50 protein-coding genes, 7 tRNA genes and 1 pseudogene (1 of these 58 running past the window's edge) are annotated in these 57671 nt (G+C 40.0%); 28 read left to right on the plus strand and 30 right to left on the minus strand.

What is annotated here, in order from left to right; genetic code table 11:
* Positions 1-747, plus strand: a pseudogene (locus B1201_RS06905) (IS5 family transposase); the annotation flags it as partial.
* Positions 748-1123: 376 nt separating this feature from the next.
* Here the strand turns inward: B1201_RS06905 and B1201_RS06910 are convergent.
* A tRNA-Ile gene (locus B1201_RS06910) sits at positions 1124-1200 on the minus strand.
* A gap of 368 nt (positions 1201-1568) precedes the next feature.
* Between B1201_RS06910 and B1201_RS06915 the strand changes: the two genes are divergently transcribed.
* On the plus strand, positions 1569-3773 hold the full coding sequence (locus tag B1201_RS06915) for an OsmC domain/YcaO domain-containing protein (RefSeq protein WP_078192885.1): 2205 nt from the start codon (positions 1569-1571) through the stop codon (positions 3771-3773).
* Positions 3774-4309: 536 nt separating this feature from the next.
* Positions 4310-4534: a hypothetical protein gene (locus B1201_RS06920; protein ID WP_078192886.1), complete on the plus strand. Its 225-nt coding sequence runs from the start codon at positions 4310-4312 to the stop codon at positions 4532-4534.
* A gap of 127 nt (positions 4535-4661) precedes the next feature.
* On the opposite strand, the gene bioB is transcribed toward B1201_RS06920, so the two are convergent.
* Positions 4662-5654 (minus strand): biotin synthase BioB, encoded by a 993-nt coding sequence (gene bioB, locus B1201_RS06925; protein ID WP_078192887.1) that lies wholly within the window; start codon positions 5652-5654, stop codon positions 4662-4664.
* Positions 5655-5931: 277 nt separating this feature from the next.
* Complete coding sequence (queG, locus tag B1201_RS06930; RefSeq protein ID WP_078193286.1) at positions 5932-7026, minus strand: tRNA epoxyqueuosine(34) reductase QueG; 1095 nt, start codon at positions 7024-7026, stop codon at positions 5932-5934.
* A gap of 20 nt (positions 7027-7046) precedes the next feature.
* Between queG and B1201_RS06935 the strand changes: the two genes are divergently transcribed.
* Together B1201_RS06935 and B1201_RS06940 are read left to right on the plus strand one after the other, a co-directional pair.
* Positions 7047-8534 (plus strand): NAD(P)H-hydrate dehydratase, encoded by a 1488-nt coding sequence (locus B1201_RS06935; RefSeq protein WP_078192888.1) that lies wholly within the window; start codon positions 7047-7049, stop codon positions 8532-8534.
* 1 nt (position 8535) lies between these two features.
* Positions 8536-8811, plus strand: a complete 276-nt coding sequence (locus B1201_RS06940) for an acylphosphatase (RefSeq protein ID WP_078192889.1) — start codon at positions 8536-8538, stop codon at positions 8809-8811.
* A 70-nt stretch (positions 8812-8881) separates the two neighbouring features.
* On the opposite strand, the gene ruvC is transcribed toward B1201_RS06940, so the two are convergent.
* Positions 8882-9427 carry a crossover junction endodeoxyribonuclease RuvC gene (ruvC, locus tag B1201_RS06945; protein ID WP_078189034.1) on the minus strand — a complete coding sequence of 182 codons (546 nt, stop codon included), beginning with the start codon at positions 9425-9427 and terminating at the stop codon, positions 8882-8884.
* A gap of 132 nt (positions 9428-9559) precedes the next feature.
* Between ruvC and B1201_RS06950 the strand changes: the two genes are divergently transcribed.
* Both B1201_RS06950 and B1201_RS06955 read left to right on the plus strand, forming a co-directional pair.
* On the plus strand, positions 9560-10132 hold the full coding sequence (locus B1201_RS06950) for an FxsA family protein (protein ID WP_078192890.1): 573 nt from the start codon (positions 9560-9562) through the stop codon (positions 10130-10132).
* 146 nt (positions 10133-10278) lie between these two features.
* Positions 10279-10926, plus strand: coding sequence for a LysE family transporter (locus tag B1201_RS06955; RefSeq protein ID WP_078192891.1), 648 nt, complete (start codon positions 10279-10281; stop codon positions 10924-10926).
* A gap of 68 nt (positions 10927-10994) precedes the next feature.
* On the opposite strand, the gene B1201_RS06960 is transcribed toward B1201_RS06955, so the two are convergent.
* The 3 genes from B1201_RS06960 to ahpF all read right to left on the minus strand — a co-directional run bounded on the left by B1201_RS06960 (position 10995) and on the right by ahpF (position 13498).
* Positions 10995-11189, minus strand: a complete 195-nt coding sequence (locus tag B1201_RS06960; RefSeq protein WP_078192892.1) for a hypothetical protein — start codon at positions 11187-11189, stop codon at positions 10995-10997.
* A gap of 234 nt (positions 11190-11423) precedes the next feature.
* Entirely contained in the window at positions 11424-11666 is a 243-nt protein-coding gene (locus B1201_RS06965; RefSeq protein WP_078192893.1) for a hypothetical protein, read from the minus strand.
* A 266-nt stretch (positions 11667-11932) separates the two neighbouring features.
* On the minus strand, positions 11933-13498 hold the full coding sequence (gene ahpF, locus B1201_RS06970) for an alkyl hydroperoxide reductase subunit F (protein ID WP_078192894.1): 1566 nt from the start codon (positions 13496-13498) through the stop codon (positions 11933-11935).
* A 434-nt stretch (positions 13499-13932) separates the two neighbouring features.
* Here ahpF and B1201_RS06975 point away from each other — a divergent pair, with 434 nt between their 5' ends.
* Positions 13933-14541 carry a DsbA family protein gene (locus tag B1201_RS06975; protein ID WP_078192895.1) on the plus strand — a complete coding sequence of 203 codons (609 nt, stop codon included), beginning with the start codon at positions 13933-13935 and terminating at the stop codon, positions 14539-14541.
* 87 nt (positions 14542-14628) lie between these two features.
* Here the strand turns inward: B1201_RS06975 and B1201_RS06980 are convergent, their stop codons facing one another.
* Genes B1201_RS06980 through B1201_RS06990 form a run of 3 tightly spaced genes read right to left on the minus strand, consistent with a single transcriptional unit; the run spans position 14629 to position 17529 of the window.
* Positions 14629-15549: a hypothetical protein gene (locus B1201_RS06980; protein WP_078193287.1), complete on the minus strand. Its 921-nt coding sequence runs from the start codon at positions 15547-15549 to the stop codon at positions 14629-14631.
* A 41-nt stretch (positions 15550-15590) separates the two neighbouring features.
* Entirely contained in the window at positions 15591-16721 is a 1131-nt protein-coding gene (locus B1201_RS06985; RefSeq protein WP_078192896.1) for a toxic anion resistance protein, read from the minus strand.
* Positions 16722-16737: 16 nt separating this feature from the next.
* A complete protein-coding gene (locus B1201_RS06990) occupies positions 16738-17529 on the minus strand; it encodes a tellurium resistance protein (RefSeq protein ID WP_078192897.1) in 792 nt (263 codons plus the stop codon).
* A 327-nt stretch (positions 17530-17856) separates the two neighbouring features.
* Here B1201_RS06990 and B1201_RS06995 point away from each other — a divergent pair, with 327 nt between their 5' ends.
* Positions 17857-18345: a TIGR00645 family protein gene (locus tag B1201_RS06995; RefSeq protein WP_078189122.1), complete on the plus strand. Its 489-nt coding sequence runs from the start codon at positions 17857-17859 to the stop codon at positions 18343-18345.
* 59 nt (positions 18346-18404) lie between these two features.
* Here B1201_RS06995 and B1201_RS07000 read toward each other — a convergent pair whose 3' ends face one another.
* The 5 genes from B1201_RS07000 to B1201_RS07025 all read right to left on the minus strand — a co-directional run bounded on the left by B1201_RS07000 (position 18405) and on the right by B1201_RS07025 (position 23636).
* Positions 18405-19109 carry a Crp/Fnr family transcriptional regulator gene (locus B1201_RS07000; protein WP_078192898.1) on the minus strand — a complete coding sequence of 235 codons (705 nt, stop codon included), beginning with the start codon at positions 19107-19109 and terminating at the stop codon, positions 18405-18407.
* A 117-nt stretch (positions 19110-19226) separates the two neighbouring features.
* A complete protein-coding gene (locus B1201_RS07005) occupies positions 19227-20189 on the minus strand; it encodes a TauD/TfdA dioxygenase family protein (RefSeq protein ID WP_078192899.1) in 963 nt (320 codons plus the stop codon).
* 247 nt (positions 20190-20436) lie between these two features.
* Positions 20437-20841 carry a nucleoside diphosphate kinase regulator gene (gene rnk, locus B1201_RS07010; RefSeq protein WP_078192900.1) on the minus strand — a complete coding sequence of 135 codons (405 nt, stop codon included), beginning with the start codon at positions 20839-20841 and terminating at the stop codon, positions 20437-20439.
* Positions 20842-21002: 161 nt separating this feature from the next.
* The gene (gene glyA, locus B1201_RS07015; RefSeq protein WP_078192901.1) at positions 21003-22256 is read right to left on the minus strand and encodes a serine hydroxymethyltransferase; all 1254 of its coding nucleotides are present in this window, start codon (positions 22254-22256) and stop codon (positions 21003-21005) included.
* A 156-nt stretch (positions 22257-22412) separates the two neighbouring features.
* Positions 22413-23636 carry an alpha/beta fold hydrolase gene (locus tag B1201_RS07025; RefSeq protein WP_078192902.1) on the minus strand — a complete coding sequence of 408 codons (1224 nt, stop codon included), beginning with the start codon at positions 23634-23636 and terminating at the stop codon, positions 22413-22415.
* 625 nt (positions 23637-24261) lie between these two features.
* Here B1201_RS07025 and B1201_RS07035 point away from each other — a divergent pair.
* From B1201_RS07035 to B1201_RS07050, 4 genes are all read left to right on the plus strand, one after another.
* Positions 24262-24960 carry a DNA polymerase III subunit epsilon gene (locus B1201_RS07035; protein WP_078193288.1) on the plus strand — a complete coding sequence of 233 codons (699 nt, stop codon included), beginning with the start codon at positions 24262-24264 and terminating at the stop codon, positions 24958-24960.
* An 88-nt stretch (positions 24961-25048) separates the two neighbouring features.
* Complete coding sequence (locus B1201_RS07040; protein WP_078192904.1) at positions 25049-25795, plus strand: hypothetical protein; 747 nt, start codon at positions 25049-25051, stop codon at positions 25793-25795.
* Between the two features lie 217 nt (positions 25796-26012).
* The gene (locus tag B1201_RS07045) at positions 26013-26369 is read left to right on the plus strand and encodes a hypothetical protein (protein WP_078192905.1); all 357 of its coding nucleotides are present in this window, start codon (positions 26013-26015) and stop codon (positions 26367-26369) included.
* 166 nt (positions 26370-26535) lie between these two features.
* The gene (locus tag B1201_RS07050) at positions 26536-26829 is read left to right on the plus strand and encodes a hypothetical protein (protein ID WP_078192906.1); all 294 of its coding nucleotides are present in this window, start codon (positions 26536-26538) and stop codon (positions 26827-26829) included.
* A gap of 59 nt (positions 26830-26888) precedes the next feature.
* Here B1201_RS07050 and B1201_RS07055 read toward each other — a convergent pair whose 3' ends face one another.
* The 7 genes from B1201_RS07055 to lldP form a co-directional block, all read right to left on the minus strand.
* Entirely contained in the window at positions 26889-27101 is a 213-nt protein-coding gene (locus B1201_RS07055; RefSeq protein WP_078192907.1) for a hypothetical protein, read from the minus strand.
* A 701-nt stretch (positions 27102-27802) separates the two neighbouring features.
* Positions 27803-27892, minus strand: a tRNA-Ser gene (locus tag B1201_RS07060).
* A gap of 87 nt (positions 27893-27979) precedes the next feature.
* Positions 27980-30016, minus strand: coding sequence for an NADPH-dependent 2,4-dienoyl-CoA reductase (locus tag B1201_RS07065; protein WP_078192908.1), 2037 nt, complete (start codon positions 30014-30016; stop codon positions 27980-27982).
* A gap of 182 nt (positions 30017-30198) precedes the next feature.
* On the minus strand, positions 30199-31890 hold the full coding sequence (dld, locus tag B1201_RS07070; RefSeq protein ID WP_078193289.1) for a D-lactate dehydrogenase: 1692 nt from the start codon (positions 31888-31890) through the stop codon (positions 30199-30201).
* A 318-nt stretch (positions 31891-32208) separates the two neighbouring features.
* Positions 32209-33363, minus strand: coding sequence for an FMN-dependent L-lactate dehydrogenase LldD (gene lldD / locus B1201_RS07075; RefSeq protein WP_078192909.1), 1155 nt, complete (start codon positions 33361-33363; stop codon positions 32209-32211).
* 2 nt (positions 33364-33365) lie between these two features.
* On the minus strand, positions 33366-34109 hold the full coding sequence (gene lldR, locus B1201_RS07080) for a transcriptional regulator LldR (RefSeq protein ID WP_078189144.1): 744 nt from the start codon (positions 34107-34109) through the stop codon (positions 33366-33368).
* A gap of 32 nt (positions 34110-34141) precedes the next feature.
* A complete protein-coding gene (gene lldP / locus B1201_RS07085) occupies positions 34142-35809 on the minus strand; it encodes an L-lactate permease (RefSeq protein WP_171263757.1) in 1668 nt (555 codons plus the stop codon).
* Between the two features lie 620 nt (positions 35810-36429).
* Between lldP and argG the strand changes: the two genes are divergently transcribed.
* Positions 36430-37773, plus strand: coding sequence for an argininosuccinate synthase (gene argG, locus B1201_RS07095; RefSeq protein WP_078192912.1), 1344 nt, complete (start codon positions 36430-36432; stop codon positions 37771-37773).
* A gap of 85 nt (positions 37774-37858) precedes the next feature.
* Here argG and B1201_RS07100 read toward each other — a convergent pair whose 3' ends face one another.
* A complete protein-coding gene (locus tag B1201_RS07100; RefSeq protein ID WP_078192913.1) occupies positions 37859-39115 on the minus strand; it encodes a sensor domain-containing diguanylate cyclase in 1257 nt (418 codons plus the stop codon).
* A gap of 151 nt (positions 39116-39266) precedes the next feature.
* Between B1201_RS07100 and pyrC the strand changes: the two genes are divergently transcribed.
* The 8 genes from pyrC (at position 39267) to B1201_RS07135 (ending at position 47219) form a co-directional block, all read left to right on the plus strand.
* Positions 39267-40301, plus strand: a complete 1035-nt coding sequence (gene pyrC / locus B1201_RS07105; protein ID WP_078192914.1) for a dihydroorotase — start codon at positions 39267-39269, stop codon at positions 40299-40301.
* Complete coding sequence (rnt, locus tag B1201_RS07110; protein ID WP_078192915.1) at positions 40286-40945, plus strand: ribonuclease T; 660 nt, start codon at positions 40286-40288, stop codon at positions 40943-40945. The genes pyrC and rnt overlap by 16 nt, the downstream gene beginning before the upstream one ends.
* Before the next feature lie 20 nt (positions 40946-40965).
* A tRNA-Glu gene (locus B1201_RS07115) sits at positions 40966-41041 on the plus strand.
* A gap of 206 nt (positions 41042-41247) precedes the next feature.
* Positions 41248-43785 carry a TonB-dependent receptor plug domain-containing protein gene (locus B1201_RS07120; protein WP_078192916.1) on the plus strand — a complete coding sequence of 846 codons (2538 nt, stop codon included), beginning with the start codon at positions 41248-41250 and terminating at the stop codon, positions 43783-43785.
* Between the two features lie 59 nt (positions 43786-43844).
* Positions 43845-44681, plus strand: a complete 837-nt coding sequence (locus B1201_RS07125) for a hypothetical protein (protein ID WP_078192917.1) — start codon at positions 43845-43847, stop codon at positions 44679-44681.
* Positions 44678-45445, plus strand: coding sequence for a hypothetical protein (locus B1201_RS07130; RefSeq protein WP_078192918.1), 768 nt, complete (start codon positions 44678-44680; stop codon positions 45443-45445). The genes B1201_RS07125 and B1201_RS07130 overlap by 4 nt, the downstream gene beginning before the upstream one ends.
* Before the next feature lie 65 nt (positions 45446-45510).
* Positions 45511-45663, plus strand: coding sequence for a hypothetical protein (locus B1201_RS16940; protein WP_168379378.1), 153 nt, complete (start codon positions 45511-45513; stop codon positions 45661-45663).
* Between the two features lie 128 nt (positions 45664-45791).
* Positions 45792-47219, plus strand: a complete 1428-nt coding sequence (locus B1201_RS07135) for an amino acid permease (protein ID WP_078192919.1) — start codon at positions 45792-45794, stop codon at positions 47217-47219.
* Positions 47220-47375: 156 nt separating this feature from the next.
* Here the strand turns inward: B1201_RS07135 and B1201_RS07140 are convergent, their stop codons facing one another.
* Positions 47376-48068: a hypothetical protein gene (locus tag B1201_RS07140; RefSeq protein ID WP_078192920.1), complete on the minus strand. Its 693-nt coding sequence runs from the start codon at positions 48066-48068 to the stop codon at positions 47376-47378.
* A gap of 106 nt (positions 48069-48174) precedes the next feature.
* Here B1201_RS07140 and B1201_RS07145 point away from each other — a divergent pair.
* The 6 genes from B1201_RS07145 (at position 48175) to B1201_RS07170 (ending at position 51248) form a co-directional block, all read left to right on the plus strand.
* Positions 48175-48250: transfer RNA gene (locus B1201_RS07145), tRNA-Glu, on the plus strand.
* A gap of 123 nt (positions 48251-48373) precedes the next feature.
* Positions 48374-49792, plus strand: a complete 1419-nt coding sequence (locus B1201_RS07150; RefSeq protein WP_078192921.1) for an amino acid permease — start codon at positions 48374-48376, stop codon at positions 49790-49792.
* A gap of 109 nt (positions 49793-49901) precedes the next feature.
* Positions 49902-50807 carry an alpha/beta fold hydrolase gene (locus B1201_RS07155; protein ID WP_078192922.1) on the plus strand — a complete coding sequence of 302 codons (906 nt, stop codon included), beginning with the start codon at positions 49902-49904 and terminating at the stop codon, positions 50805-50807.
* Between the two features lie 132 nt (positions 50808-50939).
* Positions 50940-51015 (plus strand) — tRNA-Glu (locus B1201_RS07160).
* Between the two features lie 23 nt (positions 51016-51038).
* A tRNA-Glu gene (locus B1201_RS07165) sits at positions 51039-51114 on the plus strand.
* A 58-nt stretch (positions 51115-51172) separates the two neighbouring features.
* Positions 51173-51248, plus strand: a tRNA-Glu gene (locus B1201_RS07170).
* A 66-nt stretch (positions 51249-51314) separates the two neighbouring features.
* Here B1201_RS07170 and B1201_RS07175 read toward each other — a convergent pair.
* From B1201_RS07175 to B1201_RS07200, 6 genes are all read right to left on the minus strand, one after another.
* The gene (locus B1201_RS07175) at positions 51315-51914 is read right to left on the minus strand and encodes a YiiX family permuted papain-like enzyme (protein ID WP_143221676.1); all 600 of its coding nucleotides are present in this window, start codon (positions 51912-51914) and stop codon (positions 51315-51317) included.
* An 88-nt stretch (positions 51915-52002) separates the two neighbouring features.
* A complete protein-coding gene (locus B1201_RS07180) occupies positions 52003-53247 on the minus strand; it encodes an NADH:flavin oxidoreductase/NADH oxidase family protein (protein WP_078192923.1) in 1245 nt (414 codons plus the stop codon).
* A gap of 112 nt (positions 53248-53359) precedes the next feature.
* Positions 53360-54961, minus strand: coding sequence for an ABC transporter ATP-binding protein (locus tag B1201_RS07185; protein ID WP_078192924.1), 1602 nt, complete (start codon positions 54959-54961; stop codon positions 53360-53362).
* The gene (locus B1201_RS07190; protein WP_078192925.1) at positions 54936-55949 is read right to left on the minus strand and encodes an ABC transporter permease; all 1014 of its coding nucleotides are present in this window, start codon (positions 55947-55949) and stop codon (positions 54936-54938) included. Before B1201_RS07190 ends, B1201_RS07185 begins: the two co-directional genes overlap by 26 nt.
* Positions 55949-57016 (minus strand): microcin C ABC transporter permease YejB, encoded by a 1068-nt coding sequence (locus tag B1201_RS07195; protein ID WP_078192926.1) that lies wholly within the window; start codon positions 57014-57016, stop codon positions 55949-55951. The genes B1201_RS07190 and B1201_RS07195 overlap by 1 nt, the downstream gene beginning before the upstream one ends.
* A gap of 33 nt (positions 57017-57049) precedes the next feature.
* On the minus strand, positions 57050-57671 hold the final stretch of the coding sequence (locus B1201_RS07200) for an extracellular solute-binding protein (protein WP_078192927.1). Its footprint extends 1217 nt past the window's final position; 622 of the gene's 1839 nt are visible here — the last part of the coding sequence; its start codon lies off the right edge, out of view; its stop codon occupies positions 57050-57052.

Consider the following 57671-nt stretch of genomic DNA (forward strand, 5'->3'; position numbering starts at 1 on the left):
ATCTTTACGTATGGTCACTGGCTTTGTGCAAAGTCTGATTAAACTTTGTGGATTAAATTGGACCGCATCAGATTACAGTACGCTTTGCAGAAGACAAAAACATATTGATATTGCGATTAATTATCAAAAAAGCAGTGGTGGGCTTAACTTGCTGGTAGACTCTACCGGTCTAAAGTTTTTAGGTGAAGGTGAAGGTGAAGGTGAAGGTGAATGGAAAAGGAAGAAACATGGACCTGAATATCGTCGCCAATGGCGTAAACTTCATATTGGTATAGATGCTGAAACCCTTCAAATACGCGCCATTCAACTCACTACAAATAATGTGAGTGATTCACAAGTGCTTGGTGATTTACTCGATCAGATTCCACAAGATGAGCAGATTGACTCTGTTTATACCGATGGAGCTTATGACACCAAGCAATGCCGTCAGGTCATTGCAGATCGGCAAGCGCATGCGGTGATTCCACCTAGAAAAAATGCGAAACCATGGAAAGATACAAAGATCAGCTCGCTAGCGCGAAATGAATTACTTCGAACAGTTACACGTTTAGGCAGGACACTATGGAAAAATGGTCAGGCTATCATCGGTGAAGTTTGGTTGAAACTAAGATGTACTGCATTAAATTATTAGGAGATAAACTCAGTGCAAGGAGTTTTGATAGCCAAGTGAATGAGATCCATGCACGTGTAGCAGTCCTTAACAGATTTACGGAATTAGGTCGACCACTTACTCAAGTTACGCCTTAAATTTGGCTCAATTAGGGGTGCTTTGCATTTCAAATCTTTGTGCAACAAAGCCCTTTTGATAAACAACCTAAATGGCTTCAGAGTGTGGAATATGAATGTCAGGTCGCGGAAGATGACCCGTACATCGTTGATGCATTTACGACTAATCGGTTAGATACTTATTTTTGTGTTATAAAATATTGATTTTATACTTAATTTTTAGCCATTTAAAAGTAAAGTGAAGTTAAATTATATAGATCACAAATCCTATAAGGAAAAGCTTTCTATATTACAGTGCAGCATATTGCAAAAAAGAAATAAAAAACCCATGAATCATTATAATTCATGGGTTTATATATGAAATCATTGCAAAGCTGTGCATATGATTACAAAAAATTGGTGGGCCCACACAGACTTGAACTGTGGACCAACGGATTATGAGTCCGCTGCTCTAACCAACTGAGCTATAGGCCCTATATTCTGAATGTGTTATTTATCAACAAGTTCAGACGCAAAGCATACTAGCGAAGATTTTTTTAAAAGACAAGCCTTTTTCTTCACGGCTGCACACTAACACAACAAATTGGCTGTAGTTGCAGCAGTTGAGCTTGGATTCGACCAAAATGCACAAAGTGTCGAATCCTATCGTGATGTAAATCACGACAAAAGTTATCAAACAGTCAAAATAACCTTATAATAATGCCCATTCTTGTCAGTACCGTGCCCAACAGCGCTTAGATTGGTACTGGCCTCACATTTTTAAGTCAATGTCCTACAGTTATTCGGCTTATGTTTTCATTTTTATGTGTTGCACTGACACATAAGAATATTTAGGTGCCCACATGGAAATTAAGGTTAATTATCTCGATAACCTTCGACAAGAAGCCAAATTTGATGACTTCACGGTAATTGCCGACCAACCTATTCGCTATAAAGGCGATGGCTCTGCTCCCGGACCATTCGACTACTTTTTAGCGTCATCAGCATTATGTGCAGCGTATTTTGTAAAAGTGTATTGTGCAGCGCGAGACATTCCGACAGACAATATTCGCCTATCTCAAAACAATATTGTTGATCCTGAAAACCGCTATAAGCAAATTTTCAAAATCCAAGTCGAACTACCTGCGGATATTTCAGAAAAAGACCGTCAAGGCATTTTGCGTTCAATTGACCGCTGTACGGTTAAAAAAGTGATTCAAACTGGTCCTGAGTTTGTCATTGAAGAAGTAGAAAGCATTGATGCAGATGCACAAGCTTTACTTATGCCAAATTTAGCGTCAGACAGTACCACGTTTATTCCGGGTAAAGATCTGCCTTTAGAAGAAACCATTGCCAATATGTCAGGTATTTTGGCTGGTTTAGGCATGAAGATTGAAATTGCATCATGGCGTAACATCGTGCCGAATGTTTGGTCTCTACATATTCGTGATGCACAATCGCCCATGTGTTTTACCAATGGTAAAGGCTCAACCAAAGAAAGCGCATTAGCTTCGGCTTTGGGTGAATTTATTGAACGTCTCAATTGCAACTTCTTCTATAACGACCAGTTCTGGGGTGAAGAGATTGCCAATGCTGACTTTGTGCATTACCCAGATGAAAAATGGTTCCAACCCGGCCCAGAAGGCGAGTTACCTACTGAAATCTTAGATGACTATACACGTGAAATTTATAACCCAGAAAATGAGTTATTAGGCACACATCTATATGACACCAATTCAGGAAATATAGCACGCGGTATTTGCTCTCTTCCATTTGTCCGTCAGTCCGACGATGAAACAGTGTATTTCCCATCAAACTTGATTGAAAATTTATACTTGTCAAACGGTATGAGTGCAGGGAATACCTTGGCTGAGGCTCAAGTGCAATGTTTATCGGAAATCTTTGAGCGTGCGGTCAAACGTGAGATTTTAGAAGGTGAATTGGCTCTACCAGATGTACCAGAAGAGGTTTTGGCCAAATATCCAAGTATTGTTGCGGGTATTCAAGGCTTAGAAGAACAAGGTTTTCCTGTATTGGTAAAAGATGCTTCACTTGGTGGTCAGTACCCTGTGATGTGCGTAACCTTAATGAACCCACGTACTGGTGGGGTTTTTGCATCTTTTGGTGCGCACCCTAAACTCGAAGTAGCTTTAGAGCGTAGCTTAACCGAGCTTCTACAAGGCCGAAGCTTTGAAGGTCTAAACGATCTACCAAAACCAACGTTTAGCTCGAATGCAGTCACTGAGCCAAATAACTTTGTAGAACACTTTATTGACTCAAGTGGTTTGGTATCTTGGAAATTCTTTAGCGCACAATCAGACTATGATTTTGTAGAGTGGGATTTCACATCTGAAGGTGAAAATGCCAATGCGGAAGAAGCTGCAGCGATGTTTGCGATTCTAGAAGACATGGGCAAAGAAGTGTATATGGCGGTCTACCAGCATCTAGGTGCTACGGCATGTCGTATTTTGGTTCCGGGTTATTCTGAAGTGTATTTGGTTGAAGACTTGGTTTGGGATAACACCAACAAAGCTTTGGACTTCCGTGAAGATATTTTAAACATTCATCGCCTAGATGAAGACGAGTTAGTGTCACTGGTTGAGCGCTTAGAAGAGCTTGAGGTGGATGATTACACGGATATTGTGACGCTCATCGGGATTGAGTTTGATGACAATACCGTATGGGGCCAATTAACGGTTCTTGAGCTCAAACTACTGATCTATATTGCCTTACAAGAATTTGAAGAAGCAAAAGAGTTGGTCGAAACCTTCCTTCAGTACAACACCAATACGGTCGAACGTGGTTTGTTCTATCAATGTATGAATGTGGTTTTAGAAGTTGAATTGGACGATGACTTAGATCTCAATGACTATGAACATAATTTCCGTCGTATGTTTGGTGACGAACGTATGGATGCGGTGATTGGTTCAATGGATGGCAGTCTTCGCTTCTACGGTTTAACTGAAACCAATATGCAACTTGAAGGTTTAGATCGTCATTTACGTCTGATTGATAGCTATAAAAAATTGCATGCTGCACGTGCGAAGTTTGCCAGTCAGAACGTTTAAATCTGGGCTTGTGAATAACGTTACTCATGTGATCATCTATTTGAAAAAACTCTCCTAAGGGGGAGTTTTTTTGTGCAAAATTTGCTGAAAATTAATCTATATCTGTGATGTTGATATTAATAAAAATCCTTATAACTCAGGTGAATATAAGGGAGGCTTAAAAATAACCGATTATCCGAAATTGTGTCATTTTAAAGTAAAGATATTTGACTCATTGGAAAAATATGATAATAAATTAGCTATGGCGTGTTTAGGCATATTCATAATATTTCAGGACGAAATATTCAGAAGCACATTAATAAATAAATGGGAGTTTTAACAACATGCTTCAATTATTCAGAAAACTATTTTGCATGCATATTTACGAATACGAGCAAATGGAAGAAATCGGTTCGCACAAGGAATGTCGTAAGTGCGGTGTGACAAAGTAATGCAGAGTCTAAGCCGAAAAAAAAGTGAGCGAAAGCTCACTTTTTTAATGCCGGTCAATATTGAAATCATTAAAATAGAATCACATTCACAGTTTTCATGCAGATATGAGTAAAGATTTTCAAGCCGAGCGTTATACCGTCGATGCCAATATGGCAGATACCATTGCATGGTTATTACAACATCAGGATTGCTTTGAATCTTTTCATTATGATGCGATTCAGCAGCAATTGGTGGTTCAACATGCTAATGGTCAAGACATTATTCGTGAAGGGGATTATTTAAATGCAGGCTATGGAATTTTAATAACAGCACATAACTTTGCGAAGTAATCGATATATTTTCCATACTCATGGTGATTTAGCCATTTCATTTGTTCGCACCATCTCTTGCATTGCACATTGAAACCTACCACTGATCATTCAATAAAACTAAGCCCCGATGTTCGGGGCTTGGGTTTTAAGCCATTTGCATGGCGTCAGTTGAAAGCTGTGCAGCAGTTGGTTTGGGCTGTTCCGCGATTAAACCGAGTTTGCTAAATAAAAGCTGATCTTTGCCTTCGCCTGCATTTGGCGTGGTCAGTAGTTTTTCACCAGAAAAAAGTGAATTTGCACCTGCCATAAATGCCAAAGCTTGTTCTGAATCACTCAGGGATTCACGACCTGCAGAGAGTCGAATATAGCTTTTTGGCATAATGATCCGTGCGACTGCAATGGTACGAATCCATTCGATCACATCGAGTTTCTCAACGTCTGCAAGTGGGGTACCTTGAATAGGTACAAGGAGATTGATCGGCACAGATTCAGGGTGAATCGGCAGCGTTGCCAACTCCATCAAAAAGGCGATACGGTCATCACGGCTTTCACCTAAGCCCACAATTCCGCCGCTACAGATTTTCATTCCAGATTGGCGGACATAGTCCAGCGTCGTTAAACGGTCATCATAGCTACGTGTGCTAATGACATTGGGATAATACTCACGAGAAGTATCGAGGTTATGGTTGTAATAATCTAAGCCTGCCTCGTGTAGGCGCTCTGCTTGAGATTGATTCAGCATGCCAAGGGTCATACAGGTTTCAAGTCCCAGCGCTTTGACTTCACGCACCATTTCTAGCACATAGGGCATGTCCCGTTCATGTGGATTGCGCCATGCAGCGCCCATACAAAAACGTGAAGAACCTGAAGCAAGCGCAGCTTTCGCTTCATTGATGACTTTTTCCACAGCCATGCGTTTTTCGGCTTCTAATCCAGAGTCATAATGTGCGGACTGAGAGCAATATTTACAGTCTTCAGGGCACTTACCAGTTTTAATCGAAAGTAAGGTGCTGACTTGAATATGATTGGCTTGGAAATATTCACGGTGAATGGTCTGTGCTTGGAATAATAAATCCATCAATGGTTGTTGATACAACTCTTGTATTTCTGGATGTGTCCAGTCATTTCGGTAGCTCATAAATGATCCATATTTTCTGCCTAATGCAGATCATCATACGTAAAATTTGCAGACTTCCAAGACTATTTTGTAACATTGCAATTTAGCTAAAATGCATTGAAATGACTTTTTCAAAGAACTTTTGATATTTAAGATGCTCGCAAAGTTATGCCAAATGACAGCACAATCGCTGCAATGTTTATTTTGAGCTAAAAAATTAATTTTCTTGGATTACGTCACTAAGTTTTAGCTTAAATGAAAACTTTGTAAGGATATGGAAAATAGAGAATAAAAACCCTTAAAGCATTTTTGAGTTTTGTTCTGCAATTGCCCAATCAATATGAACTTGCACAATCGCGTCATGTTTTTCGCGAGAATTTTTTAATGATTGCACAATATTTGAACTGTATGGTGCATTGCCTAAGCCAATGGCGATATTTCGCATAAAGCTTTGATAGCCTGTTCGTCGGATAGGACTGCCTTCAGTACAGCTTAAAAAGGTGGCTTCATCCCATTGCCAAAGATCTAATAAACTCACTTGGTCGAGGCCATGACGTGGATAAAAGTCCTCAATTTGAGTTTTATGCGCAAAGCTATTCCATGGACAGATAAGTTGACAGTCATCACAGCCAAACACACGGTTACCAATGCCACGGCGTAATTCTTCAGGAATGATGCCTTTGTATTCGATGGTTAAGTAGGCAATGCATTTACGTGCATCTAACATATAGGGCTCAACGATGGCCTGAGTTGGACAGATATCAATACAGGCTGTGCATGAACCACAATGTTTGGTTGCCGGCGAATCAAAAGGCAAATCGAGTGATGTAAACAGCTCACCTAATACAAAAAATGAGCCTGATTTTTTATGGATCAGTAAGGTGTGTTTGCCTGTCCAGCCCATGCCTGCATTTTCAGCTAAGGATTTTTCAAACACTGGTGCAGAGTCGGCAAAGGGTCTAGATTCAAAATCTCCGATTTTTTCACGGATAATATTCGACAAGGTTTTTAGACGACCGCGCATGACTTTGTGGTAGTCACGACCTCGTGCATAGCGTGCAATGATGGCTGAGTTTGGCTCATCTGGAACATAACGTGGTTTTGGTGTCTCGACCAAATAGTCCATGCGAACACAGATAATACTGCGGGTGCCGGGGACTAAAAGTGCGGGATTGGCACGTTTTTCAAGGTTTTCCTCTAGGAATTTCATATCGCCGTGATAACCACGTTCTAAATATTCTTTAAAACGAGGGAGTTCCTCTTGAGCATCTGGCTTTGCGATGACACAATCAGAAAAACCTAAATTTAAGGCTTGTGCTTTAATCCATGCTTTTAGGGTTTCTGGATCATATTGATCGACAGGAATTTTTTGTGCAGGAGTTGAAGCGGCCATAATCATAACAAGGAAAAACAATGCGTCTGCAAGTTTACCATAGCCCTGTTTATCTTAGCCAAAGTATTCAAGCTTGGGAGCAGCGTTGGTTTGCTCAGCACAATAGCAGTTATGGTCTGATGCAGCAGGTCGCATGGTCGATTTCTCAGCAACTCATTCCAATGTTAAAGCATCAAAATTTAAAAAATATTGCCGTATGTTGTGGGCAGGGCAACAACGCAGGTGATGGATATCTTACAGCGCAATACCTACAGCAAGCAGGCTTTCAAGTCGATATTTACGCCGCTGAAATTGGAGCATCGAAAGATTTACATTCTGCAGTACAAGAAGCGATAGATCACAAGCTCAAGATCTATTCACAGTTTGATTTTCAGCATGACTATGATGTCTATATCGACGCATTATTTGGTATAGGGCTCAATCGTGAACTTTCTAGCGAATGGCAAGCCATTATTCAACGATTGAATGCATGCACGGGACTTAAAGTTGCGATTGATATTCCAAGCGGATTACATGCCAATACAGGACAGCCTTTACCCATCGCATTTCAAGCCGATTATACCTTTACGGCATTGGGTCTAAAAGCAGGGCTATTTACAGGTCAAGCGAAGGAATATGCAGGTGAAGTTTCGGTGATAGCATGCATACCGACTGATGCTGAGCTTGAACCACTTGCGTATTTGTCGCCACAGAAAATCACTTTACCTGCACGTCAAGCTTTTGGTCATAAAGGCAGTTATGGCCATGTTTTGGTTGTTGGTGGCCATGCTGAAATGGGTGGGGCGGTGATTATGGCTGCTGAGGCTGCATTCCATGCAGGTGCAGGTAAGGTTACGGTTGTTTGTGATGCACGACATCACACCGCTATTTTGGCGCGCGCACCGAATATTATGCTACGCGATATCAATGCATTAAATGTAAAAGCGATTCTGCAACTGATCGATCAAGTCGATGCGATTAGCTTTGGCATGGGGCTTGGTCGTGACGATTGGGCACAACAGCAGTTTCAGTCATGGTTTCCATTGATTCAGCAGTCAACCTTGGAAATTGTTTTGGATGCAGATGCCTTATGGTTTCTAGCTGAAGCACATAAAAATTTGAATGCACGAACCTACGCAACGCCACATCCGGGTGAAGCTGCGAAATTATTGGGTATTACTACTGCTGAAGTTGAAGCAGATCGTGTACAAGCAATTCAACATTTAAAAGAAAAATTTCAAGGTCAATGGGTGCTTAAAGGCGCAGGCAGCTTGATACTCGAAGATCAACTTTGGATTTGCACCGCAGGTAATGCAGGAATGGGTACAGGCGGTATGGGAGATGTGCTTGCAGGGATGATTGCGAGTTTAAAAGCACAATTCCATCGGCAAATTCATCTGCACGAAATCGTAAGCCTGCATGCTTTAGCAGGTGATGTATTAGCGAAGTCGGGGATGCGTGGTTTACAAGCGCAGGATATGGCCCAAGCGGTTTATCATGTGGTCAATCATTCAGGAGTTGAAGACTAAAATGCATGCGGTTAAATTGCGAATTCAAGGTAAAGTGCAGGGTGTTGGCTACCGTCGTTGGTTTGAGCAGCAAGCGATTGCACTTGGTTTAAATGGCTATGTGAAAAATCTAGCGACGGGCGAAGTTGAAGCGCTGATTATAGGAACTGAAGACGCCATTCATAAAATACTGAAACACAGTCTGGTGGGTCCTTTACGAGCAGACGTAACTAAAATCGATCAGCAAGAAATTCCAATGCATGAATTAGACTATAGCGGTTTTAAAATGATTCGCTAAGTTTGATCACTAGATTGAGTGAGGTTTTGAAAACAGTCTGAATTACTGAACTATATGATTTGACGAATATTTATCGACGTCGAGTGCTTACACGGCTTCGGCCACGAGCCATGCCACCTAAGGCATTCAGTACAGCCATTTTACTCATACTACCAGATGCATGCGCATGACAAATTGCGGCAGCCAAAGCATCGGCTGCATCCTGCTGGGGTTTGATGCTTAGGTTCAGAATGCGCATAACCATCATTTGGACTTGCTCTTTATCAGCAGCCCCATAGCCGACCACAGATTGTTTGATTTGACGTGCAGTATATTCAGCGACTTGTAAATCTAAATTGGTTAAAGCGGCAATGGCAGCACCGCGTGCTTGACCTAATTTTAAGGCCGAGTCAGGGTTTTGAGCCATAAAGACTTGTTCAACCGCTGCTTCAGTAGGCCCGTGAAACTTTACGATACGATCAATACCAGCAAAGATACGTTTTAAGCGTTCAGGCATTTCTGTCGTTTCGGTACGAATGGTGCCAGCATCGACAAAACGTAGTTTAGAACCATCCTTTTCGATGATGCCGTAACCAGTTAAGCGCGACCCAGGGTCAATACCGATAATTAATGACATGTTTGCCCTATTTGCCCTTTAAAAATAAAAATATGCCCATATTGTTACATAAGCGTGTCAAAAAAGCTTGATAGTGATTGAGCAGTTGAACGCAACACCTTAAATTAATTTACTGAGATTTGTTTAATTTTCATGAAATTATTTCTTCTGATTTTAGCAGGCTTGATCCTGGAAGTGTTTGTCTGGATCGGTGTGGGCGACCTCGTCGGCAGCATGTGGTATGTCTTTTTCTGGTTCGTGGCGGCCTTCTTTATAGGGATGAATATTATCCGTAAATATTCATCAGGTCTGATGCCTCAAATGCAGCAAATGCAAGCAGGTCAAATGAGTAATGATCCAGCTTTAACTGGAAATTTACCAAAAATTTTGGCTGGTTTCTTATTGCTGTTACCGGGTCTAATCTCAGATATTATGGCATTACTTATTTTGATTCCACCTGTACAAAATGCCATGAAAGCAGTCATGATGAAAACAATGATGAAGCGTCAGCAAGCCATGATGGAAAAAATGATGGGTGGCATGATGGGCGATATGGGAGGCATGGGCGGTGCTCAAGGTCAGAACCCATTTGCAGATATGATGCGTCAAATGCAAGATATGCAAAATCAGCAATCAGGTCGTGATTCATCCGTTATTGATGGTGAAGCTCGTGAAGTGACGCCAGATGCGAAACAAATTGAACTGAAAGATGTCAATAAAAAATAATTAACTCAGTATGAAAGGCCGAATGTGTATTCGGCTTTTTTTTTGCGTAAATTTTGATACGGCCTAAAAATAAACCTTGTGTTGCCAACAAAAAAATTGAACAAGCGATATAATCTTCACGTTTTAATTCAAATGAATCAGCTTGCATGTCACTATTATTCACCATCTGTGCGCTTCATTTTGTTGCGCAGTTGAGTCCCGGTCCAGATGTATTATTAATTGCTAAAAGTGCAGCATCAACAACGCGTGCAAATACCTTAAAAATTATTGCGGGGATCGCTGTCGGGATTGTGGTGTGGGTCGTTTTAACCTTATTGGGCTTTACGGTTCTGGTTGAGCAATTTCCATGGATACAACAAGTTTTAATGGCTGTTGGTGGATTTTTCTTGGCGAAAATGGGTTGGGCGATGTTTAGTGGTGGGCTTAAAAGTTTAAATCAAACAGCCAATTTAGAAGATGGGCAGGCCTTAAGTCAGCAGAATACTGAAAATTATTTCTTATTAGGTTTATTTACGAATTTAGCCAATCCGAAAACACTGATCTATTTTAGTAGTGTGTTCTCACTGGCGTTGAGTTCATCAGCCAGTAGTAACCTAAAAGCACAGCTTGCTGTCATCATTCCGATTCAAACTTTTATTGTGTTTAGTCTGTTTATGATGATTATGTCTTTGCCTAAAATTAAAGCACTCTACCAACGTTCGGGTAGTTATATTGATGTGGTTTCAGGGGCGTTATTTTTAATTTTTGCGATTTGGCTGTGGTTCGACGCAATTAGAATGTTCAATCTTCAATAGCTGCAAACATATTGCTGTAAGCAAAGCGAAAGCCAAGTGTTAAAACTTGGCTTTTTTATGTCCAAGTTCTATTGCTCTGGATTGGTTTGATCTTGGTCTTTAGATGGTGCTGTATTTGATGGATCTTGTGCAACATCGGTAGTTTCAGCATGATCACGATAACGGTTCGGTTTGAGGGTGGTTTCGGTATTTTCAGAGCCCTTGTATAATCGGCTACGATTGGCGCGTTCACGTAAACCGCCTTTTTTTATTAACTGCACCATCGTCTAGAACCTCTTTGCTATTGTCATAGTTTAAAGAATTTTCCTCGTGAAGATAAGTGAGCAGGGCGATGCTAGCGCATAAAAAAGCCTGAAATCACTCAGGCTTTCATCATTTTAATTTCTCGCTTTGAATGACTTTAAAGCAACTGGATAATAGTGCTTAGATTTAACTTGGCTAAATTTCACACATTGCCAGCCTGTTCATACGGCTGTATTTGGCTGTTGTAAAAAAGCTTAATTTTTACCATCTTGCTTGAGTACTTCAAAGATGTTGAGTTGGGTCGTAGCTTCAGTATCGTGCTGTTGCAAATACACTTGAACACTCTTAAATAGAATGGCAACAGCCAAACAACTGAGTATGCAAAATATCCAAAAGCCATATGGGCTACGGATATTATGCGAGCCACATTCGGAACATTCTTTATCGCTTGAAGCCAATACTTTATTGCAACAAGCACAGTGATATTGATAGTGCATTGCTATTCTCCATTTAGTCCAATTTGACCAACATTCTTGTTGTTATTGTCAACCATCAATCCGTGATGATTGTTTTATCTTAATGTGCAAATAAGCTGCTGTACAAGTTTTAAACGGTTTGTTTTGCTCATTATTGTGTAAGTGAAAAGCGTCAGAGAGTTAAATATTTGTTTTATTAATAATTTATAAATGAAACAAGAGATGAATTTTCAGTCATAAAAAAAGCCAGTTCGAAAACTGGCTTTTGCTGTTCTGTTTAAACTGAATTATTGACCCGAACGGATGATGTAATCAAAAGCAGACAATGATGCTTTCGCGCCTTCACCTGTTGCAATGATGATTTGTTTGTACGGTACTGTTGTACAGTCACCGGCAGCAAATACACCTTTCACATTGGTTTCGTTGCGCTCGTTAATTACGATCTCACCACGGTTTGAAAGTTCAACTGCTGTTTCTTTTAAGAAATCAGTGTTTGGTAACAAGCCGATTTGTACAAAGATACCAGCCAATTCAATCGTTTTGATTTCATCAGTTGCACGGTCTTTGTAGTTCAATGCAGTCACTTGTGAACCATCACCGACCACTTCTGTAGACAATGCATTCATGATCACAGTCGTATTTGGCAAACTGTTTAACTTGTCTTGAAGCACTTGGTCAGCACGAAGTTTAGTATCAAACTCAACAAGYGTTACATGTTCCACAATACCTGCAAGGTCAATCGCCGCTTCTACACCTGAGTTACCACCACCGATCACTGCAACACGTTTACCTTTAAACAATGGACCGTCACAGTGTGGACAGTATGCAACACCACGAGTACGGTATTCTTGTTCGCCCGGAACGTTCATTTCTCTCCAGCGTGCACCTGTTGAAAGAATCACTGTTTTAGATTCAAGTTTTGCACCATTCTCTAAAGTCACTTCAACCAAGCCATTGGCTGTTTCATCTGCACCTTTGATGTTAGATACACGTTGCAAGTTCATGATGTCCACACCGTATTCACGTACATGTGCTTCCATTTCAGCAGCAAATTTAGGACCTTGTGTCTTTTGAATCGACGTGAAGTTTTCTATGTCCATGGTATCCATGACCTGACCGCCCATGCGTTCAGCTACGATACCGGTTTTGATACCTTTACGTGCTGCATAGATTGCAGAAGTATTACCTGCAGGGCCACCACCAATCACAAGGACATCAAATGCTTCTTTGGCATTTAGCTTTTCAGCATCTTTTGCAGCAGAGTTGGTGTCTAATTTAGCAATGATTTCTTCCAAAGTCATACGACCTTGACCGATGTGGTTGCCGTCTTGGAATACCATTGGTACAGCCATGATTTTGCGTTCTTCCACTTCGTCTTGGAAGAATGCACCATCAATCATAGTTGCAGTTGTACCCGGGTTGTAAATTGCGATCAAGTTAAGTGCTTGAACCACGTCAGGACAGTTATGGCAGCTTAAAGATACAAACACATCAAAGTCAGTTTTAAGACCTAAACCTTTGATAGTGTTCAGTACTTCGTCAGAAACTTTCGGTGCATAACCTGAAGTTTGTAGCAAAGCTAGAATCAAAGACGTGAAYTCGTGGCCCATCGGTAAACCTGCGAAGAATACACGTGGTGTTTCACCTGCTTTTGCAATACCAAAGCTTGGCGCACGGCTGTTGTTACCATCAAAACGTGCAGTCACTAAATCAGATAAAGCAGCAACTTCAGTCACCAATTCTTTAATTTTGTCTGATTTGTCCGTGCCGTTTAAAGTCGCGACGATTTCAATCGGGCCTTCAAGGCGTTCAAGTAAGGTTTTTAATTGAGCAGAAGTATTTTGATCTAACATTGCTAACGTCTCCAGAGGAGTAAATTTATTTGATGAGAGAATGATAGAACAAACCATTAAATAGGTGAAACGGTTTGTTTTTATAAAATTAATCGGTTTTACAAATCAAATGATTAAATTTCTTTCTAAATCATAAATATATGGACGTATATTAACATTAAAATGATTTATTTCGTACACACATATCGTGATAAATCCCTCATTTTTTAATTTTTTATTGAAATTACACCAACCCTATACAAGACCCAACGCACGCCCTGATCAATTAAAAATCTTTATAAAGCTTTAAGTTTCAATTCAGCAAGTCGGCATTAAATCAAATGAAATATCAGGTGATTTGACTGCTTTTGAGATCCATCAATAAAGCCGCAATCTATTCCTTGCATCAATCAGCCATCGATCTACATGTATAAAAATCAACAGTGAGCAGAATAATGAAAATTGAATTTGTCTTTGATATTGTTTATCCCATGAGTTATGTGGCGTTTCAAAAGTTGAAGCAAAACTGGAATGAACATACCGCAACGCGTGTAGAGCTATTGCCGATTCAGCGTGTTCCTGAAATTCCTGAACAAGGCTTAGATGTGCTGCAGTATTTAACCGATAAGTATGGCGCGAGTGCCGCAAATCGAAAACTCGAAATGACAAAGTTTGCCGCTTATAGCGAAGATGTGATTGTCAATATTGAACACATGAAACGTATGCCAAACAGTCAACTGGCACATCAAGCTATATTGGCCTTGGACAATATTCTGGATCAATATGCCCTGACCCAAGCCCTATTCCATGCATTATTTGCACACGGTCAAAATATTGCTGATATTCACGTTTTAAAAAGCATCATTGAAGGCATTGGTTTAGATGGCTCAAAAGTACTGCGCTCAATTCAACATAAAGATATTGCAGACCGTCAGCATGAAATTACACAGTATGTAAAATCAAAGGGACAGCACCCCATTCCTTTTTACCTCGTGGATGGCGAAGTGAATGATCAGACTTTTTCTACACAGGAACTCCGACAACTTTTTCATCGCGCAAGTTAATCTACCCCAATATAAAAAAATCCCCATACAATGTGATGGGGATTTTTATTCTGAGTAATGCAATGATCTAAAAAGAAAATAGGCGTGTTAATGAAGTCCCTGCTCAATTCGATTTATCCGTGATTTGAACTGCTGAGATAGTAGATACAAAATTAAGCTCAAAACCAGTGTGAGTACCATCACGACGATCAACACCCAACGTACAACAACTTCTACTACATTGGCTTGCTGAACTTGTTTTTCCACGCTTTGCGCCATCGGTGTCATGGTTTTATCAAATAGCTGATTTTGCATTGCCCAGAGCTGTTCAGGCTGAAAACCGTATTCACGGAATTTTGCTGGATTTTGTTGCTCGGCATTGATTAAGGATTGCACCAAAGGAATTGCTGTCGCACGATCTACAGGCTTATGCATCAAAGCAGCTTGTGCAAGTAAATAGGCTTGCACGGGTTTTGCCAATTGTGCATCTTCCATTTCGAAAGCCAGCTGGCTTTCCTGAATATTTTTTTCATAATATACCAATTTTTGATCTGCTGCACGATCATCATGATTAAGGTCATATTGCACATAGGTTAAGCCTGACCAAAGCACAATAAACGATAAAATCCAGCCGACAAATTTCAATACAAATGATTGGAAGCGAATTCTAAAAAATTGAAATTTCCTTAGAAATCCAACCAAGAAAAATGCGCCAATAAATGAAACGATGAGTTTGAGAAATAACCAACCAATAAAGGATAAAAAGTTTAAAAAATAGTCGGAGGACTCACCAAGTTGATATGTCAAATCACCTGCACTGACGGGAATATGCAGTTGCTGTACGCTAGAACTTAGGCCAAAAAAGCTATAAACCATATCATGCTGAATAAACAACATCACAGCTGAAACGATCAGCACAGAAACACTGGTAAAGGTCAATAACGTCAAATTGCGCTGACGCTTCTTAATGGTTTGAAGCCCTGTTTCCAGTTGCTGCGGATTTAGCGCATATTCATCAATGGGAGGCAAAGACATACTCCTTCAGATTATATTTTCACCTCCCTCACCGTTTATGAAGAAGGGTTTGAACCACTCGATTCAATTACTAAATGATTCAAATTATTTTGTAAGGCACGAATACGTGTCGTCGCTTCTTCACGCTTTTGTACACCTTCTTTCTGAATTTGAATCACATCATTCACAGTTTTAATGAGGGTATTTTGCACATGTTCAAGTGTGTCAATATCAATCACTGAACGCTGATTGGCTTTTGCTGTATCGACAGAGTTTTGATGCAACAAATCTGCATTGCGTTTTAACAGGTCATTGGTCGCATCATCAATGCTATTTGCCAATTGCACGCTGTTCTTTTGTTCTTGCAATGAAATCGCCAAACTAATTTGGTTTTTCCATGCAGGTAATGTGATGTTTTTAATAGCATAAAATTTATCAACCAACATCAAATTGTTGGATTGAATTATGCGAATCATCGGCAAGGTCTGCATAGCAGATTGTTGCAAGATCTGTAGATCACTCACACGTTTTTCAAGATTATTTGCCAAATGATTGAGGTCATAGATTTTTTGCGTAGTGGTTTGATCTTGAACTTGAGTGGTTAATCTTGTAATTTCCTGTTGAATTTCTTGCTCTTTCAACTTACCTGCGGCAATATACACCCCTAATTGTTTATATTCGTCTTGTACGCCTTCAAACATTTTATCTAAGGTATTTACACGCGCTTTTAAGCCATTTTGCGAAGTTTCAATTTCTTTGACCAAAGCATCAATTTGCTCTTTGGTGGTATTAAAGTGCTGATCAAAACTTTGCTTGGCACCTTTAAATTTACTCAGTAACCCACCAAAAAATCCTGAGCTTTTAGATTTATTTAAAATGCTCGTAGTGTTTAGCTGCTGTGCGACTTGTACCACCTGATTGAGCTTTTGACCTGTCGCATCTAGATCTTTATTTTGCACCAAATTTAATAATTCATCGGTATAGGTCGACGTCTTGGTGGCAATGTTTTTACCATATTCAGCAACACTATTATGACTTAAATCTGCCAATTCCTTACGTGCAGCTTCGACTTCGTGAAAATCGGAAGTTTGTAAGCCAATTTCCTGCAAATTGAGTTGCTGAAACTTTTCTTCAGTCAATTCTTTGCTTACTTCAACGGGTAAATTTTTGGCATCTAAATCGGTCATAACTCACCTTATATTTCTAAGACTTAGAGGAATTCTCTAATGATTTTTTTAAAGTTTTAATCAAATTTTCACGGCTATTATCAAGCTTTTCCAATGAACTTGTCGAGTTACTTTGACGACTTTGTTTCACATGATATTGCCATGCTGGAATCAACACCTGCTGAGCTTCCTTATATCGATCTAATAATTCAAAAGAAAGCTGCTGAGAAAGCTGCATTTGCGTAATTGCAATATCATTACTGGCTTGTAAGGTTTGCAACGTATTCACCTTTTTCGATAAACGTTCTGCAAAGTTGTCAAGCGGATGCTGATTTTTCACAAACTGTGGGTATTCCACCAAAAACTCTTCAGCCGCGACGATATAACGCGCCATTTGCTCACGTAAACCCTGCAATTGATTAAAACGTGCTTGAGACTTTTGAATTTCTAACTGTAACTTTTGGCTCAGATGATTTGCCCGATCAAGTAATTGATCTAGATTTTTATAATATTCAACTTGTCCTGAGCCATACTCCAAATCAATGCCTAACCATTTTTGCAAAGCATTAAATTTGCGTGTTTTTAAATATTTTTTTGAATTGGCTAGAGCTTGAATCAACTGTTCAATAGTTTGACTAAGTTGTTTCGTCAATTGAGGGTCAACACCGTCTAGCAGCACCGACTGTGCTTGAATTAATTGATCTGCATAATGATTTAGACGATATTGATCGGTCAGTAAGGGCACAAGGTCATTCCGCTTAATCGAAAGCACTTCCGCCCGATCTACCGTAATATCCTTTAACGGCACCAATACATCAATTTGTGACATAGCCAATTAAACTCAATAAAATCATTTTTATACTACAAGTTCTGCCATAAAAGTCTTGTAGTATTTTGCAAAAAATACATCTATTTCATCGGTCAAATTTCGTTATTAAATTCAACCGTTGCATATAGAACCGCCTAAGCAGCCATACGGCATCATTTCAATGGATATGATGACCTACACAGATGAATTCAAGCTTAAGATACCCAAAGATTCAATCTAGATTTAAATTAAACAACTGACTCTACATGAATTATTATCAAAATTATCGTAAAATTTAACTCATACACTTTAGAACCAAATATTAGATCAATAATTTTAGAGGCTTAAATGGAACGTTTTTTCCATAACACAATGTATGCAGCACGTTGGATTCTGGCTCCCGTGTACTTTGGTTTATCCTTTGCACTGCTACTGCTCGCGATTAAATTTTTCCAAGAAGTCATTCATGTCCTTCCGCATATTTTAGAATATTCAGAAGCTGACCTGATTTTAGTCATCCTCTCTTTGGTCGATATGACTATGGTGGGCGGACTGATTGTAATGGTGATGTTTTCTGGCTATGAAAACTTTGTTTCCCAACTGAAAATAAATGAATCGACCAATCGATTGAACTGGCTCGGTACTATGGATGCCAATTCATTAAAACTCAAAGTTGCAGCGTCAATTGTGGCAATTTCTTCGATTCATTTATTACGTATTTTTATGGATGCGAAAAACATCCCCAATGACAAAATCATGTGGTACATCATCATGCATTTAACCTTTGTTTTTTCTGCTTTTATGATGGGTTACTTGGATAAAATCAGTAAGCACTAATCTAAGTAAGGTCAATGAAGCCATTTGCGATTATGGCTTCTAGTACACGGTAAATTTATTTATTCATCAAGTTCGCTCATTTGCCTTAAACGATCAAGATCCAATATCACGATTTGTCCATAATTCCACGCAATCACCTGTGTTTGAACAAATTGCTGTAAATGTTTATTCAAGGTTTGGCGTGAAATATTAAAAGACTCTGCAAATTCCTGCTGACTGAGTTTCAGGGGAATTTCCTGCCGACATCCATATTGCTCATAGAGTCGAATCAAATGTCTTGCGATACGCTGCTCTAGCGTTGCTGTTCTCAAATAACGATTATGCTCAAACATCAAATACATGCGTCGACTGAGAGATTGCACGACATTCCAAAGCGCCTGCGAATCACGCTGTAAAACCGCTAAAAACATTGTTCCAGAAATGATTGCCACCTCGACGTGTGTCGCAGCAAAATAATCATAATTCAAAGGCTTTTGTTGTAAGAGTGCGACAAAATTAAATACCGACTGGCGACGGATATAGTCATTTACAATCAATTCACCATTATTTTGCAACCAACCAATTTGTAGCGTACCTGAAAGTAAAATATAAATATCTTGCACGATTTGTTGTTGTTTTAAGATGTGTTGCTGTGCATGAAAACGTGAATATTTCACCTGTTGCACAAGCTGTTCTAAACTCTGATCGCTAAAGCCCTGAAAGATGTCTTCATTACGCAAAATTTGCAACAAATGCTTTTGGGCGGTGTTCTTTTGATCGCTCACGTCTATAAAAAAATGCCTAAGATCTCATCGATCTTAGGCAAGTGCTGAAAAATGTAAAACCATTGTTTTTCGCATTATTTATCTGTTTTTATGCTGTTTTAAATGACGCTCTAATACTTAAGATGCTTTCTCATAAATACGGCCTGCTTCAGAACGCAAGTTTGAAATGTCGGTGTTTTGAATATTTTTCAGTACAGTACTCGGCTGACCATTTACATCGACAGGTACATCACCCTCAATGGTGACACGTGAGGCGATACGTAACTCATCACTATAGTCATTGATGGCACGGTGCTGCGTCGCACGATTATCCCAAATCGCCACATCACCTACTGCCCAGCGCCAACGCACAATATTTTCCCATTGCACGATTTGCTCTTGAAACAGTTCAAATAAACGACGTGACTGTGCCGGACTATATCCACTGAAGCGTTTAAAGAAGTGACCCAAAACCAAACTTTTTTCACCTGTTTCAGGATGTACACGCACCAAAGGATGCTCAGTTTCCACTTCTACCGCGGTACGGAATAAATGGCGACCTTCTTCATTGTACTGACCTTTCGGTGTTGCATAGTCATAACTGTTGCTATGCACCGCGCGTAATTGTTCCGCCAACTTTTGCAGCTCAGGACTTAAATCTTCATAAGCGGTCACGGTATTGGCCCAAACCGTATCGCCACCATGTTCAGGTGCAACTACATTTCTTAAAATTGTGGCTTTAGGATAATTGGGCAAAAACGTAATATCGGTATGCCACGAGTCTGCACGCCCACCACGTGAGTCAATTGACAACGTATGTGCTGTACCATCTTTGAGTGGCACACTTGGGTGATTCAACGGATTACCTAAAAGTCGTGCAAAGGCTTCTTGTTCTAAATCTGTGAGATCTTGCTGCCCACGCACAAATACAACTTTATATTTTAATAGTGCATGATTAAATTCATCGACCACGCTTTTGTCTAAATTTCCAGACAACTGAATGCCAGAAATTTCGGCACCAATACGACCGGTTACAGGTTTTACTTCAATATGCTGATATTGATAGTCTGGATTGTAATGATTCGATTCTAATTGTGTCATAGGGCTCTACCTTATTCTTCAAATTATTAAGCAACGATGGTGTTGTTGAAATACAGTGTGCCGACTTCGTGCCCATGACTCTGTCAATTCTTTGACAGTTTTCCCAAGTTAAACTGCTATGGTTGTAATAAAATCTGCTTAACAACTTTTGCCGATTTCATATCTAAAAATGCAATAAAGAAAAAATAAAAAAGCCATCGGTATCGATGGCTTTGTGTACGGATTATATCTGTATATCACAGCGGAATTATAGATAATTCCCTTCACGCTCAGGTTGATAGAGCACTTTAATGATTTTGACTTTCATGGTGTGACCATCAGGCTGCGGCCATTCTATTTCCTGCCCTTCAGCCAAACCTAAAATGGCAGCGCCCACTGGAGCCAAAACATTGACTTGACCTTTATCGCCACGAAAATCATGTGGATAGACCAGTGTAATTTCGGTTGCTTCTGTCGCAGGTGCAATGTTAATGAGAACTTTGGCATTCATACTCACCACATTGGCAGGGACATCTTGTGGAGCAACCACTTCAGCGCGCGCCATCTCATCTTCCAAATGCTCCATTGTCGGCGTCAACTTAGACTGATGCTCCAACATGGTTTCTAAGCGATGTAAATCTTGTTCTGAAAGAATAATATTGGGTTTTTTCATATAAAGTTCCTTTGCGACCTTGCCAACAGATCTATAGCGATGGGCAAATTTTTTGTTATCTCTTATTCCGTTATATCAGAAATATAAATGTTTAGATAACTTTTGAATTTTTCTGATGACATAAAAAAAAGCCCCCTTGAGGGGGCTTTCTCAAGTCAGACTTATTTTGCGTAAACTGGGAATTTAGCGCAAACAGCAGCAACTTTTTCTTTCACTGCAGCAATCACAGCTTCGTCACCTTTGCTGTCTAGAACGTCAGCGATCCAGCCTGCAAGGTCACGTACTTCAGCTTCACCAAAACCACGTGTTGTTACAGCAGGAGTACCGATACGGATACCAGAAGTCACGAATGGAGAACGTGGATCGTTTGGTACTGAGTTTTTGTTCACAGTAATGTGAGCAGCACCTAACCAAGCATCGGCATCTTTACCAGTAATGTCTTGTTTAATTAAAGATAATAAGAACAAATGGTTCTTAGTACCGCCAGAAACAACATCATAACCACGTTCGATTAGAACGTCAGCCATTGCTTGCGCATTCTTAACAACTTGTTGTTGGTAAGCTTTATATTCAGGCGCCATTGCTTCTTTGAAGCAGATCGCTTTAGCCGCTACAGCGTGAACTAAAGGACCACCTTGATTACCAGGGAATACAGCTGATTGTAATTTTTTCTCGATTTCTTCATTTGCTTTCGCAAGAATTAAACCAGAACGTGGACCACGAAGTGTTTTATGTGTAGTCGTTGTAGTTACGTCAGCAATTTGTACTGGGCTTGGGTAAACACCAGCAGCAACAAGACCAGCTACGTGAGCCATATCTACGAATAAGTAAGCGCCAACTTTGTCCGCGATATCTCGGAAACGTTGCCAATCAACAACTTGGCTATACGCAGAGAAACCAGCCACGATCATTTTTGGCTTGTGTTCTTCAGCTAAACGCTCAACTTCTTCATAGTCGATTTCGCCAGTTTCTGGGTTCAAACCGTATTGAATTGCGTTGTAAGTTTTACCAGAGAAACTAACTTTAGCACCGTGAGTCAAGTGACCACCGTGAGCCAAGCTCATACCTAAAACTGTATCGCCTGGGTTAAGTAGCGCAAGGTAAACTGCAGAGTTTGCTTGTGAACCAGCGTGTGGTTGAACGTTTGCATAATCAGCACCAAACAATTCTTTAGCACGGTCAATGGCCAATTGTTCGATCACGTCTACATACTCGCAACCGCCATAGTAGCGTTTGCCAGGGTAGCCTTCTGCATATTTGTTAGTAAGTTTTGAACCTTGAGCTTCCATTACTGCAGGTGAACAGTAGTTTTCTGAAGCGATTAACTCAATGTGCGCTTCTTGGCGAGCATCTTCATTCGAGATCGCTTGAGCTAATTCAGGGTCAAATTGAGCAATAGAGGTGTTGGCAAACATTAGCGAGGTCCTATTAAATTAGGGCTTTTAAGCCGTGCTAAGATTGGCGCGTATTGTAGCATGAAGTTTTAGAAATGAGAGAGGGAAGTTTGTGCTGTTTTTAAATAAATAATGCCCGTGTTGAATCTGCACGAGCACTATTTAAGTCAAATCAACTTATTGATTTGGCATGAGAGTCTCTACATCTTGCACAAAATTTGCCAGATTATCGGTATAAATACTAATATGATCTGCTGTCGCTTGCTCACGATAGTCAATCGATGTTCCCGGCTTAGCAAGGCTAATCATAAATTTAGTCGCATCTGCTGGAATGGTCTGATCGGCTTTACCTTGATAAATGATGATCGGCGTTTTCACCGCTGTCGTTAAAGGCTGTGAACCTTCACTCATAAAGTTTTGGATTGGCTTTAAAGTTAAGAAATCAGACTGCGTGCGGCCATAGTTATCCAAAGTCGTGTTCTGACTCGCATAACTGAGCATGTCATCTTGAATTAACTTGGTTAACTCGCCTGAACACACTGTTTCAGCCTGAGGTGCAATCGCAGCCAGATGTCCACTAAATACTTTTGAATAATCCACACTGTTTTTATGCCCTTGCATACCCGCAATGATCTGCGCAGTAAAACTGTCTAAAGGTGCATAAATCATACTTTGCACGGTTGCAGGTTTACCTACAGCTAACTTCTCGCCTGCGTCAAGAATGAGCGCAAGATTATTTGCAGGTGCTATGGCAATCGTTCCCTTATAATTTAAGTCAGCACGTGATGCATATTCAGCCGCACCTAACACGGCCTGACCACCTTGAGAATGTCCGATCGAAAGCCAATCCTTCGACACCGTTTTACCTTGGCTGGTTAAGTAACTTCGAGCTGCGACAACGGCATCGGTAATCGAAAAGGCTTCACTTTTTAGATTCAGATAAGGATGGTTTTCACGCCCACTAGGTTCCCCTAATCCCTCATAATCGGGCGCCACAACGACATAACCCTTTGCCAATAACATTTGCAATAAATATTCAGTACCTTGCAAACCTTGTCGGCTCGGAGCGCATTTATCAGCCACACCTGTCGTTCCATGTGCCCAAGCCACAATTTTCCAACCACCTGCCGGAGCAACTGTTTTTGGGGTAAAGACTAAGGCTGTGGCTTGAACAACTTTGCCATCTACACCCAACATCTTATAGGTCATCAACCGGCTGTCTGCACTCACAGCAGGCATATTGTCTTGACTATAGGCAGTTGTAGTTACCACTGGATTTTTGATCTGATTGAGATCAGCGTTTGTTTCAGGATTACTAAATTGTTGGTCATTACTATCATTACCGCAGGCTGCTAAAAATAGCGCACTGCTGACTAAAACCGTTAAACGCAGCATTTTCATTCCATGATCCTTTTGTTTGTTGTTTTAAAGTCAATTTTTCATTGAAGATGAATCATTAAATACATGGAACAAACTTTTGTTCAAGCCTAATTTTCAAGCAATTGCTCTTATTTTAATTTATCAAATTAATATAGAACTAAAACTTTATTTTAGCTCGATATGTATTAATAGCATTCAAATACATCAGCCACCCCGATCTCAGAAAAATGGCTGAACTTATATTTCTGATCATTGGATACAGATTGGGCTATTTTTCGGAGGTTAAAGCAAAATGTAAAATCAACAAAAATGCTGTACCCCCTGCCAACTACACAAACATATGCACAAAAGTAAAGCCGAAAAACCACCATGCCATTGATCGTGAACATACTCTAGTGCTTAATCCACTTAGCGACATTTTTGGATATCACGATGGACAAAAGCCTTTAAAATAAGTCGATTTAGAAGATGGTTTAGCTTTATCCCGCTGTAAAGGTTTTATTTCAGCAGATGCGATAAAAGCAGATTATTTAAACACTGCGCAGCCATCTTCATAATATTCCTACAAATAATCACAGCATGGGTTTGTCAGTGTGGATGTGATCATGTACATTCATAAACATTATTCAACATGCTGGAACTGGACATGCAAGCCATCATTCTCGACACAGAAACCCATACACTAAATGGACAACCCATCGAGATTGCCTATGCTCCAATTCAGGTGGCAGATGCCAAAATCACCTTAGATAAATCTAAAATTTTTGATCAACTATATCGTTGTGATGAAGCTATTTCTTTTGCAGCGATGGCTGTTCATCATATTTTAGAATCAGATCTTGAAGGTCAGCCCCACTACAGCAGTTTTGAACTCCCATCAGAGACGACATATATCATTGGGCATAATATCGACTACGATATTCGAGCGCTCGAAAAATGCGGTGTAGATGGTTCAAAAATCAAAGCCATTTGTACCCTTGCGCTAGCTCGTCGTGTTTGGCCTGATGCAGAAGCGTATAATATTTCTGCCTTGATTTATATGATCACCAAAGGCAGTGAAAAAGCCCGTGAAATGATCCGTAAAGCTCACCGCGCAGATATGGATATTATTTTAACTGCCAATATTTTGATGCATATTGTGCATCACTTAAAAATCAACAGCATCGAAGAATTATACGAAGCTTCGGAAGATGCTCGCATTCCACGCAGTATTAATTTTGGTAAACACCGCGGTACCGCAATTGCAGAATTACCTGCGGACTATGTGCAATGGCTATTACGTCAAGATGACTTAGACCCGTACTTGCGTAAAGCTTTAGAAAACTCTGCTGTCATTACTCTATAAATCATTGATTGTTTAATATTTTCTTAATATTACTGTCATTATCACTGCATAGGATTGCCTTAATTCTTTTGAGCTATGGAATTAAGGCATGTTCAACTATCAAAAAACTGAGCTGGGTTTTCAAACTTTAAAAGACCGCCAGCTCGCATTAAATGCTAGACAACGTCGTCTGTTACTCTTGATTGGTAGTGATGACTTTAACCAAATGCCAGTGCATTATCAGCAGCGGATTGCTGAAGAGACATTGCTCGAGCAACTAATGGAACTTGGGCTGATTCAGCCAATTACAGCACATGATCATCTACGCCTTCAAAGCTCAGATTTTTCTGCTTTTAATACTCCTAAAAAAGCGCCTAGCGATACGTCCGATCTCAATAACCTTAGCCCTGCATCTGATCTCACAGCGCAAGAACATGTGACTTTTAATGAAGTTTCAATTCCTACGATGGAAGTTCCTCAGATTCATTCACAGTACGCACTGACGACCTCCCTACCAATGGATGCGATGGGCTCTACACCCCATCAATTCCCACAATCCACACCTGAAACTACGACAACAAACAATCCTGTATTGCCAGAAAAAACCGTTGATTTCATCGAGCACGATTTTGATGAGTTACAGAATTTTATGTGCAGTTACTTACAGCGTTATTGTGGGCTGATGGCAAAAAAATTAATGCTTAATATTCAACAGGCCACGGACATTGCAGAATTAAAAGCCTGTCAGATGCAATGGATAACCTGTCTAAATGAATCCAATATTCAACCTAAACTCTTACAACATGCATTACAGCAAATTAATTACAGTCTAAAAAATCTGCAACAACTGGTTTGACTTAGAGACTTTTCCTCACTTCTCATTCAAAAAACAACTTAATGAGGTGAGTAATTCTTCACACATATCAATATAAAGAATTGAATTTTATTAACTTTATCTATTCACTTATTTCTTTTATGGTTTTAACTGCTGTTTTATACGACCTTCCCCTAATGTCAATCAACAGTAAAAAATCGCAAGAATAAAACCGATCTCCTAGCGTTTGAGCATGTCAATGTCACAACAGTTTTGTTTAGAATTTGATTCTTTCGATAATCCTATGCAACTCAGCAAAATTGGCAATTGGGTATTTACCTTCTTAACCTCACAAGACGAATTGCCTAATGTTCAATTGGCCATTACCTATGTCATGCCACGAAAAATTAGTAATGAATTACAGCCTAGACGTGTGGTCATTCAAAATACAGCCATTGAAACAATTTGGCGTATAGAACAAGTTGAATGCTTCAACAGCCAAACGAACCAAGAACTCACTTTTACAGCAGCGGAACCTCAAGCTCAATTGATTTTAAACAGTATCATTGAAGAATTTGCCCGTTATGATGTCCCATTGCTATTCAAGCCGCTTTAATTTAAAGCGAATTCCAACTTATTTTTCATAAAGATTTAAGCTGTCTCAATGATTTAACCAAAGTTAGCTAGATAGACATTAAATGAAAAATAATCCATACAGATTATTGTTGCTCAATTCATATACACTATTCCTGCTCAATAATTTTTGACCATGGATAATAAAAATGAATTTAGCCAATTATTCTAATGATCAGGCACTCATCCTTTTCAACCTATATAGTAGCCTTGAACAATGTCTAGATGCGATTGGACATCTGCACCTTGGACCAAAACTAGTGCTGACCGACCATGATGTATCAAAAGATCATATGATCGTGCAACGTTTTCAAGCTGGAGTTTTAACTCAAGAAATTCAAGTGCGTAAACAAGACGTTGAACTGTCTTCTAGCAACCCGATGACACGCTATCAGTTACTGTCTTATATTTTGAATCAATTTAAAGTAGATCAAACAACTTAAATTTTTAACTCTAAAATAAAAAAAACTCACCATAAGGTGAGTTTTTTTATTCATTCAATTTAAGCTTCTAAAAGCTTGTAAATACTGTCCGATTTTTGACTTTCAAAAAGTAGTTCGATACTGGGTAGGATGATTTCACCTGCAATAATGATATGTTCAATGCGATGAAACAGCCCTCTTGAATCTTCTTCTGAAGGATTACGCACCAAAGCTTGTGCTTCATAAACCTGACTAAATTGGTCCTTTACCTTTATCTCAATCATCTGTGTCATGGTAACGTCTCTACTTGTTTTAATAATTGCATTTTTTATATCACATCTTTACGCAACAACCTGCTTTGTAAATGTTAGATTTCATGGCAATGTAAACTTATTTTACTTTAGTAAATATATATCAATAACATAAGTTGACTATTTAATTATTGTTTGACAAAAACACTATATTTTCACATTTTGAAAGGCATTAAAAAGCCCGCATTGCTGCGGGCTCTATGTTGGAAGGCTAGTGCTGATTTCTTGTCTGCAATATCTTAAGACTAAAATATTACGAAACTCAACGAGCTGTCATTGATCCGTCCAACTTATTGGTAGCGTCGTTTTATGACCTACCGTGATTTAAATATAGCACTTTCAATTCTCTTGCCAAGCCTTGCTAACACTTCAAAACAATTGATCAAATAAAATACAATTGACATTTTTTCAAAATAAGCGATCATAGCTCTGCCCAATGCTTGTGAAAGATTTAAATAAATAGGCCATTAAAAATAAATTCTACACTATCAATCTATAAACATTCTTTTCTCTTACTTTTAATTCTACCTTTGACAACCCTTGTATTAATTTCTGACTTGAATTTTAAGTCTTATATCCATTTTTAGCATTGCTTAAAAATACTAATGAATAAGATTGCCGTCTCAAATTAAAATCTAAGACAAAAAAAAGCCCCTGTATCACTACAGGGGCTTTTTTGAATTTGGCGGAAGCGGTGAGATTCGAACTCACGGAGGACTCGCGCCCTCGTCGGTTTTCAAGACCGGTGCATTAAACCGCTCTGCCACGCTTCCATGTGCGCCATAATACGGAGGTTTTATTCATCTGACAAGTAAAAATTACAACTAAACCTTTCAAATGAATATTGTTTCGCCAAATCCTTAAAGTTTAGCCGCGAGCTCCGCACCTTCACGTATTGCGCGTTTTGCATCTAACTCTGCTGCTAGTTTTGCGCCACCAATAATATGGTAATTGGCAAGGGTTTTCTCACCCTGTTCTGGCATCAAATGCTTCACCGATTCCTGACCTGCACAAACGACGATTGTATCTACACGTAATAATTGATCATGCCCTGCATGTTCAACCCAAAGACCTTCATCAGTAATGGCTTTGTATTGAACACCACGCAGCATACGAACCGCATTTTTCTTTAATTGTGCACGGTGTACCCAACCTGATGTTTTACCTAACCCAGCACCAATTGCAGTTGTTTTACGTTGTAATAAGTAGATTTCACGAACAGGAGGTTCGAGCTCAGCAGCCTGCATACCACCTTCTGTTATGTAGTTTGGATTTGGATCAACACCCCACTCCCGCTGCCAATCCGCTAAAGGCATTGGTTGTGGCTGATGTGGTGGTTTGAGTAAAAATTCAGATACATCAAAGCCAATGCCGCCTGCACCAATCACAGCAACTTTATTGCCCACAGCTGCGCCTTTCAGCACTTCTGCATAAGACAAGACATTCGGTGCATCACTACCTTCAATTTTTAAGCTGCGAGGAACCACACCTGTTGCAATAACAACTTCCTCAAACCCTTCACGTTCAAGCTGTTCACGGTTTACACGCGTATTTAAACGCAAATCCACACCCGTTTTTTCGATTTGAACTTTAAAGTAGCGAATCGTTTCATGAAATTCTTCTTTGCCGGGAATGACTTTTGCCAAATTAAATTGACCACCCACCTCTGCACCAGCTTCAAATAATGTCACCGCATGGCCTCGGCTTGCCGCAACCGTAGCTGCAGACATGCCTGCCACGCCACCACCGACGACTGCAATACGCTTCGGTTTTTTGGTCTTTAAATAAACCAATTCAGTTTCATATGCCGCTCGTGGGTTGACCAAACACGTCGCACGCTGATTTTTAAAAGTATGATCTAAGCAGGCTTGGTTACAGGCAATACAGGTATTAATTTCATCGACACGGTTGGTCGCCGTTTTATTTACCCAAAATGGATCTGCCAAGAATGGACGTGCCATTTGCACCATATCTGCCTTGCCTGAAGCTAAAATTTCTTCAGCTGTATCTGGCATATTGATACGGTTGGACGCAATGACAGGGATCGCAACATGTTTTTTGACTTCAGCGGTATAGTCCACAAACGCTGCGCGAGGCACTGAGGTCACAATTGTCGGAATACGTGCTTCATGCCAACCAATCCCCGTGTTCAATAACGTCACACCTGCAGCTTCCAATGCTTTAGCAACAGTAATGACTTCTGCCATGGTGTTCCCATCATGAACCAAATCAAGCAATGACAAACGGAAGCAGATAATAAATTTCTCACCCACTTCAGCACGTATTGATTTCACAATATCAACTGCAAGGCGCATACGATTTTCAATTTCACCGCCCCAACGGTCTGTACGTTGGTTGACATGACGGCTTAAAAATTGATTCAACAAGTAGCCTTCTGAACCCATAATTTCAACACCATCATAGCCGGCCTTATGTGCAAGACTTGCCGTTTTGACATAATCATCAATGGTTGAAAGAATTTGTTTGTCCGTTAATTGACGTGGTTTAAAAGGTGAAATCGGAGATTTAATCGGACTTGCTGACACTGCAAAAGGCTGATAGCCATAACGCCCAGCATGCAAGATTTGCATTAAAATTTTGGCACCATGCTTATGTACTGCATGGGTCACCAAGCGATGCGGAGCAATATCACCTAAAGTATTCATGGTTCCGCCAGCAGGTAACAGCCAACCTTGACGGTTTGGCGAAATACCGCCTGTAATAATCAGGCCGACACCACCTTTCGCACGCTCACCAAAATAAGCCGCAAGCTTAGGATAATTATAAAAACGATCTTCCAGCCCACTATGCATGGACCCCATCACGACACGGTTTTTAATCGTGGTAAAACCCAAATGTAAAGGCTTTAAAATATTTGCATAGCTAGTCGTTGTCATGCTGAATCCTTATTTTGGCTTTGCAACTTGTTGCATAACACTTTAGCGGTTTTTTTATATTTTGGGATGACAATTTAGAAAATATTCTTCGCCTTTATGGTCAATACCTCCGGATATATTAATCCTTTAACCATAAAAAAAGCCGTGTACTTTCACATCACGGCATGTTGTTTTTTAAAGCATTATTTCCAGTTTTTCAGCTTGCTGGTCTGCCCAATTCCCACGTTAAAACTATTGGTTGGATCCAGTTTTTGATAATGATTTTTTAATGCAGGCTTGGCCACATACAAATGCCCAACATTGTGTTCCGCAGGATATTCAGCGCCACGATCATCGAGTAAATGCCACATTGCATGTTCCATTGCCAAAGGGTCTACACCTTTTTTCACAATATAATCTTGATGAAAAACATGACAGAGAAAATGTCCATAATAGAGTTTATGGATAATTTGCTCATCCATGGCTTTCGGCAAAGTTTCCACCCATTCACGATCATTGCGACGTAATGCAATATCCAGTGCAACAATGTCTTCCACTTCTGAACGATGCGTATCACGATAACGAATGGCAGCTCCTGCCACCGCAAAACGATGTAAAAATGCCTTACGACCTTCTTCATCCGTACATTTAAAATAATGACCTGAGGTTTTATCTAAAAAATACGTTTTCAAATACGCATCAACTTGATCAACATCCTGATTTTCAATACGAATCATCAAATGATGTTCATATAAATCACGAAATTCATTCATACGTTTTGGCAAATGATTCGGCAAAAATTTAGTCACCAGCTGCAAGACTTTATCCGACAAACCTCGCAAGCCCAGTTTTTCTAAATAGCCATCGACTTTATCTTTCATGGCAAAAGCAGCAGGAACTTTTGCAGTGCCAAATTTTTCAATAAATACAAAAGAATCTTTGCCATATTCAGCCCCAATATCGTATGCCTTGCGATGAATGTACTCACCCGCAATCGGGAGGCGTGCAAGATCTTTTAATAGAAAACGACGAATTTCTGTTAAATCATCTTGCGAATTGGTTCCCACATAAAACACCTGACTAGGAATTTTTTCAAAGGTATCTAAACGTACTGCAAAGACGCAGACCTTACCCGCTGAACCTGATGCTTCAAATAGTCGACTCGGATCTGCATTAAAACGTGCAGGTGTATTTTCATCGACTTGTTTAACATCATGTGAGTAGCGTTTATCTGATGCACAGCAACTTGAATTATTCACAATATCATTGATTTGATAATTTTTATTTTCCAGCGCTGTGAGGATTTCTTCAGGCGTATTGCCAAGATTGACACCTAGATGATTGACCAACTCTAACTCACCTGACTCATTCACTTGTGCATACAGTGCAAGCTCTGTATAGGCAGGACCGCGGCGTACCAAAGCACCCCCTGAGTTATTGCATACGCCGCCCAAAACCGATGCCCCAATACAAGAAGAACCAATCACCGAATGAGGTTCACGATTAAATGGCAGCAAATCTTTTTCAAGTTTGTCTAATGTCGCCCCCGGTAGGCAAATGACTTGCTTGCCTTCATTAATCACTTGGATGCCAACCAAACGACGTGTACTTATCAGCACCACAGGACGGTCATAGTCATCACCAAACGGCGTTGAACCACCTGTCAGACCTGTATTGGCGGCTTGCATAATCACAATACAATTTGCATCCACAGCCGCTTGCAGCACTTGCCATTGCTCAAGCAAAGAGCCCGGTGTAACCACAGCCAATACTTTTCCTGCACCGTAACGGCGACCTTGGCGGTATAAACGTGTGTCTTTATCTTCAGTTAAAACGTGTTGCTTACCGACGATGTTGATAAGGTTTTGAATGGTTTGTAATGATTGAGTTTGCATGCTCGTAGAATTTTCCATTTTCATTATTTTCTCTCCTCGCTAAAGAGGAATTGCATTGTTATGCAATAAAAAATATTGATTTAAATAATTTTAAACAACGTAGGTTTATTTGCACATATCAAAAGTTTTTAGTCATTGTTATTAAAATCTATAATGAATATCCCTTCTCCCTTTGGGATGAGTAGCAACGCTAAGCAAGAGGGTTAGGAGAATTATTCAATAAACACCTCTCCCTAACCCTCTCCTGCAAAGAGAGGGAACTTTCATTGCTAATTTTTTTGATGACGAATAACTTTCCCAAGAGATCGATTCAAAAAATCACCCAGCCAACTCTTTCTCTAACTTCACCAAACAATCAGATGTAATATCCGCAATGGTTTTTGCACCTGTTAAGGTCATCGCAACACGCATTTCTTTATCAATCAGTTCTAGAAGATTAGAAACACCTTCACCACCCGCTGCACCGAGCGCATAAACAAAGGCGCGACCGAGCATACAGGTATCCGCACCCAAAGCCAGCATACGCACCACATCTAAACCATTTCGAATACCAGAGTCCGCAAGGATTTTAATATCGCCTTTTACTGCATCTGCAATTGGCGGTAATGCACGCGCTGATGATAAAACCCCATCGAGCTGACGGCCACCATGGTTTGACACCACAATGCCATCTGCACCAAAACGCACTGCATCTTTGGCATCTTCAGGGTCAAGTATGCCTTTAATGACCATCGGGCCATCCCAAAATTCACGAATCCACTCAAGATCTTTCCATGAAATTGATGGGTCAAAGTTATTACCCAACCAGCCGATATAATCTTCTAAACCTGTTGGTTTGCCCAAGTATTTTGAAATATTCCCTAAGTCATGCGGACGACCTAATAAACCCACATTCCACGCCCAGTGTGGGTGGAAACACGACTGCATATAACGGCGCATGGCTGCATTTGGCCCGCTCATTCCTGAGTGCGCATCACGGTAACGCGCGCCCGGAACAGGCATATCCACGGTAAACACCAGAGTTGAACAGCCTGCTGCTTTGGCACGTTCTAAGGCATTTTTCATAAAGCCACGGTCACGTAGCACATATAACTGAAACCACATGGGACGCTGAATCGCTGGCGCCACTTCTTCAATTGGACAAACTGAAACGGTAGACAGCGTAAATGGAATGCCCTTTTTATCTGCGGCAACGGCTGCTTGAACTTCACCACGACGTGCATACATCCCTGTTAAACCCACAGGTGATAGAGCCACAGGCATCGATAAGGTTTCATTAAACAGTTGGGTTTCTAGACTCAGCTGTGACATGTCATTCAGCACACGTTGACGCAACGCTATTTTTGATAAATCTTCTACATTACGCTTTAAGGTATATTCGGCATACGCCCCGCCATCGATGTAATGAAATAAAAATGGCGGTAAACGACGACGTGCCGCTTCACGGTAGTCATTGGCAGAAGAAATAATCATGCTTATATCCTGTTTAATCGACTGGCACGCTGACGACGAGCTTCTTCTTCATCAATCATGCGCACCTGTTGTACTACAAACTCAATGTGTCCACAGACTGCTTTACGTGCAGCTTCAGGATCACGACGTTCAATTGCATTCATGACTTGAAAGTGCTGATCATGCAATTGATCAAATCGGTGTGCTTCGCTATAAACTTTTCGACGACCTAAAACGACATTAAATTGCAACAGATCAAATAGACCACGCATCATCTGAATCAACACTAAATTATGTGATGCTTCAGCAATTGCTAAATGAAATTTGGCATCTGCACGCGCTGCTTCATCGTCATTGCCTAAAGCCTGAAAATGATTGATCTGATCATAATAATGTCGGATATGTGCCAAGTCCTCTGCTGTAGCACGTTGTGCCGCATACCATGCGGTACCACCTTCTAAAATAATGCGCGCCTCTTGCACATCAAAACGGTAGGCAGGGTCTTCACTAATCAAACTGCTGATGGGCTGCACAATTTGATAACTCGACCAAGTCGCAGGTAATTGCTTTAAAAAAGTCCCCGCACCGACTTTACTGACCAACACGCCCATGCTGGTCAATTGAGAAATCGCTTCGCGTAAAGAGGTGCGTGAGACGCCAAGTTGTTCACACAGTTTCCGTTCAGCAGGCAGACGATCTCCAACTTGCATATTGCTTTCTTCAATCAATACACGAAGACTTTGAACAGTTTTATCAGAGACTTTCATCTGCTTTCCTTAACGTTGTTACACAGTGCGTGTTATGGAATCATCCAAGGGAACACATAAGCTTGTAGGGTGATTAAAATCCCCATCATGATTGTGAACGTTATACTGTGTTTTACGGTAAAACGGAATAAATCAGACTCTTTACCTACCAATCCAACTGCCGCACATGCAATTGCAATTGACTGCGGAGAAATCATTTTTCCAGTCACACCACCACTGGTATTGGCAGCAACGAGTAATACTTCTGGCACACCAATTTGCTGTGCAGTAGTTGCCTGTAATGCAGCAAATAGTGCATTGGCTGACGTATCTGAACCCGTAAGGAAGACACCAAGCCATCCTAAAAATGGCGAGAAGAAGGTAAAGGCTTGGCCTGTATGCGCAAGTGCCAATGCCAATGTTGCCGACATCCCTGAATAGTTGGCGATAAATGCAAAAGCCAAGACCATTCCAATCGAATAAATTGGAATTTTTAATTCATTAATAGTTTCACCAAAGGTCACAATTGCTTCTTTAGGCTTCATTTTTAAGAAAATAATGGTAATGATCGCAGCAATGACAATTGCCGTACCTGTTGCCGAAAACCAATCAAATTTATAGATGGCATCGTAGTCCTTCATTTCAGGTACGACTGGCGGCATCTTTTGAACCAATTGATGTAAAAATGGCACTTTGATCGAAATAACCATGTCATGCAGCGCGCCATCTTTGGTAAATAAATCCTTAAACGGTTTAATACTCCAGATCGTGACCATCACCGTTAAGATCGCAAATGGCGACCACGCTTTTGCAATTTGCCCCAAGCTATATTTTTGCTGTTTTTGTGCAGCAACATCTTCACTCATCGTCGCATCTTGATCTGCAAAGCGGAAAATATGTTTAGGCTGCCAATATTTAAATAAAATCGTTAATGACACTAAAGAGGCAATCGCCGCGGTAATATCTGGTAATTCAGGACCGACAAAGTTCGAGGTTAGGTACTGTGCAATCGCAAAGCTACTCGCGCCAACAACAACTGCAGGCCAAGTTTCCTTCACACCGCGCCAGCCATCCATAATCGCCATAATCCAAAACAGTACAATCGGCACCATAAATGGCAGCTGTCGACCAACCATCTGACTGATTTCCATCGTATCAACACCAGACACTTGTCCAGCAACGATAATTGGAATACCCATCGCACCAAAAGCCACTGGCGCAGTATTGACGATCAGACAAAGACCTGCCGCATATAAAGGCTTAAAGCCTAAACCTACCAATAGTGCTGCGGTAATCGCCACAGGGGCACCAAAGCCCGCCGCACCTTCGAGGAAAGTACCGAAAGCAAAGCCAACTAACAGCATCTGTAATCGTTGATCTTCAGTAATGGAAAGAATCGAAGAACGGATGATGTCAAACTGCCCTGTTTTGACTGAAATTTTATACAGGAACACCGCACCAATAATGATCCATGCAATCGGCCATAAACCATAGAAGAAACCGTAGACCATCGAAGCCAATGCCATAAGCGCAGGCATGTCATAGGCAAATAAAGACACCAAAAGTGCCAGTACAACGGTGATCGTACCTGCCACACTGCCTTTTAAACGAAATACAGCAAGCGCCAAGAAAAAAAAGATAATCGGAATGAGCGCAATTAAACTTGATATCCATATATTCCCCATTGGGTCATATATTTGCTGCCATTGAAGCATTGTCATCTCCTTGAAATGCTTACTAAGATTTAATTATTGAGCAATATCAGCATGTGGTCTTTTTGCATTGGTATGACCAATATAAAAATCAAAGACATAAAAACTCATACTATTTTGCTGAAATACTCCGCAATTTTTAAATATTTCAAATCAATCATTCAAGCTTTTCTTGTTTTTGGTATGACCAATACTCAATGCGAAAACGTTATTTTCCAGTTTGAATTTTTAACAATAATTTTTTAAATATCTGTTTTATAATTATTATTTATGAATAAACTCTATAAAATATACTTTAGTCTAATAACCAAGCTTTGTTTGACTTCAGTCTCATTTCAGCGAAAAGGATAAAAACCAAATCAACCCAATATTGGTATGACCATTTATTTAAATCAAATAGATTTCTTTATATTTGCATCCTATTTCTTTCAGAAAATGCATTTTCCGCCTGCAAAAACTAGATGAAGTATTCAACAATAGATTTCAACGATCATTTTTTTCCACCTCATCGCTTGTATCTCATGATTTTTTAGAAAAACCGTGCAGAAAAGTGCTACAATCGCGCACATATATGTATTCTTTCAGGCCACCCATTCTCGGTGCCTATATTTATATCGTTAGGATTAACAATGACTGATAATGCAACTATCTTGCAGAATGTCCCAGTTGGCAAAAAAGTTGGTATTGCCTTCTCTGGTGGTCTAGATACTTCAGCTGCGCTTTTGTGGATGAAACAAAAAGGTGCGGAACCTTATGCTTACACAGCAAACTTAGGTCAACCTGATGAAGACGACTACGATGCGATTCCAAAAAAAGCGGAAGCGTATGGCGCAGTTAAAGCTCGCTTAGTTGATTGTCGTTTACAACTTGCATTAGAAGGTATTGCGGCTATTCAATGTGGCGCTTTCCACATTTCAACTGGTGGTATGCCTTATTTCAACACGACTCCTCTTGGTCGTGCAGTTACAGGTACGATGCTTGTAACCGCAATGAAAGAAGATGACGTAAACATCTGGGGTGACGGTTCGACTTATAAAGGTAACGACATTGAACGTTTCTACCGTTATGGTCTATTGACTAACCCAGCACTTAAAATTTACAAACCGTGGTTAGACCAAACCTTTATTGACGAATTAGGTGGCCGTGCAGAAATGTCACAGTTCCTAATCGACAACGGTTTTGACTACAAAATGTCAAAAGAGAAAGCGTACTCAACTGACTCAAACATGTTAGGTGCGACTCACGAAGCAAAAGATCTTGAATACCTTAATGCGGGTATCAAAATCGTAGACCCAATCATGGGCGTTGCGTTCTGGAAAGATGACGTAGAAGTAAAAGCTGAAGAAGTTTCTGTAACTTTCGAAGAAGGCTTCCCTGTTGCATTAAATGGCAAACGCATCGAAAACCCAGTTGAGTTCATTCTTGAAGCTAACCGTATCGGTGGTCGTCATGGTCTAGGTATGTCTGACCAAATCGAAAACCGTATCATTGAAGCAAAATCTCGTGGTATCTACGAAGCTCCGGGTATGGCACTTCTTCATATTGCTTATGAACGTTTAGTGACTGGTATTCATAACGAAGACACCATCGAACAATACCGTATTAACGGTCTGCGTTTAGGTCGTCTTCTTTACCAAGGTCGTTGGTTCGATTCTCAATCATTAATGCTTCGTGAAACTGCGCAGCGTTGGGTTGCTAAAGCAATCACTGGTACGGTGACTTTAGAACTTCGTCGTGGTAATGACTACACTATTCTAAACACTGAATCTCCTAACCTCACTTATGAAGCTGAGCGTTTAACTATGGAGAAAGGTGACTCTATGTTTAGTCCTGCTGACCGTATCGGTCAATTGACTATGCGTAACCTAGATATCACAGATACTCGCGCTAAATTAGGCATCTACACAAACTCTGGCTTACTTGCAGTAGGTACAGGTTCTGCAGTGCCTCAATTAAAAGACAAAAACAAATAAGATTTGTTGAGTCATAAAAAAACCGCGCAAAATGCGCGGTTTTTTTTATTGCAGATTTCAGAAAATTCCACTGACCAATTAAACATTAGGCCACATGTGCTGAACGAATCGATTGATAGTAAATTTGATTCCGGCCTAATTGTTTCGCACGATACAACGCCTGATCGGCAATATTTAACAGTTCATCCTTCGTCATATTTTCAGCACGATATACCGTAATACCCAAACTAATAGTGACGTGATTTGAAACCTGTGATTTAGCATGTGGAATTTCTAAACGATCGATTGCTTTATAAATATTTGACGCTACCGCATAAGCACCATGCGCATCGGTTTCAGGCAATAAAACCACAAATTCTTCACCACCATATCGCGCTACAAAATCCATATGTCGAATGGCATTTTTAATGGTTTTGGCAATGGTTGAAATTACATCATCGCCTTTTTGATGACCGTAAAAATCGTTATAGTTTTTAAAATGATCAACATCGATAAATAGCACAGCAAGCGAGGTGTTATTACGTCGAGATTGCTCATAAAAGGTATCAAGCATTTCATCAAAAGTACGTCGGTTTGAAATCTTGGTTAATTCATCATGCTGACTTAAATGTAAAAGCTCTGTGGTATGAATACGATGGATTTTTTCACTAATATCCGCGCGCAGCATATTCAAAAATATCATCCGTTCACGCGCACAGAGCATCTTACTGATTGCAAAACCCAATACACAGCTTCCAATCAGTACACGCCCCAACACCATCACATCAAATTTCACTTCTAATGAAAAAAGCATCAACATGGTGACCACAGCAGCCAACAATCCAGACATCAACATTTGGACCGGTTTTACCCCCGTCAAAATATAGCTCAAGATGTAAATCATACAAAGGATCATCATGGCCTGATGTTTAAGTGCTTCGGTATACACGGTCATGGTGAGCCAAGACATTGAAATAACAGCCCAAAACACTACAAACATACTGGCATGTGAAAAATAAGGCTTCAGACGGTCATAACGGGCAAAGGTATATAAAGCCAAAAGACACAGCGCACCATTGAGCTGACCGACCAAACAACGAATAAAATCATGCACAAAATGCTGTTGATTAATTATCCAGTAATCTCCGGGAATGATCAGCATCGTGAGCACAAAGTAGATCAACACTCCCATCCAAAAAAAATGACGTATGTTGGTTTGCGCACGATCGAGGCTTAAAGTCCAAAATTGAGTTTCCAGTTTTTTAGGAAACATTTCCCCTACACGACGGGTTTGCCGTGTAATCAGTTCCTCTATTTTTTCTTTATCGTATTGCAACTTTGCAAGGTTATACTTGTATTCCATTTCCAAGCATTTATCTAATTCTTTTAGTCATTTAAAAATACCACAGTTTTATTCTATATTTATATCTGTTCAGTCATTTGTACAGAAATCTCGTTACCATTTTCACATTATTTGCATTATCATTTGTTTTATTTCCAAGCTTGGAATCGCTGTGAACACGATTACTCTTCTTCAGCCAGATGATTGGCATGCACATTTACGTGACGGTCTAGCCCTAAAGCGTACAGTTCCTGATTTAGCACAACAATTCTCTCGCGCGATTTGTATGCCAAATACCGTACCACCGGTAAAAACCGTTGAAGAAGCAAATGCATACCGTGAACGTATCATGGCAAATGTTCCTGAAGGCGTTCACTTTGACCCGCGCATGGTGCTCTATTTCACAGACAACACCCCAGCGAGTGAAGTTAAAAAAATTAAAGAATCTGAGCATGTTAATGCCATCAAGCTCTATCCAGCAGGTGCAACCACGAACTCAGACAGTGGTGTCAGCGACATTAGTAAAGTCTATGGTGTGATTGAGCAACTCGAAGAGCACCAAGTGCCATTACTCTTACATGGTGAAGTGACCCATAACCATGTCGATATTTTTGACCGTGAAAAACGTTTCCTAGATGAAGTGCTATCTCCACTGTTAAAACAGTTCCCTAAATTAAAATTGGTACTAGAACACATCACCACCAGTGAAGCTGCGCATTTTGTATTAGAACAAGACCGTAATGTCGCTGCGACAATCACACCACAACATTTATTATTTAACCGTAATGATATGTTGGTGGGTGGTATTAAACCGCATTTCTATTGCTTACCGATTTTAAAACGTCAAACCCATCAGCAAACTTTGCTCGAAGTCGCGACCAGTGCGAACCCTAAATTTTTCTTAGGTACAGACAGTGCGCCGCACTCAAAAAATGCTAAAGAAAATGCATGTGGCTGTGCAGGATGTTATAGTGCACCAACAGCAATTGAGCTATACGCTCAAGCATTTGATCAAGTCGGTAAAATCGACCGTTTAGAAGGTTTTGCAAGCCACTTTGGTGCAGACTTCTACGGACTCCCTCGAAATACCAATACCATTACTTTGGTAAAAGAAGATCAAGTGATCCCTGAAAGTTTAGACTACTTGGATGGCGAAAAAATTATTCCGTTGTATGCGGGTAAGACCATCCAATGGAGAAAAGTGTGACAGATGAAACTCGACCAGTCATTGGTCAACGTTTCCGTGGATTCCTACCTGTTGTTGTCGATGTCGAAACAGCAGGTTTTAATTCACAGACCGATGCCTTACTGGAAATTGCAGCGATTCCTATTGTGTATGATGCAGAAGGTAATTTTGTACCGGGTGAAGCCCACCATGCACATATCAATCCATTTGAAGGTGCCAACCTTGACCGTCGTTCACTGGATTTTATTGGTGTAGATCCATTTAATCCGATGCGTATGGCCATGGCTGAAGATGAGAAATCAGCATTAAAACGTATTTTTAAGTCAGTGAATGAAGTACGTCGTCAACAAAACTGCACTCATGCTGTTTTAGTTGGTCACAATGCACATTTTGATTTAGGGTTTGTACAGGCAGCTATTGCACGTACAGGAACAAAAAATCAAAATCCTTTCCATAGTTTTTCCGTATTCGATACAGTGACATTGAGCGCTGTAATGTTTGGACAAACTGTGCTGGCAAAATCATGTATTCAAGCAGGTATTGAGTTTGATGGTAAAGAAGCACACTCTGCACTTTACGATACTCAGAAGACCGCTGAACTGTTCTGTTATATTTTGAACAAACTCGGCCCTCACCTACTTGACACTATGATGGCGGATCAATAAGATACCGCCATCTTCTAAATGTCCCTATCGTCTAGAGGCCTAGGACATCGCCCTTTCACGGCGGTAACCGGGGTTCGAATCCCCGTAGGGACGCCAATACTTCTTATCAAGCTTTTTCTTTTTTCTAATATTCATAACGAATGAATATTCTTAAATCATCACTATTTCTATCTTAATTCTCATTGACTGAATTTCTGTGTATTAAAAAATCACTTATTGCAAATAATTCTCATTTCTATTGATTATTCTTGTAAAGTTAATGATAATCGCTATCGTTTTTATCTGCATAATTATTGACAGCCATGCGCTTTGCCTATTCTCCCCTCAATATCGCAATTTTGACTGCTTTAGCATCTCAAACGTATGCAAATGAAAGCCAGATCTCCGAAGAAATCAAAACCAATACGGTGTCGATGACACCTATTGAGGTTGAAGTCAAAGCCAAGCAAGAAGTAGGTAAAACCGTCTACACCAAAGAAGATTTAGAAAAAACGCCGAATAGCTCAAAAAATATCACAGACTTTTTAAAAGTTAATCCAAATGTGCAGTTTAGCCGTGAACAACGTTCTGCAGATTCACAGGCTGAGCTACGACCATCCGAGATTTCTATTAATGGCGCGCAAACTTACCGAAATAAATTTGTAATTAACGGCGTCAATACCACCAATAACCTTGACCCTCTGGCAAGTGGCGACTCCTATTCAGGCAAGCTAGATGGTGGCTCACAAGGGATGGCCCTAAATACCGATTTAATTTGTAAATTAGAATTGATCGATAGTAATGTTTCTGCAGCATACGGCGAATTTACAGGTGGTGTAGTTAATGCTGAAACTTGTGCCCCAAATACTGAAATTGGCAAAATCCACGGCTCCCTTACTTACGACTACACGGAAAGTGATTGGTCACGTTATCATTTTACCGATGAAGAAGAAGCTGCAGAGTTTGAAGATCCAACCTCATCAAATAATAAAGAATATAAAAAACACGGCCTAAGCCTGAATCTATACAGCAAACTCTCTGAACAATGGGGCATCAATAGTTATGCCTCTAAACGTGAATCCATCGTTCCAGTAATGAGTGGTTTAGAAGATCGCAGTAAAGTCAAAAGCGAGCGTAATAATATCAACTTAGGGACTACCCTTTTTTACACACCTTCGGACACAATCAAAGCGAAGTTTGGCTTTGATTTAGGGGATTTGGACAGTCTAAATTTCGTTGATAAGCGAATAAATTCAAAAAGTATTAGCAATACAGAAACGCTGACATTTTTTGGTGAATTAGAAAGTAAACTCAATAATTCAACATTAAAACAAAATATTAGCTATCAAACGCTAAGCCAAGCACGTGAAAATGATTCAACTACCGGCATTCTTTGGAAGCAAACACCAACTAAAAACTGGAGTTCCAATCCTGGTGAAGGTGCCACAAGTAGTGATATTGAATTACACCAAGATACATTTTCGTATAGTCTAAAAAATGCGTTTGATACCATTCAGATTGGCAACAGCATGCAACAATTAAGCTTTGGTATGGGCTATGACTATTCTAAAATTGCATGGGAACGGCCTAACGATGCCTATATGTATAATCAGCCTAAGACTTTTACATCTAGTTCAGGCATTAGCTGTACGGCAGGTGATATTCTTTGTGATGAAGCAACGGATGAAAATAACTATCAAGGCCAATATCAAACAAATGGCAAGTATTATCAAAAAGGTAAAGTTAATATTGACCAACAACGTGTGCATACCTTCATTGAAAACACATCGACTTGGGATAATTTTTCAGCGCGTTTAGGTTTACGTGCAGATTATAACAGCTTGTCGAAAAATTTAAATATTGCACCTCGTAGTGCCTTTAACTATAAACCGCTAAAAAATGATCTTTTGTCCTTCACTACGGGATGGAATCGATATTATGCAAACTATACCTTAGCCACTGAACTGCAAGATCAACTTGCATTTTTGGAATACAATTTAAAACGCACAAAAAATCAAACTGAAGACTATTGGACTCAAACTGGATTATCAGATTTAATATTAGCTAATTCCAATATTCAACGTGCCAATTTAAAGACCCCTTATGCTGACGAAATTGTGTTTGCCATTAATAGCCAAGTTAAAAACTGGAACCTTGGTCTGAAATGGGTGAATCGCGATAGCAAAGATGAAATCACAAAAAATCGTTTTATTGATCCAACCACTAGCAATACCATCGATCATTTTGAATATAGTAATAGTGGTAAAGCAAAAGCTGACATTTACACACTCACACTCAGAAATACGCTGCAAGTCGTTTATAAAAACTCTCTGCACGGGTTTAACTTTGGCTTTGATTACACTGAATCAGAAAAAAATTATTTAGACTATTCTGAGTCATATAACGTTAACAGTAATACGGCTGCTGAAGATCGCGATATTATCTTTAACGGCAGCCTCATCCAATTTAATGAACGTCCTGTTGAAAATTTCAATCAGCCTTGGACTGCTCGTTTTGGTTGGGACATTGAGTTTTCAAATTTACCATTAAAGATTAATAACTTCTTAAGCTACAAATCTGAATATAAAGATACGTATAAACTAAAAAACAAAGTTGAACATGATGGTGTCCTGTTGGAAGCCTATGCTACAGATACGATTAGACCTCGATTTAGTTGGGATATGCGTACCACTTATGATTTCAATTTCGCTAAAGATTACAAAGCAATATTCGGTTTAACCATTAACAATATTACCAATCGACATAATATCTATACCACCCCAGGTATTAGTGAGTCGACCAACAGACTTAGATCTGAAATTGGGCGACAGTTCATTGCTGATGTCACATTTAAATTTTAAACTTCCCCTATCAAGAGCACCTAAAAATGCTCTTGATTCATTTTCAAATAGAATAAAACATGAAAAAAATAATCTTACTCTTTGGCCTGTGCATAGTATGTCTCGGTATCTTCATCTACATTTTTAGACCCGAAGCCAGCCTACCGACAAATCCTTCAAATACTGTTGAGCATGATGCCAATCAGACAAATCAAACAGCATTGAATGATGACCAAGAATCTTTTATTCCCAAAACCAACGATCGTGACACTCAAATACAAGCGAAAAAACCCAAAAAATTGAGCGAAGAAGCAATACAGTATTACCGAACAGCAACCAAATACGGTTGGGAGTCAATCGTTCGTGATTTCGAAAATGGAACCATTCTAAAAAGTAAAATGCCTAAAGGGGAAAAAGAAAAACTTTGCGAAATTGCACTGAGTCTAAGTACTGCCAATCAAACCAAACGCTTATTTAAAGCAAATTGCAAACCACTCAATGGCCGTTCATCCTCTATGATTATTAATGGCGCATTAACCAATGCAAAAGGCAAAATAGATCAAAACGAAATCATTGAAAAATTAAAATTCTACAAATCGGAAAATGTTTTACAAACTCACGTTACGTATAAATTTGGCCCGTATGAAGAAAAAAGCTCTTTGCAATCTAACGCAATTGGTTGGGGACTAGAAGACGTTTCTGATTATTTGCTGAGTATTGGTGTCGATTACACGGGCGTGGATGGTAATTTAATTTTAGACAATATCAAAGGCCGTAACCCTTCTGGGAGTTTGGTTCAAAAACTACTGAATGCAGGAATCGAGCCCAATAGTAGCGTCTATAAACAAATAGAACAGAATGACTTTTCCACCAAACATCCTGATGTTTACAATTTATTAAAAGCACATAAACCATGAAAAACATCGTTATTACCAGCTGCTTGCTAATGAGTATGCATTGCTTTGCAAATGCTCCATTACCACAAAATCTCTCTACCAATGCACCATCAGTGAAAAACATTCAAGACTTTAAAAAGATCAAAGGGATGACAAATGATGCATCTCGTTATTATAAATTTATAAACATATATGGTTGGTCAGCCATAGTGCAGGAATTTGAAAATAAAAATATTCAAAGCAGTAAAATGAAAAATAAAGAAGTTAAAAAAATGTGTGACACAGCGCATCTTATACTTCCACTTCAAGATATCAAGCGACTGATTGCTGCTAATTGCAAACCCAGCTCAAACAATGTCACTTTTAATACCATCAATAGGACTTTAAAAAATGGCGATGGTTCTATTAATGAACAAGAAATTATTGCCAAGTTAGAATTTTATAATGCATTAGGATTATTAAAAACACATCAAACATACGGCCGTGGCTATCGTGCAGAAACATATAATTTACTCTACAAAGCTGCCGGTTTTGGTTTGCCTGATGTTTTTGATTATCTCCTGAATATCGGACTCACAGTAAAATATACCGATGGTAACTTACTGAATACACATTTTGATGGTCGCTCCCCTCAACTCGCTTTAACCCAAAAAATTTTAAAACTGGGTGTCGAGCCAAATGCCTCAACCATTACGATCATGCAACAACAGAACTTTAAACAACACTACCCTGACATCTACCAAGTCATCCTGTCCAATCTAGAACAGAAAAACCGTAAACTTTAATTAATTACAGCCTGACTGGTTTTGTTTATACTTCAGCTTGATCTATTTTGATGTAAGAATACCCTATGTTTAAAAAGTTGCTCTTAGTTTTAGCCATCTTATTTCCATCTGCACTCTATCTGTATATTGTGAGCCGCGATGACAACAAAGCCCCTGTAGCTGAACAAACTCAAGTACCTGCAACTTCTGAAGCTGAGTATCAAACTCCTGACCATTAATCCAATGGTCAGTGCTAAAGATTTAAATTTTAGATCAGTATTATTACATTATAAGAAAAATTCGATTTATCAATCATTTCACTGCATTCAATCATAAAATATACCTTTCATTCAATTTTCTTTTCACTATGCAATCTCCCTCTGAACCTTCGCAACACTCGTCTGCTGAAGGTAAAAGTCCATCGCTTAAACGTGCGATGACGACTCGACACCTTGTGATGCTCTCACTTGGTGGTGCAATTGGTACTGGTTTGTTTATGGGTTCAGGTGAAGTTATTTCACAAGCTGGGCCTTTGGGCGCTGTACTTGCCTACATTATTGGCGGTCTAATCGCCTACATGGTTATGCTCTGTTTGGGTGAGCTTGCCGTACATTTACCTGTTTCTGGCTCTTTTGGTGCTTTTGCGACAAATTATATTGGCCCGGGTACCGGTTATATGGTGTCTTGGATGTACTGGTTGGGCTGGTCTGCCACCTTAGGTACAGAATTTACTGCGGCGGCTATTTTGATGCAGGAATGGTTTCCACAAACCTCTATTTGGTTATGGACACTGATCTTCGCTGCGGGTGTACTGATTTCTAATTTAAGCTCTACACGCGCATTCGCAGAGTCAGAATTTTGGTTATCAATGGTGAAAGTTGCAACAGTGTTGATTTTCATCATCCTTGGTTTTGCCTGCATCTTTGGTTTCGTACCTTTCCAAGGCTATGAATCAGCTCCAATGTTCCACAATTTGACAGAACATGGTTGGCTGCCAAATGGTTTGTTCCCTCTGTTTGCCACGCTATTGATCGTGAACTTTGCCTTTAATGGTACGGAGATGATTGGTATCGCTGCAGGTGAAACTGAAAACCCTGAAAAGAATGTGCCTAAAGCCATTCATGCTGCGGTATGGCGCTTAATCATTTTCTTTGTCGGCACTATTATCGTTATCAGTTCACTGTTGACCTATACCGATGCAGGTTTAAATGTCGGCGGACATGGCGGCTTAAGTAGTAGCCCATTCGTTTCCGTATTTAACCTGATGGGCATTCCCTATGCAGAAGACTTGATTCGTTTCGTCATTATTACGGCCTTACTGTCTACAGCTAACTCTGGTTTATATGCTGCATCGCGTATGATGTGGGCGCTGTCCGCACAAAAACAATTACCACGTGCTTTCGGCAAATTAAGCAAAACTGGTGTGCCTTATATTGCTGTATTGGTCACTATGATCGGTGGTTTACCGGGTCTATTATCAGAACAATTTGGCGCAGATGTCATCTTCAAAAACTTGATGGGGGTTGCTGCCTTCACCATGGTGATCGTGTGGATGAGTATTTGTTGGAGTCAATTTAACTTCCGTCGCCAATGGCTGAAACAAGGTCATAGCGTGTCAGAACTTAAATTCCGTACACCATGGTTCCCACTGGTTCCAATCCTTGGGTTTGTCTGCTGTACCGCAACAGGCTTAAGTATGGCTGCAGATCCTGAAATGCTTTCTGGCTTTATTGGCTGTCTGATCTTTATGGCAGCGTGTTATGCAGGTTATTATTGGTTATATCACGATAAATAAAATAGTTAAGGTGGCTCATTAGCCACCTTTTTTTATGAAACTATTTCTCTTCTCTATGAGAGAAAAATTAGGGTTTCCATATAAATTCAAAAATGATTTGTGGGAGCAGTTTAATCCACAAAAACCACTGTACAAATTATAATTTAAGGAAATAGTTCAACTGCTTTTCGTCAATGAGTTTTTATCCTCGCTCAACACCAAGATATAATCCCATACTTTCAACTCTAATGAGTCCTTTTCGGATTTTGCCCCTTTAGAAATATTAGCTAAAAGACACGCAGCTACTATTGCTAGAAATATTTGGATAGATACTCTCAAACTTGTATTAGATATTAATTCAACAAAAGTAAAGTTAAAAACTATTAATGAAAGTGGCAAAAGCACCCGACTTGAATTCATCTGTTTTTTAAATTCAGGAAAATCACGATTAATAACCAATAAATCTTGTTTGTCTTTACTCCACAACATTGGCTCAAAAATTACATCCAATTTTTTTTCTAATTTTTCAAGTTCTACATCATCACTAGACAACTGATATCTTCGAACCTTTAAGATTAAATATAATTTAAAAAAGCTCTGGATATCTAAAAAATAATGAGAATTATCTAAAGATTTAAGGTGATTATACGTAATTCTACTTTCCCCATCTAAATCCCTAAATAAAAGTTCATCAATAATTCTTTCAAACTCTAATTTACTGATATACGAAGAAAAATTATTTGTATAAATTTCAAACCAATGCAAATAATTCAATAAAACTATATAGAATCTTTCATGGACTTTGCCCACATTAAATTGATTGATTTCAAATAAAATTCCAGAAATAAACTCATTAAAATTATTTTTCATTAAAAAAATTCTGTTTTTGTTTCATTTATATACATTTAGAATATAACAATGAAACTCTATTTTGACAAATATAGATGGGCTATGTACTATACACCCACCTCAAAACGTCCCTATCGTCTAGAGGCCTAGGACATCGCCCTTTCACGGCGGTAACCGGGGTTCGAATCCCCGTAGGGACGCCAATTCTTCTGTCAGCTCTGACAAACTTAAAGTTTATTTATCTATAATTTATATTAATTGATTGCATCATCATTGCATTCTTCTCTACAATTACTCGCTTCATTATTTGATTCTCCTTTTTCTCTATGCAGTCATCACATTCTCCGAATGATGCTTCGCATCAGGGCAATTCTGCGCCGTTAAAACGCGCTATGAGTACTCGACATCTGGTGATGATTTCGCTTGGCGGCGCAATCGGTACTGGTTTATTTCTTGGTTCGGGTGAAGTCATTGCACAAACGGGGCCTGTAGGTGCCATTATTTCGTATTTTTTAGGCGGTATTATCGCCTATATGGTGATGCTTTGCTTAGGCGAGCTCGCGGTACATATGCCAGAATCTGGTTCATTTGGCGCTTATGCTAAACGCTATATCGGACCGGGTACGGGTTATACCATCACTTGGCTGTATTGGCTGACATGGTCAGTAACGCTAGGAACTGAATTTACTGCTGCTGCACTTTTAATGCAGGAATGGTTCCCAGACAGTTCTATGTGGATGTGGACCTTAATCTTTGGTGCTTTTGTATTCAGCTTGAATATGATTTCAACTAAATGGTTTGCTGAATCTGAATTTTGGCTAGCCTTAGTCAAAGTGATTACCGTTGTAGCCTTTATTATTTTAGGTCTATTGGCCATTTTTGGTGTTTTAGGCTATCAAGGCTATGAAGCTGCACCGCTGTTTAGCAACCTCACTGCACAAGGCTGGTTCCCTGAAGGTTTGTTCCCAATCTTCGCTACAATGTTGATTGTTAACTTTGCATTCTCAGGTACTGAACTGATTGGTGTTGCTGCGGGTGAAACCAAAGATCCAGCTAAAAATGTACCTAAAGCCATTAACACGGCGATTTTCCGCTTGTTGATTTTCTTTGTAGGTACCATTGTTGTTATTACTGCATTATTGCCACACCAAGAAGCCGGCTTATCTGCCGAAGGTGTAAGTAGTTCACCTTTCGTAACGGTATTCCAGCACATTGGTATTCCTTATGCAGAAGACATCATCCGCTTTGTGATTATCACAGCCCTACTTTCTGCTGCAAACTCAGGTTTATTTGCTGCATCTCGAATGATGTGGTCATTGTCCTATAGTAAGCAATTACCTGCGGTGTTCTCTAAAGTGAACTCGCGCGGTATTCCTTATGTTGCAGTAATTGTGACCATGATCGGTGGTATGCCAGGCTTACTTTCTGAGCAATTTGCACCAGAAACCATCTTCAAAAACTTGTTAGGTGTTGCTGCATTTACCATGGTGGTGGTGTGGATGAGTATTTGTTTAAGCCAATTCAACTTCCGTCGTCAGTGGTATAAAGAAGGCAAAACTGCAAAAGATTTAGCTTTTGCTGCACCACTCTTCCCAATCGTGCCGATACTCGGTTTTGTATTCTGTCTGATTACCTGTATTAGTATGGTATTTGACCCAGAAATGTTAACTGGCTTTATCTGCTGTATGATCTTCATTGTGGCGTGTTATATCAGCTACTACACCTTGTATCACAACAAAGATTGATCTGTGTTGTCATGCCAAACACGATAAAAGAGTAACTTCGGTTGCTCTTTTTTTATGGCTATATTTTAATAAAAGTAGAATAAAAACTGATCCGTCGATGAGGTGCAATATGCAGATCATCTTTATCCATGGCATGAATCAACAGCAACAAACTGCACGTTCGCTCGAACAGCATTGGCTTGCACTGTTGTCTCAAGGCTTAAAGCAAAGCCATCAAGAGACTTTTTTATCATATATACAGCACCATATGCGCATGCCTTTTTATGGAGATTTACTCACGCGTTATCATTTGCAGAATATGCTTCAAGCCAGCATCTTGACGCCTCAAACGTGGCCACATTTTCCGTTTATCCATCGTACTGAACTCCCAGAAAAATCACCAAAAGTACTTGAGCATCACGCCGTACAAAACAATCTACCTGACATCACCCTTAATGACGCTATTGGATTAAGCCAATCATTCAAATCGATCACTGCACTTGGCAAAGATCTTGCGCTACGCGATTTTGCAGTTTTAATGAATTATTTCCCAAAATTACATGCCACACTTTTGCATAAATTTTTGGTCGAAACTTATCTCTATTTATCTAATCCACACTTTATTCAGGCAGTTCACACTCGTCTGCATGAGCAATTACATCAAACGAAACCCACCCTGTTGATTGCACATTCATTAGGTAGCGTGATTGCGTATCATTTTTTACTGTTACATCCTGAACTCAACATACAGCGCTTTATCACCTTGGGCTCACCTTTGGCTTTTCGTGTCATCCAAGCTCACTTACCTCAACCTTTACAGCGGCCTGATGCAATTTCAGGCGATTGGTTAAACTTTTATTCACATGATGATTTTCTCAGCGCTTTTCCACTGAGTCAGGCACCATTTGATTTTCAACCCGCCATTATCAACCAGCAAATTCAGACATCGATTGAACACCCACACGATATTGCTGGATATTTAACGCATCCAGAAGTTATTGCTACAATCTTACAAGTGTTGAAAAAACCGACATAAATAATGTATTTTTCAAACATTTTTAGCAAATTGTTTTAATTTTATGCACTCAACAACAAAAACTGAATTTATTTATAGAAAAGCGTTTGACACCCCCCGATTTTCACCCTAATATACGCCCACCTCTGAAACGTCCCTATCGTCTAGAGGCCTAGGACATCGCCCTTTCACGGCGGTAACCGGGGTTCGAATCCCCGTAGGGACGCCAATTTCAGAAGTACATTTTATTAAGTCCCTATCGTCTAGAGGCCTAGGACATCGCCCTTTCACGGCGGTAACCGGGGTTCGAATCCCCGTAGGGACGCCATTATTTAGTCTAAAAACTTAGACTGAAATAAACAGTTTTAAAATTTGCTTTCTGTACTGTCCCTATCGTCTAGAGGCCTAGGACATCGCCCTTTCACGGCGGTAACCGGGGTTCGAATCCCCGTAGGGACGCCATATTCGAGTTGGTTTTAATCACTCATTAAAAAGCTCAAGCATTGCGACTTGGGCTTTTTTATTGCCTTAATTTCTAAATATTTCTTTTAAAAGTTTTGAATCATAAATGGACTTAGGGGCAATCACCTGCTCATTTAGCGGAATATTTTGACCATAGCGCTGCCGCATTAGACGCTGCACTTCATTTTGTTTTAAATCAAATTGTTTCAGTTGTTGTAATGGAGAAAGTTCGATTCCCAAAGCATGCTGATAAGCTTTCCAAACAATTTCAGAACAGTAAATTGCACGATCATCCCATTCAAAATAAATATCATAGGGTTTGCCCAAGTACTTTTCTGCATGTTGTACCAGCTTCGTTTTCTGCTGCACATTTAAGGGTTGTTTGAGCCTTTTCACCACATAGTGAGCATTCTCCCCACGCGCGATCCATTGATTTAAAGTGGTGTATTGCACAGGTTGAATGGCTTCAAGCACCCACGTTTGGTTATTTTTATTTACGATCATACCCATGTGGCTATAAGTCGAATGTGTGGCCTTTTGAATGCTTAAACTTTGCTGTGACTTTGAGATATGAAAAATGATATCTCCCGTCTGAAATACAGACTGGGCATAGAGGGCAGAACTGAGCCCCGAAAGAATGACTATTAATATTAAAATTTTAGACATTTTTATTGTAAGTAATATTGATATGAATGAAGGCAACCATAACATGGATGTACGCTGATTGCCCTCATTCTCGTCAATCAATGTGCCACTAAGCCGACTTACGTGAATTGACTTGCCCTTTAATGACCGCTGTTAAATTTCCTTTAAGATATTTAAAAAACACTTTTAACGGTGAAAGTTTAGGATTTGGCTGTTTTCCTTCACCAATCGATTTAAACTGAGCGGCATACCAAATAATTTCCATAATCGCCATTTTATCTATCATCGGTATGCCAGTTTTAATTTTGTCCACACCATAACGAACATCCTGCCCCGCCAATAAACGATCAGCCAAATCGACTTCAACAGCAAATGGACGTGCAATACCAATAAAATCACAAGCTCCACTGTCTAGTGCAGCATTCATGCCTTGCACGGTTCTAAACCCACCGGTAACCATTAACGCGCATTTCACTTCTTTACGGATATTGTCCGCAAAATCGAGGAAATACGCTTCACGAGCAATGGTACTGGCTTTACGTTTTTCTGCTTTAGCACCGGCCATCGCTGGCGCTTCATAGGAACCGCCCGAGATTTCAATCATATCAATCCCTGCGGCATCGATTGCCTTAAAGACCTCAATCACATCTGTTTCGCTAATTCCGCCCCGTTGGAAATCAGCAGAGTTGAGTTTGACCGAAATTATAAAATCATCTGTCGTCGCTGCACGAACTGCCTTATAGATTTCAAGCAAAAAGCGCATGCGATTTTCATTTGAACCGCCCCACTGATCTTGACGTTTATTGGTCAGTGGCGACAAAAACTGACTAATTAAATAACCATGCGCACCATGCAATTGCACGCCTTCGAAGCCTGCCTTTTCACAAATGTGTGCGGCACGTGCAAAACGCTGAATGATATCTAAAATTTCATCTTCACGAAGTTCGCGCGGTGTTCCAAACGTTGTGGCTAACATCGGACTAAATGGCACAGCAGACGGTGCAACCGTTTCTTTATTTAAACCTTTAGGACATTGGCGGCCCGGATGTGAAAGTTGAACAAATTGCACCATGCCGTGCTTCTTGCCTAGCTCAGCCCACTGTGTTAATTGCGCTAAATCTCGCTCAGTTTCAGCGACAACAACCCCCGGCTCATTTTTAGCACGAAAATCCACCATGACATTACCCGTAATGGCACAGCCTAAACCACCCTTAGCCCAAGCTTCATATAATCCAAAATGTAAGTGATTGGGTTGGCCTGCAGTATTGGCCAATGCTTCACTCATTGCACCTTTAATGATGCGATTTTTAAATGTGGTATTACGAATTTTAAAGCTTTCAGCTAAATGGCTCATGGCAATGTCCAAAATGAAATAATAAGTCCTGAGTATTTACTCTAATTATTATTTTCTAAAGGTCAAGGATATTTTGACAATGACACTTGTCAAAATATCCATAAGTTTGATTTTAGTATTGGCTGGCTTCAATTAATTTACGGGTATAGCCCGTTTGTGGTCGCGTAAATAGATCTGCGGTGTCTTGAAACTCCATGACTTTGGCATGTCGCAGTACCAACACTTTTTGACACAAGGCTTTGACCACGTGTAAATCATGACTGATAAATAAATAACTCATATTATATTCTTGCTGCAAGCGACGTAGTAGCTTCACGATGGCTTTTTGTGTCGTCCGATCTAGTGCAGATGTGGGTTCATCGAGTATCAATAATTTAGGACGTAATACCAACGCACGTGCTAAGGCGACTCTCTGCCGTTGCCCACCGGATAACTCATGTGGATAACGCTGCTTAAATGAGCTGGCTAATTCGACTTTCTGCAAAGCTTCATCTATACGCTGTACAATTTCATTTGCAGATAAATGCTGTAAGGCCAGACCTTCGCCAATGGTTTGCTCTACATTGAGCCGTGGATTTAAACTACTGAATGGATCTTGAAAGACGATTTGAAATTCACGACGTAAAGGTCTGAGCTGTTTTTCTGAAAGTTGATTGATGGCGTGTTGATTTAACATAATTTCACCATCACTTTCTATGAGCCGAGCAATAGCCAGTGCTAAAGAGCTTTTCCCTGAACCACTCTCACCAACAATACCGATCGACTCACCTTCAGCCACTGTTAAATCCAAAGCTTCTACAGCAACGACATAATTTTTGATGCGGTTCAATAAGCCTTGTTTGACTGGGAATTTCACTCCTAACTGGCGTAATTCTAAAAGTTTTTGAGTTTGCGAAACTTGTATCGCTACTCCAAAATCATGGTCTAACAGATTTTTGGTATACGCCTGCTTCGGCTGCCCAAAAATTTCCTGAACACCACCTTGCTCCACCACTTGCCCACGACTCATCACAATCACATGTTCTGCATAGCGCTTGACCAAATTCAGGTCATGGCTGATTAAGATCATCGCCATATTACGATGCTGTTGTAGCGACTTTAATAAATTTAAGATTTGCGCTTGCAAGGTGACATCTAAAGCCGTGGTTGGCTCATCAGCGATTAAAATATCAGGATCTAAGGCCAATGCCATGGCAATCATGACACGTTGACGCTGCCCGCCTGATAACTCATGTGGATAGCGTCTTAATTTATCTTCAGCATCCGGAATACCCACATCATTTAATAATTCTATAACCCTCTGTCGTGTTTTTGCCTTCGACCAACCCTGTAACAACAGTGACTCACCAACAATCTTTTCCACACGATGTAAGGGATTTAAGGCCGTCATCGGCTCTTGAAAAATCATGGCAATTTTCTGTCCACGAATGTTTCGGTGCTGCTCAGGACTCAGTCCAAGAATATTTTGTCCATTCAGGCTGACGCTGCCTGTGACCTGCAGATCACTTGGCAACAAACCGAGTATAGCTAGGCTGCTAATCGATTTACCTGAACCGCTTTCTCCAACAATGGCTAACGTTTCACCTGCATGCAATTTAAAATTCAGGTCTTCAACCAAGACCTGTGCTGCATGTGAAATATGTAAATGTTCAACCGCTAATACGATGGGAGGTACATTAACTTGATGATTATTGACGTCTAGGATCGAATGCATCACGTGTCGCCTCCCCAATGTAAATCAATAAAGACAGCACGATCGCTAATGTAAAGAACCCCGATAAGGCAAGCCAAGGTGCATTCAGATTGTTTTTCCCTTGAAGCAATAACTCACCTAAGGACGCTGCATCAGGCGGTAAGCCATAACCTAAGAAATCTAGGGCTGTTAGTGCCGTAATATTTGCCGTAAGCATGAAAGGTAGCTGTGACAGACTGGAACTCATCGCATTTGGTAAGATATGCCGAAACATAATGGTTCCATCTGTGACGCCAAGGCTTCGTGCTGCACGTACATAATCAAAATTACGAGCACGTAAAAACTCTGCACGAACCAAGCCGACTAAAGTGGGCCAACCAAACAACAGCATAATGACAAAGAGCCAATACACACTCGGCGTAAACATGCTAACCAAAATCATCACCATGAATAGCATCGGTAGTCCGCCCCAGACTTCCAAAATACGTTGACCAATGAGGTCTATCCAGCCACCATAATAGCCCTGAATCGCCCCAACCATAATACCCAATACGGCTGAAGCAAAAGTTAATGCAAAGCCAAACAGGAGCGACACACGTAATCCATATAAAATACGCGCGAGCACATCACGCCCTTGGTCATCGGTACCGAGCCAATTTTGTGCAGTTGGTGCAGATGGTACGGGCACAGCCAGTTCTAAATTCGGTGTTTGATAGGAAAATTTAATCAGTGGCCATACCGCCCAGCCTTTATCTTCAATCAGTTGCTGCACCACAGGATCTTTATAATCTGCCTCAGTTTCAAATACCCCACCGAAAGCGGTTTCTGGATAGCTTTTTAGTACGGGTACATATAAAGAATCATCGTATTTGACCAAGAGCGGCTTATCATTGGCAATAAACTCGACAGCTAGGGACAACATAAAAATCAAGGCAAAGCTAATAAAGCATGTAAAGCCTAATTTATTTTCTTTAAAACGTTGAAATCGCGCTTGAATGATCGGAGACATTATTTTGCCCCCTGCGAATCAAAATTAATTCGTGGATCAATCATTTGATACATGACATCACTGATTAATCTTAAGATCAGCCCCATCAAGGTAAAAATAAACAAGGTGCCAAAAATCACTGGATAATCGCGCTGTACGATGGCTTCAAACCCCAACAATCCCAGACCATCTAAATTGAAAATAATTTCAATAAATAGATTTCCCACAAAGAAGATGCCGATCAAGGCTTCTGGTAGACCAGCAATAACAATGAGCATTGCATTACGAAATACATGCCCATACAGCACACGTGATTCGGTCAAACCTTTAGAACGAGCAGCAAGAACATATTGCTTATTTAGTTCTTCCATAAAAGAGTATTTGGTCAGATAAGTTAAGCCAGCGAAACCACCAATTACCATAGCAAACAAAGGCAACGCCATATGCCAAAAATAATCTGCAATTTTGCCAAACACACTTAACTCAGCAAAATTCTCTGAAACTAAACCTTGTAGAGGGAACCACTGAAAATATGAACCACCTGCAAAAAAGACAATGAGTAAAATGGCGAAGGCGAAAGCAGGAATGGCATAGCCGATAGCCAATAAAATAGACGTGCTTTTATCAAATAGCAGACCATGTTGACGGGCTTTTTTAATGCCTAAAGGAATAGACACCATATAGATCAGCAAGGTACTCCACAAGCCAAGGGATAAGGATACAGGCAGCTTTTCCCAAAGCAGCTGAGTCACAGGCTTATCTTTAAAGAAACTTGTACCAAAATCTAGCGTTACATAGCCTTTTAACATGAGCCAAAAACGTTCGAACAATGGCTTATCGAAACCATATTGCGCTTCGATTTTTGCCACCATTTCTTCACTGAGGCCTTTAGCACCTTGGTATTTACTGCCTGTCGTCGCAGTTTCACCACCACCTGTGTTTCCCATACCTTGAAAGGACTCAGCTTGCTGTATAGCCTGCTCAACAGGTCCTCCCGGTGCAATCTGAATCACGACAAAGTTAATCAGTAAAATGAAAAACAATGTTGGAATAATCAGGAGCAATCTTTTTAAAATATATGTGCCCATGTTGCTTTAACATTCCCTGTCATTCATTAGTATTTATTGTTGGCTCAAATAGTTTGCAACTTTTTTCGATTGCGCTTCATTACTCCACCAATAATCAATACCTGTTGATAATTTTGGTTTTACTTTTGGCTGTTGATACATATTCCAATACGCAAACCAGTTTTCACTTTGCCCAAACATTGGGATTTGATAATAACCCGCTCTGAGCAGGCGGTCTAAAACACGCGTACGAATAATCAATTCTTCCCGATTTGGAGCATTGATCACCTGTTGAATGAGCTGATCTATTACAGGATTTTTAATCCCTGCGTAATTATAATTACCCACTTGGTCAGCTGCTTGACTGCCCCAAAGTTGAGCTTGCTCACCCGCTGGAGTGAGCGATTGAGGCATTTCATCCACGATCATATCAAAGTCAATATTTCGCATCCGCTCGGTGTATTGCGGTCCATCGACTTGTCGCAATAGCACCTGAATACCTAAACGTTTCAAATTTCGTATAAATGGCATTAAGGTTCGCTGCAAATCTTGTTGCTGAATCAAGATTTCGAATTTCACAGGCCGAGATTTTGCATCCACCAATCGGCCGTCTTGATAAAGATAACCCGCATTCAATAACAGTTGGCGTGCATGCAGCAGATTTTTTCGATTAAAT

It is taken from the genome of Acinetobacter sp. ANC 5600 (assembly GCF_002018395.1).
In the GTDB taxonomy this organism is placed as follows: Bacteria; Pseudomonadota; Gammaproteobacteria; order Pseudomonadales; family Moraxellaceae; genus Acinetobacter; species Acinetobacter amyesii.

Bases quoted from the DNA above. Each gene is read 5' to 3' on its own strand.
- B1201_RS06915 (WP_078192885.1), top strand. From the start codon at position 1,569: ATGGAAATTAAGGTTAATTATCTCGATAACCTTCGACAAGAAGCCAAA.
- B1201_RS06920 (WP_078192886.1), top strand. From the start codon at position 4,310: ATGAGTAAAGATTTTCAAGCCGAGCGTTATACCGTCGATGCCAATATG.
- bioB (WP_078192887.1), bottom strand. From the start codon at position 5,654: ATGAGCTACCGAAATGACTGGACACATCCAGAAATACAAGAGTTGTAT.
- queG (WP_078193286.1), bottom strand. From the start codon at position 7,026: ATGGCCGCTTCAACTCCTGCACAAAAAATTCCTGTCGATCAATATGAT.
- B1201_RS06935 (WP_078192888.1), top strand. From the start codon at position 7,047: ATGCGTCTGCAAGTTTACCATAGCCCTGTTTATCTTAGCCAAAGTATT.
- B1201_RS06940 (WP_078192889.1), top strand. From the start codon at position 8,536: ATGCATGCGGTTAAATTGCGAATTCAAGGTAAAGTGCAGGGTGTTGGC.
- ruvC (WP_078189034.1), bottom strand. From the start codon at position 9,427: ATGTCATTAATTATCGGTATTGACCCTGGGTCGCGCTTAACTGGTTAC.
- B1201_RS06950 (WP_078192890.1), top strand. From the start codon at position 9,560: ATGAAATTATTTCTTCTGATTTTAGCAGGCTTGATCCTGGAAGTGTTT.
- B1201_RS06955 (WP_078192891.1), top strand. From the start codon at position 10,279: ATGTCACTATTATTCACCATCTGTGCGCTTCATTTTGTTGCGCAGTTG.
- B1201_RS06960 (WP_078192892.1), bottom strand. From the start codon at position 11,189: ATGGTGCAGTTAATAAAAAAAGGCGGTTTACGTGAACGCGCCAATCGT.
- B1201_RS06965 (WP_078192893.1), bottom strand. From the start codon at position 11,666: ATGCACTATCAATATCACTGTGCTTGTTGCAATAAAGTATTGGCTTCA.
- B1201_RS06975 (WP_078192895.1), top strand. From the start codon at position 13,933: ATGAAAATTGAATTTGTCTTTGATATTGTTTATCCCATGAGTTATGTG.
- B1201_RS06985 (WP_078192896.1), bottom strand. From the start codon at position 16,721: ATGACCGATTTAGATGCCAAAAATTTACCCGTTGAAGTAAGCAAAGAA.
- B1201_RS06990 (WP_078192897.1), bottom strand. From the start codon at position 17,529: ATGTCACAAATTGATGTATTGGTGCCGTTAAAGGATATTACGGTAGAT.
- B1201_RS06995 (WP_078189122.1), top strand. From the start codon at position 17,857: ATGGAACGTTTTTTCCATAACACAATGTATGCAGCACGTTGGATTCTG.
- B1201_RS07005 (WP_078192899.1), bottom strand. From the start codon at position 20,189: ATGACACAATTAGAATCGAATCATTACAATCCAGACTATCAATATCAG.
- rnk (WP_078192900.1), bottom strand. From the start codon at position 20,841: ATGAAAAAACCCAATATTATTCTTTCAGAACAAGATTTACATCGCTTA.
- glyA (WP_078192901.1), bottom strand. From the start codon at position 22,256: ATGTTTGCCAACACCTCTATTGCTCAATTTGACCCTGAATTAGCTCAA.
- B1201_RS07025 (WP_078192902.1), bottom strand. From the start codon at position 23,636: ATGAAAATGCTGCGTTTAACGGTTTTAGTCAGCAGTGCGCTATTTTTA.
- B1201_RS07035 (WP_078193288.1), top strand. From the start codon at position 24,262: ATGCAAGCCATCATTCTCGACACAGAAACCCATACACTAAATGGACAA.
- B1201_RS07040 (WP_078192904.1), top strand. From the start codon at position 25,049: ATGTTCAACTATCAAAAAACTGAGCTGGGTTTTCAAACTTTAAAAGAC.
- B1201_RS07045 (WP_078192905.1), top strand. From the start codon at position 26,013: ATGTCACAACAGTTTTGTTTAGAATTTGATTCTTTCGATAATCCTATG.
- B1201_RS07050 (WP_078192906.1), top strand. From the start codon at position 26,536: ATGAATTTAGCCAATTATTCTAATGATCAGGCACTCATCCTTTTCAAC.
- B1201_RS07055 (WP_078192907.1), bottom strand. From the start codon at position 27,101: ATGACACAGATGATTGAGATAAAGGTAAAGGACCAATTTAGTCAGGTT.
- B1201_RS07065 (WP_078192908.1), bottom strand. From the start codon at position 30,016: ATGACAACGACTAGCTATGCAAATATTTTAAAGCCTTTACATTTGGGT.
- dld (WP_078193289.1), bottom strand. From the start codon at position 31,890: ATGCAAACTCAATCATTACAAACCATTCAAAACCTTATCAACATCGTC.
- lldD (WP_078192909.1), bottom strand. From the start codon at position 33,363: ATGATTATTTCTTCTGCCAATGACTACCGTGAAGCGGCACGTCGTCGT.
- lldR (WP_078189144.1), bottom strand. From the start codon at position 34,109: ATGAAAGTCTCTGATAAAACTGTTCAAAGTCTTCGTGTATTGATTGAA.
- lldP (WP_171263757.1), bottom strand. From the start codon at position 35,809: ATGACAATGCTTCAATGGCAGCAAATATATGACCCAATGGGGAATATA.
- argG (WP_078192912.1), top strand. From the start codon at position 36,430: ATGACTGATAATGCAACTATCTTGCAGAATGTCCCAGTTGGCAAAAAA.
- B1201_RS07100 (WP_078192913.1), bottom strand. From the start codon at position 39,115: ATGGAATACAAGTATAACCTTGCAAAGTTGCAATACGATAAAGAAAAA.
- rnt (WP_078192915.1), top strand. From the start codon at position 40,286: ATGGAGAAAAGTGTGACAGATGAAACTCGACCAGTCATTGGTCAACGT.
- B1201_RS07120 (WP_078192916.1), top strand. From the start codon at position 41,248: ATGCGCTTTGCCTATTCTCCCCTCAATATCGCAATTTTGACTGCTTTA.
- B1201_RS07125 (WP_078192917.1), top strand. From the start codon at position 43,845: ATGAAAAAAATAATCTTACTCTTTGGCCTGTGCATAGTATGTCTCGGT.
- B1201_RS07130 (WP_078192918.1), top strand. From the start codon at position 44,678: ATGAAAAACATCGTTATTACCAGCTGCTTGCTAATGAGTATGCATTGC.
- B1201_RS16940 (WP_168379378.1), top strand. From the start codon at position 45,511: ATGTTTAAAAAGTTGCTCTTAGTTTTAGCCATCTTATTTCCATCTGCA.
- B1201_RS07135 (WP_078192919.1), top strand. From the start codon at position 45,792: ATGCAATCTCCCTCTGAACCTTCGCAACACTCGTCTGCTGAAGGTAAA.
- B1201_RS07140 (WP_078192920.1), bottom strand. From the start codon at position 48,068: ATGAAAAATAATTTTAATGAGTTTATTTCTGGAATTTTATTTGAAATC.
- B1201_RS07150 (WP_078192921.1), top strand. From the start codon at position 48,374: ATGCAGTCATCACATTCTCCGAATGATGCTTCGCATCAGGGCAATTCT.
- B1201_RS07155 (WP_078192922.1), top strand. From the start codon at position 49,902: ATGCAGATCATCTTTATCCATGGCATGAATCAACAGCAACAAACTGCA.
- B1201_RS07175 (WP_143221676.1), bottom strand. From the start codon at position 51,914: ATGTCTAAAATTTTAATATTAATAGTCATTCTTTCGGGGCTCAGTTCT.
- B1201_RS07180 (WP_078192923.1), bottom strand. From the start codon at position 53,247: ATGAGCCATTTAGCTGAAAGCTTTAAAATTCGTAATACCACATTTAAA.
- B1201_RS07185 (WP_078192924.1), bottom strand. From the start codon at position 54,961: ATGCATTCGATCCTAGACGTCAATAATCATCAAGTTAATGTACCTCCC.
- B1201_RS07190 (WP_078192925.1), bottom strand. From the start codon at position 55,949: ATGTCTCCGATCATTCAAGCGCGATTTCAACGTTTTAAAGAAAATAAA.
- B1201_RS07195 (WP_078192926.1), bottom strand. From the start codon at position 57,016: ATGGGCACATATATTTTAAAAAGATTGCTCCTGATTATTCCAACATTG.